Source organism: Dermacoccus barathri, from assembly GCF_015070805.1.
Classification (GTDB): domain Bacteria; phylum Actinomycetota; class Actinomycetes; order Actinomycetales; family Dermatophilaceae; genus Dermacoccus; species Dermacoccus abyssi.
The window spans coordinates 1-57,671 of record NZ_JADCTK010000009.1 but is presented as its reverse complement, the minus strand read 5'-3'; the positions used below and the strand labels follow the sequence as shown (position 1 = coordinate 57,671).

Genomic DNA, 57,671 nt, shown 5'->3' with positions numbered 1-57,671 from the left:
CGATGACCGGGTCGATGACGTGGCGCTCGATGTCGGGCGCGAGCTGACCGCCCAGGTCGATGCCTTCGTCGTGCTGGGTCGAGAGCACGACGGTCTCGAGGCCGACAGCTTTGTCACCGTCGTACGCGATGGTGACCTGGGTCTTGCCGTCCGGGCGCAGGTACTCGAGCGTGCCGTCCTTGCGCACGCGGGTGAGGCGCTCGGAGAGGCGGTGCGCGAGGAAGATCGGCAGCGGCATGAGTTCGGGGGTGTCGTCGCAGGCGTAACCGAACATGAGGCCCTGGTCGCCGGCGCCCTGCAGATCGAGCGGGTCGACGCCACCGTCGACGCGGTGTTCGTGCGCCTGGTCGACGCCCTGCGCGATGTCGACCGACTGCTGGCCGATCGAGACGGAAATGCCGCAGCTGTGCCCGTCGAAGCCCTTGAGCGAGGAGTCGTAGCCGACCTCGGTGATGACGTTGCGCACGAGCGTCGCGATGTCCGTGTAGCCCTCGGTGCGCACCTCTCCCGCCACGTGCACGAGGCCCGTCGTCACCATCGTCTCGACCGCGACGCGCGACTTCGGGTCCTTCTTGAGCATGTCGTCGAGGATCGCGTCACTGATCTGGTCACAGATCTTGTCGGGGTGACCTTCGGTGACGGACTCGGAGGTGAACAGACGGGTCAAAGCGGACTCCTGACGTGGGCAGCGGCTGCTGACTGGGGCGCGAACCACCCCGTCACAGCATGTTACTGAGTAGTGAAGATAGACGCGGCGAGGTCGACGACCGCTGCCGCGATGTGAGACTTCGGGGCGGGCCCGACGGTGACGACCTCGTCGGAGTCGGCACGCAGCAGGTGGGCGGTCGACTCGTCCTGACCGAACGTGACGCCGTCGCCGACCTCGTTGGCCACGAGAACGTCGCACCCCTTGCGAGCGAGCTTGGCGCGGGCGTGGAACAGGACGTCGCCGTCGGCGTCGCCCGTCTCGGCGGCGAACCCGACGATGACGCGACGACGCGCCTCCGAGTCGGCCTTCGCGTCACGCTGCGCGACGGCTTCGGCGAGGATGTCGGGGTTGCGCACCAGTGTGATGACGGGCGCCGAGTCGTCGCCCGGGCCGTGCGTCTTCTTGATCTTCGACGTGGCCACCTCACCCGGGCGGAAATCGGCCACGGCGGCCGCCATGACGAGCAGGTCGGGCTCGGCCTCGAGCACCTTCTCACGCATCGCCCGGGCGCTCTCGACCATGACGACGTCGACGCGGGACGCAACGTCAGCGGGCGGCGTGGCCGTCGTGACGAGGGTGACCTTGGCGCCCAGGTCGGCTGCAGCGGCCGCGATGGCGAAGCCCATCTTTCCGCTGCTGCGGTTGCCGAGGTAGCGCACGGGGTCGATGGCCTCACGCGTGCCGCCGGCGGTGACCAGCACGGTGCGTCCGGCCAAGGGCCCCTGTGCGCGGGCGACAGGAACCTTCTCGGCACCGTCACGGCGCGTACCGCTCGCGGCCGCAGCCAAAGCGGCTTCGTAGATGACGTCGGGGTCGGGCAGACGGCCGGGGCCGGTGTCGGCGCCCGTGAGTCGACCCGACGCGGGCTCGACGATCGTCACGCCGCGCTCACGCAGCGTGGCGACGTTGGCCTGCGTGGCCGGGTGAAGCCACATCTCGGTGTGCATGGCCGGAGCCATGACAACCGGGCAGCGCGCCGTGAGCAGCGTGTTCGTCAGCAGGTCGTTCGCCATGCCACACGCGGCCTTGGCGAGCAGGTCTGCCGTTGCCGGTGCCACGACGACGAGATCGGCGCTCTGGCCGAGCTTGACGTGCGGCACCGCGTGCACGTTCTCGAAGACACCCGTCTGCACCGGCTTGCCCGAGAGCGCCTCCCACGTGGGAGCGCCGACGAATTCGAGTGCAGCAGAAGTGGGCACGACCGTGACGTCGTGCCCACTTTCCGTGAAAAGACGAAGGAGCAACGCCGCTTTGTAGCCGGCGATGCCCCCCGTCACACCGAGAACGATGCGCATCGAAGCGAGACTCAGGCTTCGAGCTTCTCGATCGAGAGCAAACCCTCGTTCATCTCGCGCAACGCAATCGACAGCGGCTTGTCGTTGGGCTGGGCCTCCACGAGCGGACCGACGTTGTCGAGCAGGCCGTCAGCGAGCTGGCTGTAGTAGCCGTTGATCTGACGCGCGCGCTTCGAGGCGTACGTCACGAGCGCGTACTTGCTGTCCGCGATCTCGAGGAGGTCGTCGATGGGCGGGTTCGTGATGCCGATGGGCTCGGCCTTGGTGCCGGACACAATCACTCGTTTCGTCGTCAGTTTTCAGGGGTTCTCATCAATGATACGAGTTCTTCGGCTGCACGCCGAACGTCGTCGTTGACGATGACGTGGTCGAACTCGGATTTCGCGGCCAGTTCGACCTTCGCGGTCTGGAGGCGTCGCTCGCGCTCCTCCTCAGTCTCGGTGCCGCGCCCGACGAGCCGGCGCACCAGCTCGTCCCAGCTCGGAGGCTCGAGGAAGACGAAGAACGCGTCGGGCGCGTTCTGCTTGACCTGGCGCGCACCCTGGAGGTCGATCTCGAGCAGCGGCAGCTTGCCCTCGGCCATCGCCTCCTCGACGGGGGCCTTTGGCGTGCCGTATGAGGCACGACCGTGGACGATGGCGTGTTCGAGGAAGCCGTCCTCGCGCGCCGTCCGGGCGAACTCCTCGTCGCTGAGGAAGCGGTAGTGGACTCCGTCGATCTCACCCGGGCGCGGCGGGCGCGTCGTCGCGGAGACCGAGAGCCACACCTCCGGGTAGTGCTCGCGGATGTAAGCGGCGACGGTGCCCTTGCCGACCGCGGTGGGGCCGGCCAGGACGACGAGGCGTCCACTCATCGGGATTCCTTCCACGGCGAACTGGTGCGAGACGCCCGCGAGGGCGTGTCGCTCATCCTTTCACAGGCCGACAGTTGGCCGCCCGGCCCCTGTTCAGGCCGAGCGACTCACGCCAAGCGAGCCACACTCTCGCGCGTGCGCTCCACAGCCTCGATGAGCGAGCTGCCGTCCGGGCCGGCCTTGAGCACGTCGCGCGACGTCGTCGGGATGACGCGCTCGACGGAGGCGCCGAAGACTTCCTTGATCGTCTCGACCGTGCCGCCCTGCGCGCCGAAGCCCGGCGCGAGGACCGGCGCGTTCGACGCAGCGAGCGCGTCGCGCAGGCCGAGGTCGTCGAGCGCCGAGCCGATCGTGGCGCCCATGACGAAGCCGACGTGGCCCCACTCCCCCCGGCCGGCAGCCTCGGCGTTGTCGCGGGTTGCCGCCGCGACGATGTCGCCCGCGACGCTGCCGCGCGGCGTGCTCGCGTGCTGGACGCCTGCCCCCTCTGGGTTCGAGGTCAGTGCGAGCACGAACACGCCGCGTCCGGTGTCCCGCGCGAGGTCGAGCGCCGGGCGCAGCGACTCGTACCCGAGGTACGGGCTGAGCGTGATCGCGTCGGCCGGCTCGGGCGCGTCCTTGCCGAGAAACGCCTCCCCGTAGGCCGTCATCGTCGTGCCGATGTCGCCGCGCTTCACGTCGAGCACGACAAGGGTGCCTGCTTCGCGCAGTTCCTTCGTCACGCGCTCGAGCAGCGCCACACCGCGCGAGCCGAACACCTCGAAGAACGCCGACTGCGGCTTGACGGAGGCGACGCGCCCGCCGAACGCCTCGACGCACGTCAGCGCGAACCGCTCGACACCCTCGTAGCTGTAGGGCAGTCCCCATCCCTCGACGAGCCCACGGTGCGGGTCGATGCCGACGCAGGCGGGGCCGAAGCGCTCGTGCGCGGCCTTGAGTCGAGCACCGAAACCGGCTTCGGGTGACGTGGTGGTCATGGCGGTTCTCCTGGTCGAACGGTCGGCGTCAGCGGTGCGCGACGGCGGTCATGGCGGACGGGGGCATGGAGAGCTCTGCGCAGTGACGGCGCAGTGCGTCGAGGGTCGTGACGCCGGCGCGTGGGTCGCGGATGAGCGCGGTTCCCATCTGCACCGCGCTCGCTCCCGCAGCGAGGGCTGCGACGACGTCCTCGGCCCGCGCGATGCCGCCCCCGGCGACGATCGGCGCGCTCGGGAGTCGGCCGGCGATCATCGCGGCCTTGAGTTCGAAGACGGCGCCGAGCGTCATGGGCAGCAGTGCCGGGCCGGCCATCGTCGCCGCGCCGCGCGTGCGGGGTCTCAGCGTCGTCGGGTCGATGCTCGTCGCTGCCGGCGGGTGACCGACGACGATGACGTCGGCACCCGACTTCAGTGCGGCGCGGGCCAACTCGACGACATCCGTGCCCAACGTGAGCTTGGCGAAGAGGAGCAGGTTGCGTGGGAGGTGTTCGCGCACACGGGCGACGACCTTCGTCACGGCGTACTCGTCACGCGCGAAGGGGCGCCCGCTGTTCGCCTCGTTCGGCACGGACAGGTTCATCTCGACACCGAGCAGACCGCGCGCTGCGGTGCGACGACGCACGGCCGCAGCAGCCTCGGCGAAGTCGCCGCTCGTGTCCCCCGCGATCGACGCGACGACCGGCGTCTCGCCGCAGATCTCCCACGGCAGCCGCGTGGCGCTCAAGGCGTTGGCACCGATGTTCGGCACGTCGTGTGGGTGCACGACTCCCGAGGGTGTCTCGACGACGACGCGACGTTCGCTACTCTCGCGAGCTTCACTCGTCAGCGTCGGCGTGACGAGGGCCCCGAACCCGCCGAGTCCACCCCAGCGCACGAGTTCGTGCCCGAACCCGCCACAGCCGGACGCCGCGAGAAGCGGCGAGGCGAGGCGGTGGTTGCCGAGCGTGACCGACACGTCGATGTCTTCGGGAGGCGTGTTCGTCTGCGGCTCAGCGCCCTTCGGCGTCTGCGGACTCATCGCTGCTCCAACAGGTCGTGCCAGACGACGCGGTCACCGGGCAGCACCGGGCCCTCGCTGCAGCATCGAACACTGCGAACGTCGCCGGACGCCCCGGCGACCGGCACGATGCACGCACCGCACAGGCCGGTGCCGCACGGCATGGGCACGTCGAACGCACCCTGCAGCACGGCCCCTCGACCCTGGGAGGCCGCCGTCATCGCCGCAAGAGCCGACACGTCGCCGGCCGCATAGACCACCGGGGCGTCACTCTCGCGGAGCGCGGCATCGAGCGCGACCTGCACGAGGTATTCGAGCGACGTCACTCCCCCCGCTTCCGGCACCACGGTGACGACGTCACCCACGAGACGGCGTGCTTCGATGACACCGAGCAGGTGACGGTCGTCGCGACCGCCGATGACGACGCGCGGCACCTGGCTCCCCGCTCGACGCAGTTCGGTGATGAGCCACACGAGCGGCGCCGCGCTGGCACCGACGCCCGCGACGACCGCACGCACCGGCTGCGACGGCAGCGGGAAGCCACGCCCGAGCGGGCCGAGGATGCTCACCTCGTCGTGGAGGCGTCGCCCGGCGAGCCAGGCACTGGCCTCGTCGGCGTCGGGGTCGATGACGACCTCGACGGTGCCGCCGAACGTGCCCGTGGGAGTGACGGCCCGCAGCGGCAGCGCGCGTCGGGTGATGATCGCCGACGCCTCGTCACCGATCGCCACCGAAACGAGCTGTCCCGGCCGCGCCGCCTCGGCGATGCCGGGCGCGACGAAGGTGTGCGCGACGAAGGCGCCGACGCGCCGCGTGGCGATGAGTTCACCCGTGACGGAGACGACGCCGTCGGCGTTCGACGGCGACGCCTGCGCATCCGGTGTCGTGCGTGCGTTCAGGGCGGGCCTCAGCGCGCCGCGAACAGGTTGAGGTCGGCCGCGTGCTCCTGCAACGACTTCACCGAGAACTCGCCCTGCATGCCGGCCTCGATGGCCTGCACGGCTGCGGCGAGCTCCTGAACCGTCGTGATGACGGGCGCGTTCATCGACGTTCCCGCCGCGCGGATCGCGTAACCGTCGGCGCGCGCATCCTGGCCGGACGGCGTGTTGACGATCATGCCGACCTCGCCGTCGAGGATGCGCTGAACGATTGTCTTCTCGCCGTCCTCGCCCTGACCCTGCGAGTGCTTGCGCACCGTGGTCGAGGCGATGCCGTTGCGACGCAGCACGTCCGACGTTCCGCTCGTCGCGAGCACCGTGAAGCCGAGGTCGACGAGGCGCTTGACGGGGAACAACATGGCGCGCTTGTCGCGGTTGGCGCACGAAACGAAGATGTTGCCCGAGCGCGGCAGCCCCTGGCCCGAACCGAGCATCGCCTTGGCGAACGAGGTGGCGAAGTCGGCGTCGATGCCCATGACCTCACCGGTGGAGCGCATCTCCGGGCCGAGGAGTGAGTCGACGACCTCTCCCTCGGCGGTGCGGAAGCGCTGGAACGGCAGCACGGCCTCCTTGACCGAGACCGCAGCGTCGAGAGGCAGGTGCGAACCGTCCCCGGTGGGCGGCAGCATGCCCTCGGCGCGCAGGTCGGCGATCGAGGAGCCGAGCATGAGGCGGGCGGCGGCCTTGGCGAGCGGCACGGACGTTGCCTTGGCGACGAACGGCACCGTACGGCTGGCGCGCGGGTTGGCCTCGAGAACGTAGAGCACGTCCTGAGCGAGCGCGAACTGCACGTTCATGAGGCCGCGCACACCGATGCCCTCGGCGAGGGCGAGCGTCGAGGCGCGAACGCGGTCGAGCTCCTCGGTGCCGAGCGTTGCCGGCGGCAGGACGCAGGCCGAGTCACCGGAGTGGATTCCGGCCTCCTCGACGTGCTCCATGATGCCGCCGAGGTACATCTCCTTGCCGTCGTAGAGGCAGTCGACGTCGATCTCGATGGCTTCGTCGAGGAAGCGGTCGACGAGCACGGGGTGCTCGGGCGACGCCGTCGTCGCACGCGTGACGTACCCACGCAGCGTGTCGTCGTCGTAGACGATCTCCATGCCGCGGCCACCGAGCACGTAGCTCGGGCGCACGAGCACCGGGAAGCCGATCTCACGGGCCACCTCGACGGCCTCGTCGGCCGAGTAGGCGATGCCGTGGCGCGGCGCGGGCAGGTTCGCCTCGGCGAGCACGCGGCCGAACGCTCCGCGGTCCTCGGCCAGGTCGATGGCCTCGGGAGACGTGCCGACGATCGGCACGCCCTCGGCCTTGAGGGCGCGCGCCAGGCCGAGCGGCGTCTGGCCACCGAGCTGGACGATGACGCCCGCGAGCGGACCGGCCTCACGCTCGGCGTGGACGACCTCGAGCACGTCCTCGAGCGTCAGCGGCTCGAAGTAGAGGCGCGAGCTCGTGTCGTAGTCGGTGGAGACCGTCTCGGGGTTGCAGTTGACCATGACGGTGTCGAAGCCGGCGTCACGCAGCGCGAACGAGGCGTGCACGCACGAGTAGTCGAACTCGATGCCCTGACCGATGCGGTTGGGGCCCGAGCCGAGGATGATGACGGCGGGCTTCTCGCGCGGCAGCACCTCGCTCTCCTCGTCGTAGGAGGAGTAGTAGTACGGCGTCTGCGCAGCGAACTCGGCTGCACAGGTGTCGACCGTCTTGTAGACCGGGCGCACACCGAGCGCGTGGCGGACGCCGCGCACGACGTCCTCCTTCATGCCCGTCAGCTGTGCGAGCTGGGCGTCGGAGAAGCCGTGCTTCTTCGCCAGGCGCAGCAGTTCCGGCGTCAGCTGGGGTGCGCGCGAGATCTCCTCGGCCACCTCGTTGATGAGCTGCAGCTGGTCGAGGAACCACGGGTCGATCTTCGTGGCCTCGTGCACCTCTTCGACGCTGAGGCCGCCACGCAGCGCCTGCTGGACGAGCAGGATGCGGCCGTCGGTCGGGCGCTTGGCCTGCTCGAGCAGCTCGCGCGCCATCTCGGGCGTCGGCAGGTCGTCGGCGCGCCAGTGGAACTGCGCCTCCTTGCGCTCGATGGAACGCAGCGCCTTCTGCAGCGCCTCGGTGAAGTTGCGGCCCAGCGCCATGGCCTCGCCGACGGACTTCATGGTCGTCGTCAGGGTCGGGTCGGCGGCCGGGAACTTCTCGAACGCGAAGCGCGGCACCTTGACGACGATGTAGTCGAGCGTCGGCTCGAAGCTCGCCGGCGTCTCGGCCGTGATGTCGTTCGGCACCTCGTCGAGGGTGTAGCCGATGGCCATCTTCGCCGCGATCTTGGCGATCGGGAAGCCGGTGGCCTTCGACGCGAGCGCCGACGAACGCGAGACGCGCGGGTTCATCTCGATGACGATCATGCGGCCGTCGGCCGGGTTGATGGCGAACTGGATGTTGCAGCCGCCGGTGTCGACGCCGACCTCGCGGATGACGGCGATGCCGACGTCACGCATGCGCTGGTACTCGCGGTCGGTGAGCGTCAGCGACGGGGCCACCGTGATGGAGTCACCGGTGTGAACACCCATGGGGTCGAAGTTCTCGATGGAACAGACAACAACGACATTGTCGACGTTGTCCCTCATCACCTCGAGCTCGTACTCCTTCCACCCGAGGATCGACTCCTCGAGGAGCACCTCGGTGGTCGGGCTGGCCTGCAGGCCCGCGCCGGCCATGCGGCGCAGGTCGGTCTCGTCGTAAGCGAAACCGGAGCCGAGGCCACCCATGGTGAACGAGGGGCGCACGACGACCGGGTAGCCGAGCTCCTCGGCGCCGGCGAGCACGTCGTCCATGGAGTGGCAGATGTAGGAACGGGCCGACTCGGCGCCACAGCGCTCGACGACGCCCTTGAACTTCTCGCGGTCCTCGCCGAGCTCGATGGCTTCGACGTTGGCGCCGATGAGCGGGCAGCCGTACTTCTCGAGCACGCCGTCCTTGTGCAGCGCGATGGCCGTGTTGAGCGCCGTCTGACCACCGAGGGTGGCGAGGACGGCGTCCGGGCGCTCCTTCTCGATGATGGAGGCAACGATCTCGGGCGTGATCGGCTCGACGTAGGTGACGTCTGCGGTCTCCGGGTCGGTCATGATCGTCGCCGGGTTGGAGTTGACGAGGATGACGCGAAGGCCCTCCTCTCGCAGCACGCGGCAGGCCTGCGTACCCGAGTAGTCGAACTCCGCGGCCTGGCCGATGACGATCGGGCCGGAGCCGATGACGAGGACGCTCTTGATGTCGGTGTTCTTGGGCATCAGGCGCTCACCTTCGCGTCGTTGTGGTCGCTCATCATGGCGACGAAGCGGTCGAACAGGTAGGCCGCGTCGTGCGGCCCGGCTGCGGCCTCCGGGTGGTACTGCACCGAGAAGGCGGGGATGTCGAGGCAGCGAAGCCCCTCGACGACGTCGTCGTTGAGGCACACGTGCGAGACCTCGACGCGTCCGAAGCTCGTGCCGTGCTCGGCGTCCGCGGGGGCGTCGGTGTGCCCCTCGATGGGCGCGTCGACGGCGAAGCCGTGGTTCTGGGCGGTGATCTCGACGGTGCCGCTCTCCTTGTCGAGCACGGGCACGTTGATGCCGCGGTGGCCGTACTTAAGCTTGTACGTGCCGAAGCCGAGGGCGCGTCCGAGCAGCTGGTTGCCGAAGCAGATGCCGAAGTACGGAATGCCGGCGCCGAGTACGTCACGCAGGAGGCCGACCTGAGGGGCGGTGGCGGGGTCGCCGGGGCCGTTCGAGAAGAACACACCGTCGGGGTCGATCGCCTGCACCTCCTCGAGCGTCGCCGTGGCCGGCATGACGTGCACCTCGATGCCGCGCTCGCTCATCATGCGCGGGGTGTTCGACTTGATGCCGAGGTCGACCGCGGCCACGGTGAACTTCTTCTCGCCCTGGGCCGGGACGACGTAGGTCTCCTTCGTCGCGACCTCGGACGCGAGCTCGCTGCCCTCCATCGTCGGCGCATTCTTCACGGCCTCGAGGAGTTCGGAGTCCAGCTTGTCCGCGTCCGCGCCGGAGAAGACGCCAACACGCATGGCGCCGCGCTCGCGCAGGTGACGCGTGAGGGCGCGCGTGTCGATCTCGCAGATTCCGACGATGCCCTGCTCGACGAGGTCGTCCTCGAGCGTGCGCACGCTGCGCCAGTTCGACGGGCGGATGGCGGGGTCGCGTACGACGTAGCCGGCCACCCAGATGCGGCGCGACTCCTCGTCCTCGTCGTTCATGCCGGTGTTGCCGACGTGCGGCGCCGTCATGACGACGACCTGCTTGTGATAGCTCGGGTCGGTCAGCGTCTCCTGGTAGCCGGACATCCCGGTTGAGAAGACGGCCTCACCGAACGTCGTACCCTCGGCGCCGTAGCTGCGACCGCGGAAGACGCGCCCGTCCTCGAGGACGAGCACGGCGTCGGAACGCCGGGCGAGAACGCCGGTCTGATCGTTCGTGGTCACTGGTGAACCTCTCCGTTGGCGAAGGTGCGGCGTCCGCGCAGGAACGTCGCGGCGACGGCGCCCTTGAGCGTGCGTCCGTGCCAGGGGTTGTTGCGGGAAAGCGACTTCGATTCCTCGCGGTCGACGACGTTCGTCACCGCGGGATCGAAGAGGGTGATGTTCGCGGGGGCACCGGCCACGAGGCCGCCGCCCTGCGACGTCAGGCGGGCGATGCGCGCTGGCCGCGCTGAGGTGGCCTCGGCAACCTGCGCCCACGTCATGCGGCCCGGTTCGACCATCGTCGTGTGGAGCACCGCGAGCGCCTGCTCGAGCCCGAGCATGCCGAACGCGGCGTCGGCGAAGGCGTGCTCCTTGTCGTGGCGGGCGTGCGGGGCGTGGTCGGTGGCGACGGCGTCGATCGTGCCGTCGGCGAGCGCCTCGCGCACGGCCTCGATGTCCTCCGCGGGACGCAGCGGCGGGTTGACCTTGAACACCGGGTCGTACCCGGCGAGCAGGTCGGTCTCGAGCATGAGGTGGTGCGGCGTGACCTCCGCGGTGACGTCGATGCCGAGCGACTTGGCCCAGCGCAGCACCTCGACGGTGCCCGCGGTGGAGGCGTGCGCGATGTGCACGCGGCTGCCCGTGTGGCGGGCCAGCATCACGTCGCGCGCGACGATGACCTCCTCGGCGACACCCGGCCAGCCGGGCAACCCGAGGCGTCCGGCGACCTCGCCCTCGTGGCAGCACGCGGAGCCGTCGGCGAGCAACGGATCCTGGGCGTGCTGGCTGACAACGCCGTCGAACGCCTTGACGTACTCGAGCGCGCGGCGCATGAGGCGGGCGTCGTGGACGCACTTGCCGTCGTCGGAGAACACGCGCACCTGGGCGCGGCTGCGCGCCATGAGACCGAGCTCGGCGAGCTCCTCACCGGCGAGGCTCTTCGTCACGGCACCGACGGGGTGGACGTCGACGAGACCGACGCGCTCCCCCAGTTTGGCGATCCGCTCGGCGGCCTCCGCGGTGTCGGTGACGGGGTTCGTGTTGGCCATCGCGAAGACGGCCGTGAAGCCACCGGCTGCGGCGGCGGCCGATCCGGTGCGGATCGTCTCGGCGTCCTCACGGCCCGGCTCCCGCAGGTGCGTGTGCAGGTCGACGAGGCCGGGAAGAGCGACGAGGCCGTCGGCGTCGACGCGCTCGATGCCGGACGGAACATCGAGCCCCGTACCGATTTCGGCGATACGCCCGTCGCGCACGAGGATGTCGGCGGCCCCGCTGCCGACGACGTCGGCGCCGGTGATGAGGTAGTCGGTCGTGCTGGCCATCAGGCGCCGGCTCCTTCGTTCGAGACGAGCAGGTGGTAGAGAACGCTCATGCGCACGGCAACACCGGCGCTGACCTGGTCGAGCACCTTGGAACGCGCTTCGTCGGCGGCGTCGGGGCTGATCTCGAGGCCGCGGTTCATGGGCCCCGGATGGCAGATGACGGCGTGCGCCGGCAGGAGGCCGAGGCGGTCGCGCGTGAGTCCGTACCCGACCGTGTACTCGCGGGGCGTCGGGAAGTAACCGCCCGACATCCGCTCACGTTGCACGCGCAGCATCATGACGGCGTCGGCGTGCGGGAGCACGGCGTCGAGGTCGTAGCTCGTCTCGAATCCGTCGGCCCCAGCCCACGCGGCGATACCGCTGGGCATGAGCGTCGGCGGCGCGACGAGCGTGACGTGCGCGCCGAGCGTCTTGAGCAGGATGAGGTTCGAACGCACGACACGGCTGTGCGTCAGATCGCCGACGATGACGACGTGCTTGCCCTCGAGCGTGCCGAGCTGCGCCTGCATCGTGTAGGCGTCGAGCAGGGCCTGGGTGGGGTGCTCGTGGGTGCCGTCACCGGCGTTGACCACCATGCATTCGACCCACTGGCTCACCTGCAGCGGAGCGCCGGAGCGCATGTGGCGGATGACGAGACCGTCGACGCCCATGGCGGCGACCGTGAGCACGGTGTCGCGCAGCGACTCGCCCTTGCTCACGCTCGATCCCTTGGCGCTGACGTTGATGACGTCGGCCGAGAGCCACTTGCCCGCGATCTCGAAGGAACTGCGGGTGCGGGTCGAGTCCTCGAAGAAGAGATTGACGACGGTGCGTCCGCGTAGCGCAGGGAGCTTCTTGACCTCGCGGTTCTGCACGTCGTGCATCGCACCTGCGGTCTCGAGGATCTGCCCGGCCATGTCACGGCTCAGGTCGGCTGCCGAGAGAAGGTGCTTCATGCGTCGCTCCTTGCGGCGGAACCTGAGATGCGAACCTCGTCGGCGCCGTCGATCTCGGTGATGGAAACCCGCACGTGCTCGCTCGTGGCGGTCGGCAGGTTCTTGCCCACGTGGTCGGCACGGATCGGAAGTTCGCGGTGCCCGCGGTCGACGAGGACGGCGAGGCGCACGGCCTTCGGACGGCCGAGATCGCCGAGGGCGTCGAGAGCGGCGCGGACCGTGCGTCCGGAGAAGAGCACGTCGTCGACGAGGACGACTGTGCGCTCGTCGATGCCACTGGCGGGGATGTCACTGTGGTGGGCTACGCGAGCCGGGTTCTTGCGCAGATCGTCGCGGTACATCGTGACGTCGAGCGTGCCGACGGGGATGTCGACGCCTTCGACGGCCTTGAGGGCGTCACCGAGGCGGCGGGCGAGGTGCGCTCCGCGCGTCGGGATGCCGAGGAGGACGAGATCGTCGGCGCCCTTGTTGCGTTCGAGGATCTCGTGGGAGATGCGGCGCAGAGCTCGCGCGATCTCGGGAGCCGACAGCACCACCCTCCCCACATCGGGCGGTGAACCGGCCGCCTCGCGGCCCGATTCGGTGTCGGCGGGGTGCCCGTTCCCGGTTACTCCCATGTCGTCGCGCGTCATGCGCAGGCCTCCTTCGCCGCCTCACGGGACGGATCGTTAAAGGATGATTCCGTGCCCGAGTTTACATGCCCTTCCTCTGGCAAGATGACGGCCGTGACCGACCCGAGCGACACCCCAGCCCGCAGGCTCGAACGCAGCGGCGCTCGCCTCCTCCAGCAGGTCGCGAGCTGATCGGACGTCGAAACGCCCGCAACCCCTCCATGGGGTGCGGGCGCTTCGGCGGAACTGGAGTCGGCGAGTTTCAGTCGACGAGCGAGGACTTGACCTCGGAGAGCTTCGTCAACAGGCCGCCGATGAACTGCGGCGAGTTGTCGGTCGACAGCTCGGTGGCGAGGTTCTTCGCCTCGGAGACGGCGACGCCGTCCGGAACGTCCTCGACGTAGAGCACCTCGTACGCCGAGACGCGCAGCAGGGCGCGGTCGACGGCCGGCATGCGCTCGAGCGACCAGCCCTTGGCGTAGGTCTCGAGCGCCTCGTTGATGGATCGCCAGTTGTCGACAACACCACGCACGAGCACGGCGGTGTACTCCGGCAGCGGCGCCGGGGTCACGGGGGCGAGGACGCGCTCGTCGAGCAGGTCACGGGCGTTGACGCCGCGCTGTTCGGCTTCGAAGAGCAGGTCGAGGGCGCGCTTGCGCGCCTTGGTGCGAGCGCCCATGAATCAGTTGACGCGGCCCAGGTAGGAACCGTCACGCGTGTCGACCTTGACCTTGGTGCCCTGCTCGAGGAACAGCGGGACCTGGATCTCGGCGCCGGTCTCCAGCGTTGCAGGCTTCGTGCCACCGGTGGAGCGGTCGCCCTGCAGGCCCGGCTCGGTGTGCGTGATCTCGAGGACGACGGAGGCCGGCAGCTCGACGTAGAGGACGGTGCCCTCGTTCGTCGCGACGATCGCTTCCTGGTTCTCGAGGAGGAAGTTCGCCGCGTCACCGACGGTCTCCGCGGGGATGTTGATCTGGTCGTACGTCTTTGTGTCCATGAAGACGTAGTCGCCGCCGTCCTGGTACAGGTACTGCATGTCGGAGCGGTCGACGTTGGCGGTCTCGACCTTGACGCCTGCGTTGAAGGTCTTGTCGACGATCTTGCCCGAGAGGACGTTCTTGAGCTTCGTGCGGACGAAGGCGGGGCCCTTGCCCGGCTTCACGTGCTGGAACTCGACGACGGACCACAGCCCGTTGTCGATCTTGAGAACCATGCCGTTCTTGAGGTCGTTCGTGCTCGCCACGGATTTCCGCCTTCGTTGCTCGCGCGGCACGGGCCTGGCCCGGTCTGCCACGTCACGTCGTCGCTGTGATGCCACCCAGGAGGCGGCGAACAGCGCTTGTCGTTGCTGAATCTGTCGTTGTCACCCGCACGAGACGCACGGGCATCCCCGTCATTCTAGGGGGCGCGGCGCACCGGCCCGAATCGCGTACGCGCGCAACCCCGGATCAGGCACGGCCGGGGTGATGCGTTTCACGCGTCGGTGTGCTCAGATGGGGGCCATGAAGTGGTCTCGAATCGCCGCCTCCCTGCCTTTCGTCGCAACGGCCGGTGTGGCCGCGCGTGACCTCACGCAGAAGGACCATTCGCTCCTGCGCAACTTCCCCGTCTTGGGTCACGCCCGCTACGGCCTGGAGTTGATCGGCCCGGAGTTGCGCCAGTACATCGTCGCGAGCAACGACGAGGAGCGTCCGTTCAGCCGCGATCAGCGCGCCTGGATCTACCGCTCCGCAAAGGGCGTCAACAACTACGCCGGCTTCGGCACCGACAATGACATGGAGACGCTGCAGGGTTACCCGATCATCAAGCACCGCACCTTCGCGCGGTCGATGGCGGCCGAGACGGAGGATCACGCCATCCCTTGCGCGAAGGTCCTGGGCGGCGCCCGCCGGCGCGCCAAGGCGTTCCGCCCCCGTTCCGTCGTCAACGTCTCGGCGATGAGTTTTGGCTCGCTGTCGGGCAACGCCATCATGGCGATCAACGCCGGCGTGCACCTTGCGGGCGCGATGCACAACACGGGCGAGGGCGGCCTGTCCACCTATCACCGTCAGGGCGGCGAGCTCATTCTCCAAATCGGCACCGGCTACTTCGGGTGCCGTGACGAGAACGGCGAGTTCGACCTCGAGCGTCTCGTGGCCGTCGTCGAGTCGGCGCCGGTCAAGGCGATCGAGATCAAGCTCTCCCAAGGCGCCAAGCCCGGCCTCGGTGGCGTCCTGCCCGGCACGAAGGTGACGAAGGAGATCGCGGAGATCCGAGGTGTCGTCGAGGGCAAGACGGTCGTCTCCCCCAGCCGTCACACCGCGTTCCACGACGAGGACTCGATGCTCGACTTCGTCGAGCGCATCGCGACGAGGACGGGTCTGCCGGTCGGCATCAAGTCCGCTGTCGGCGAGATGGCCTTCTGGCACCGTCTCGCGGACCTCATGTCGAGCACCGACGGTCCCCGCCGGGGAGTCGACTTCATCACGATCGACGGCGGTGAGGGCGGCACGGGTGCCGCGCCCATCGTCTTCTCCGACTCCGTCGCTCTCCCCTGGGCCGTCGGGTTCTCGCGCGTCTACAAGACCTTCTACGAGGCCGGGTTGAGCGACGACGTCGTGTTCATCGCCTCCGGCAAGCTCGGCCTGCCGTTGACGGCGACGCAGGCTTTCGCCATGGGCGCCGACATGATCAACGTGGCGCGTGAGGCGATGCTGGCCATCGGGTGTCTGCAGACGCAGAAGTGCCACGAGGACACCTGCCCCACCGGTGTGGCCACGCAGAACAAGTGGCTCGCTCACGGCCTCGACCCGCACCAGAAGAAGCACCGCATGGCGAACTACGTCCTGGCCCTGCGCAAGGACCTGCTCAAGATCAGCGACGCGATCGGTGTGGCACATCCGGCCCTCATCGGCCCGGAGGACCTCGAACTCATGGACGGTGTGCGCCGCGGCGTAGCGCTCGACGAGGTCTTCGGCTACCCGGAGGGTTACGGACGCCTCGGGCTCGACCTCGCAGCCGAGATCGAGCGCATCATGGTCGAGGGCGACTTCGTGCACCTCGGCGGTGAGAACGAGGACAACCGGGAGACTGCCGCCACCGAGCAGCCCACGCGCTGACGGCTCTCCCACGAACGCCGACAAGGGCCGGGGCCCTCACCGCTCGGTGGGCCTCCGGCCTTCGTCGTCGCGGTCAGGTGCTCGTCAGGGGTGCGGACGGCTTCGTCGCGACGACGAGTGTGGCCTCACTGGCGAAGTTCAGCAGCCCGTCGTGTGCCTCAGCCGCCGCGAGACGGACGAAGTGCTCCTGCACCGCACGTCCGGCGTCTGAGCGAGGTAGCGTGCGCCGGCGGCCGCCACGCCCGACGAGATCCCGGCCCACAGAACGTCGGGGCTCACGCCCCACCGCCACGTCGTCCGGTCCTTCACCACAACGGACAGACCGGCCGCGCGCGTGATGTCCGCCAGACCTTCCGGGCTCCGCTCGAAGTCGAGATGCTCGGGCAGCTGGGCAGACGGCGGCGTTGTCGCGTCGGCGGCCTCGAAGGCAGCGCCCACGAGGTCGGCCCATCCGGCGCTGCCCGGCGTCCAGATCGTCAGGGCCAGCAGCCCACCGGGCCGCACCACCCGGGCCGCCTCGCCCAGCGCAGCACGCGGATCGGCGACATGGTTGACGACGAAGTTCGCCACGACGGCATCGACGCCGGCCGAGGTCACCGGCAGGTTCGGCAACCCCGCGCGCATCACCCGGGCCGCCTCGTCCGAAGCGTTCAGGGCATCGCGTGTCATCGACGCCATGTCGGCTTCGGGATCGAGAGCGAGAACTCGCCAACCGCGCCCAGCGGCGGCTCGAGCCACCGTGCCCGTGCCGGAGCCGACATCGAGCAGAACCGCCGAACGCCGCTCCATGGCCGGAGCGACGTGGTCGAGCAGCGTGGGCACCGGTCCGGCGCAGAGCGTCGCAAAGGATCTGCGGTAGCCCTCACCGACGCTCGACCAGGTGCGAGCGCTCGTCGCAGCGTCGGCTCGCGGCGGGCTCAAGCGGTGACGGCGTCGAAGGCCGCGCGCAGCTCGTCGCGGCTGGGCCCTTCGAGGCGATGCGTGTCGCCGATGGCGTGCAGGACGACGAAACGCAGCAGGTTTCCTCGGGTCTTCTTGTCGCGCCCCATCACGGTGAGCATCTCGTCGAAGTCGCCCCCGGTGTACGTCGTGGGCAGTCCCAGGGCGGTGACGACGGCGCGTTGGCGCGCCACCGAGGCGTCGTCGAGAACGCCTGCAGCGCGAGCGAGTTCGGCCGCGAACAGGCACCCCACCGCGACGGCGTCGCCGTGACGCCAGGTGTAGTTCTCGCGCTGCTCGATGGCGTGGGCGAACGTGTGGCCGTAGTTGAGGATCTCGCGCAGGCTCGACTCCTTGAGGTCGGCTGCGACGACATCGGCCTTGACCTGCACTGCTCGCTCGACGAGCTCGCTCAGCGCCGCGCCACGCACGTCGAGTGCCGCTTCGGGAGACGCCTCGACGATCTCGAGGATGCGCTCGTCGCGGATGAACCCGCACTTGACGACCTCCGCGAGGCCGGCGGCGACGTCGCGCGCCGGCAGTGTCTCGACGGTCTCGAGGTCAGCGACGACGGCGAGCGGCTCGTGGAAGGCGCCCACGAGATTCTTGCCCTCCGCGATGTTGATGCCGGTCTTGCCGCCGACCGCGGCGTCGACCATGGCGAGCACCGTCGTCGGCACCTGAACGACGCCGACACCCCTTAGCCAGGACGCGGCCACCCAGCCCGCGAGGTCGGTCACCGCTCCCCCGCCGACACCGACGACCACGTCGGTCCGCGTGAATCCGGCCCGAGCCATGACGCCCCACAGGTGCGCGCTGACCTCGACGGTCTTCGCGGCCTCGCCGTCGGGCACGGCCTCACGCAGCACCTCGATCCCGCGCGCGGTGAGATCAGCGGCGACGCGCTCGGCCACCGCGGCCACGGCGGCCTGTTCGATGACGAGCACGCGGGCGGCGGGGTCCGGCACCGCAGCCGCGGCGCGCTCGAGGACGCCGCGTCCGATCGTCACGTCGTAACGACCGGCAACGGAGATGACGCTCATGTGGGGCTCCCTGACGTGGTGCGGTCGGAGGCGTCGCTCGGCGCGGCGCGAACGGGCACCGACGACGGCAGCGGCCGCTTTCCGCCCGTCGATGCGGCCCGTTCGTATCCTGCCTCGATGAGGGCTTCGATGATGCGGGTGGCGGACGCGCCGGTCGTGCCACGTGAGGTGTCGACCTCGACGGTTCCGACCTCGGCATACAGGTGGCGACGCTCGGCGTAGATACGGCGCCAGGTCTCCAGACCACCGCCCGCCAACACGGGACGCGACGTGTCCCCGCGGATGCGGAATCCGGCGTTTCGCTCGTCCACCGTGAGGGAGACGACGATGTGATCTGCCAGCGCCTCTCGTGTCAAGGGGTCGAGCACCGCCCCGCCGCCGAGGGCCAGAACTCCGTCGAACGACTCGAGTTCGCCGAGGATCACCTCTCGCTCGAGGTCACGGAAGGCCTGCTCACCGTCGGACGCGAAGATATCCGAGATGGGTCGTCCCGCGCGCTCGACGATGACGTGATCGCTGTCGCGCAGTTCCACGCCCCACCGGGCGGCGAGACTGCGACCGACGGACGTCTTGCCGGACGCCATCGGCCCGACGAGCACAGCCCGCGGTCGACGGCGCGGCGGCGTCACGTCCGTCACTCCCACGTCGTGAGGAGCTCAGGGATGTTCGCCAGGTAGCTCTCGTAGTTACGGCGCGTCTCGGCGACGCTGTCGCCACCGAACTTCTCGACGCAAGCCTCGGCCAGGACGAGGGCGACCATGGCCTCGGCCACGACGCCGGCAGCGGGCACCGCGCACACGTCGGAGCGCTGGTGGATGGCCGTTGCGGCCTCACCGGTGGCGAGATCGACCGTGGCCAGGGCGCGCGGCACCGTCGAGATGGGCTTCATCGCGGCACGAACCCGCAGCACGTCACCGGTGGACATGCCACCCTCGGTGCCACCGGCACGGTTCGTGCGACGGCGGATGACGCCGTCGGTGCGCTCCATCTCGTCGTGGGCCTCGGAACCACGGCGGCGCGCGGTGGTGAAGCCGTCACCGACCTCGACTCCCTTGATGGCCTGGATGCCCATGAGGGCACCCGCGAGACGCGAGTCGAGGCGGCGGTCCCAGTGAACGTGCGAACCGAGGCCGGGCGGGAGGTTGTACGCGCAGACCTCGACGACGCCGCCGAGGGTGTCGCCCGACTTCTTCGCCGAGTCGATCTCCGCGACCATCGCCGCGGAACCGTCCTCGTCGAGGGTGCGCACCGGGTCGGCGTCGAGGCGGGCCACGTCATCGGGGCCGGGCAACGGAGCGTCATCGCTGACGGCCGCCGTGCCGACCGCAACGGTGTGGCTGACGAGGCGAATGCCGTAGGCCTGCTCGAGGAAGCGCGCTGCGATCTCGCCGAGGGCGACGCGGGCCGCCGTCTCACGGGCCGAGGCGCGCTCGAGCACGGGGCGGGCGTCGTCGAAGCCGTACTTCTGCATGCCGACGAGGTCCGCGTGCCCGGGGCGCGGACGCGTGAGCGGCCGGTTGCGGGCGATCTCCTTCTCGGCGTTGACGTCGTTGGACGCCGCGTAGGCCTCGGCCTCGACGGGGTCGGGAGCCATGACGGTCTCCCACTTGGGCCATTCGCTGTTGCCGATCTGCAGGGAGAGCGGAGAACCGAGCGACACCCCGTGGCGCAGGCCGCCGATGAACGTCACGACGTCCTGCTCGAACTGCATGCGCGCGCCGCGCCCGTAGCCGAGGCGGCGGCGGGCAAGGGCGTCGGCGATGTTCTGGCTCGTGACCTCGACACCGGCCGGAAGGCCCTCGATGACGCCCATGAGGGACGGGCCGTGCGACTCACCTGCGGTCAACCAACGAAGCATGCCGGTCATCATTTCACGGCGTCGGAGGCCGCCTGCATCATGTCCGCAATGGGGGCGGGCGTTGCCGTGAAGAGTTCGAACTGCGCGGCGGCCTGATGGACGAGCATGTCGAGGCCGTTGACGACGGTGGCACCGCGCTCCTGCATGACCTGCGCGAGGCGCGTCGGCCAGTCGGCGTACACGACATCGAGCACGTAGGGCCCGGCCGCCGGCCCGATGCGCAGCGAAGGCGCGTCGACGAGGCGGTCGGCGACGACGTCGGCCCCGCCCTGCGGAAGGGTGGAGACGACGAGCAGACAGCGACCGACGAGGGCCGGCATCTCGTCCGCGTCCTGGCGGACGACCTGTGCGTCGATCCCGAGCTTGTCGGCGAGGGCCAGGGTTTCGGGACGTGCCGTGGTCCGCACGACGAACGTCACGTCCGTGACGCCGAGTTCGGCCATAGCTGCGATGACGGCGCGAGCCGTGGCGCCCGAGCCGAGAACGACCGCGTGCTGGGTGCCCTCGCACCCCGCACCGCGCAGGGCACCGACGACTCCGGCGACGTCCGTGTTGTCGGCGTGCCAGCCGTCGTCCGTACGCACGAGCGTGTTGGCCGCGCCGACGCCCGTCGCGAGCGGCGTGGCCGTCGCGGCGGCCGCCAGGGCGGCCTCCTTGCACGGCATCGTCACCGAGAGGCCGCGGACATCGGAGTCGAGTCCGGCGAGGAACTCGGGCACCTCGTCAGCCGTCACCTCGGCGCGGTCGTACGACCAGTCGGTGAGACCGGCCGCCCGGTAGCCCGCCTCGTGGATGACAGGCGAGCGCGAGTGACCGATCGGCGAACCGATGACGAGCGCCCGAGGCATCAGCACTTACCGGGGTTCTTCTGGCACCACTCGCGGAACTTCTTCTCGTTCTCGAGCTGCTGGTCGTAGGTCTCCGAGAAGAGCGTCTCGCCCGTCTCCTGGTTGACCGTGACGAAGTACTTCCACGGGCCGGGCGTCGGGTTGGCTGCCGCCTTGATCGCCGCGGCACCGGGGCTGTTGTACGGCGTCGGCGGCAGACCCTTGTGCTTGTACGTGTTGTACGGGCTGTCGCTCTGGCGGTCTTCGTTACTCGTCGTCACCGTGCCGCGCTTGTGAATGATGTAGTGCACGCTCGAGTCCATCTGCAGGGGCATGTTTTCGTCGAGGCGGTTCTCGATGACGCGGGCGACCTTGCCGTCGTCAGCCCCGGCCGGCGACTCGGCCTGCACGATGCTCGCCTTGGTCAGCACTTCCTGGAGCTGGTCGGCGCGAACGTTGAGCGAGTTGAGCTGGTCCTTGGTGTTCTTCACCATGGCCTGCAGTTGCTCCTTGGCCGTCATCGACTTGTCGAAGTCGTAGGTCGAGGGGAACAGCCAGCCCTCGAGCTTGCCGTTCATCGACTTGGGCAGGCCGAGCTGGTTGGCGGTGACCTTCTCGTACTCACTCACCGGACGACCGCTGCCCTTGGAGAGCTTGGCGAAGATCTCGCTCTGCCACAGACCTTCCTGAATGACGATGCCGCCGCCGACGCGGTTCTTCGGGTCCTGCAGGGCCGTCAAGGCGGACTCGGCGCTCTGCTTCTTGCGCAGCTTGTAGGTACCAGGGGTGAGGTTGACCTTGGGGTTGGCAGCCATGGCCTCGACGAACGCGGACGTCGACTTCGTGACGCCGGCCTCGACCAGGGAGGAACCGATCGTGCTGCCGGCGTCGCCCTTGTTGATCTTCACCTCGACGGTCTCGTCCTCACCGGCGCCGTCGTAGTCGCCACCCTGGCTCTGGAACGAGGGCAGGCCGAGGCCGAGAGTCCGCCAGGCGAACGTTCCACCGACCAGGACGAGGACGAGGGCGAGAACGAGGGGCACCATGCCGCGGCGACGGTTCGGGTTGTAGTCGACCGACGTCTCCCCCGCCTCACGACGACGCTCCGCTTCGCGCAGGGCCTCGTCGCGGTCGCGTCGCTCACGACGCGTCATGGCTGGGTTCTTGCGGGCCTGGGGCAACGCGGCGCGAGTCTGCGCTCCACGCTCTCCCTCACGACGCACGGCCTGGCTCGGGTCGACCTCGTCCTCGGCGCGGCCGAAGAGTCGATCTCGGGGCGAACTACCCATGGTGCGAGCCACCTTCTTTCGTCGTGCGCCGGGCGCGGGGTTTGCGCCCACCGACCTCGGTCCCGGGGGGCCGGCCGGTTCCGCGCTCGGTGTCGAGCGCAGCTTGCAGGATGAGTACCGCCGCCTGTTGGTCGACGTGCGTGCGGTGCTTACGTCCCGCCACCCCGCTGTCGTGCAGGGCACGGTGTGCGGTCACCGATGTTAGACGTTCGTCGACGAGAACCACGCGAAGCTGCGGCCGAAGGCCCTTCAGCGTGTTGGCCCACGCCCGGGCCGCCGCCGTGGACGCAGTGTCCTCGCCCTTCATGTTGAGGGGCAGCCCGACGACGACCTCGAGCGCCTGAGCCTCGTCGGCCGCTTCCGCGACGGCGACGACGTCCTTGTTCGTCGACTCCGCTCGAGCGAGCGTGCGGATCGGGGTGGCCATGATGCCGGAGGGGTCACTGGCTGCCAGGCCGACACGTACCGTGCCGACGTCGACGCCCAGTCGCACTCCGGTTCTCATGGCCACCCCGCCCGTATCAGTTCGTGACCGTGCGGCCGACGGTGTGCTCGACCTCGGCGAGCGCCTCGCCGAGCTTGGAGGCGTCCTGGCCACCGCCCTGGGCGAGATCCGGCTTGCCGCCGCCACCGCCGCCGAGGACACCGGCCGCGACCTTGACGAGGTCACCGGCCTTGACGCGCCACTCGCGTGCAGGGGCGTTCGTCGCCACGACGACGACCGGACGGCCCTTGCTCACACCACCGACGGCGACGACGGCCGGCGACGAGTCACCGAGCTTCGAGCGCAGGTCCATGGCGAGGGTGCGAGCCGAGTCACCGTCGAGCGACTCGTCGTGATGCGAGACGAAACGGACGCCAAAGACGTCCTTCGCGTTCTCGACGAGCGAGCCGGCCGCGGCGGCCATCTGCTGCTGCTTGAGGCGGCTGATCTCGCGCTCGGCGTCCTTGATGCGGGTGAGCATCTCGGAGATCTTCTCCTTGAGCTCACCTGGCTGCGCCTTCGTCATCGACGTGAGGTCGGCGACGAGAGCACGCTCCTTGGCGAGGTAACGCAGGGCGTCGATGCCGACGAAGGCCTCGAGGCGCCGCACTCCGGAACCGACCGACGACTCGCCTGTGAGGGACAGTGCACCCACCTGCGAGCTGTGGGCGACGTGCGTACCACCGCAGAGTTCACGCGACCAGGGGCCGCCGATCTCGACGACGCGCACCTGCTCGTCGTAGGTCTCGCCGAAGAGGGCCAGCGCGCCCCACTTCTTGGCCTCGGGCAGCGTCATGTACTGCGCGGAGACCGGCAGGTCGCGGCGCACCGCGAGGTTCGCCACCTCTTCGATCTCACTGCGGGTCTCGGGCGAGAGCGCCGAGTTCCACGCGAAGTCCAGACGCAGGTAGCCGGGCTTGTTGTACGAGCCGCTCTGGAGCGCGGACGGGCCGAGCACCTCGCGCAGGGCGGCGTGCACGACGTGCGTGCCCGAGTGCGCCTGGCACGCGGAGATTCGCCACTCGGGGTCGACCTTCGTCTGCACACCCTCGCCGACGCGCACCGGACCGTCGAGCACCTCGACGGTGTGCGCGATGAGGCCCTTGACCGGGCGCTGCACGTCGATGACCTTGAGTCGGCCACCGGATGTGACGATGATGCCCTCGTCGGCGATCTGACCACCGGACTCGGCGTAGAACGAGGTGCGGTCGAGCACGATCTGACCGTTCTGGCCCGGCTCGAGCTCCTCGACAGCCGTGCCGCCTGAGACGAGACCGCGCACGGTCGCCTCGGCCTCGAGTCCGTGGTAGGCGAGGAACTCCGTGGCGCCCTGCTCGCGCAGCTGCGTCCACACGGCGACGTCGCCATGACCGGTCTTCTTCGCCTTGGCGTCGGCCTTGGCGCGCTCGCGCTGCTCGGTCATGAGGCGGCGGAAGCCCTGCTCGTCGACGCTGACGCCCTGCTCGGCCGCCATCTCGAGCGTGAGGTCGATCGGGAAGCCGTATGTGTCGTGGAGGCTGAAGGCCTTCTCCCCCGACAGCACCGGCGCAGCACCGGAGCCTTCGCTCGACGTCGCCTGCTTGGCCTTGTTCACCGCGGTGTCGAGGATCGTCGTGCCCTGCACGAGCGTGCGGCGGAACGCCTCTTCCTCGGCGTAGGCGATCTGTGAGATGCGCGCGAAGTCGGTCTTCAGTTCCGGGTACGACTGCGACATGCGCTCCATCGAGATCGGGAACAGGTGCGGCAGGGCCGGGTCGGCGTAGCCGAGCAGGCGCATCGCGCGCACGGCGCGGCGCAGCATGCGGCGCAGCACGTAGCCGCGCCCTTCGTTGCCGGGCGTGACGCCGTCACCGATGAGCATGAGCGAACTGCGCACGTGGTCGGCGACCACCCGCAGGTGCACGTCGTCGGGGTGGCTGCTGGCCGACGACTGGCCCGAGTGCGCGCCGTAGCGCTTGCCGGTCATCTCGGCCGCCATGTCGAGGACGGGGTAGACCTCGTCGATCTCGTAGAGGTTGTCGACGCCCTGCAGCAGCGACGCCATGCGCTCCAGACCCATGCCCGTGTCGATGTTGCGCTTCGGCAGTTCGCCGGCGACGTCGAAGTCGGCCTTGCTGCGCACCTGTGACAGTTCGTACTGCATGAAGACGAGGTTCCAGATCTCCATGTAGCGGTCCTCGTCGACCGCCGGGCCGCCCTCGGTGCCGTACTCGGCGCCGCGGTCGAAGAAGATCTCCGAGCAGGGGCCACCGGGGCCGGGCACGCCCATGCTCCAGTAGTTGTCGTTGGCGTCACGACGCGTGATGCGCTTCTCGTCGACGCCCACGACGTTCTTCCAGATCTCGAAGGCCTCGTCGTCGCTCTCGTACACCGTTGGCCACAGGCGGTCGGCATCGAGTCCGTAGCCGCCGGCGTTCTGGTCGGTCGTCAGCAGTTCCCAGGCGAACTTGACGGCGTCTTCCTTGAAGTAATCGCCGAAGCTGAAGTTGCCGTTCATCTGGAAGAACGTGCCGTGACGGCTCGTCTTGCCGACCTCTTCGATGTCACCGGTGCGAACACACTTCTGGACGCTCGTGGCACGGGTGAACGTGGGCGTCTGCTGGCCGAGGAAGTACGGCTTGAAGGGCACCATGCCCGCGTTGACGAACAACAGGTTCGGATCGTCGTAGATGAGCGGGGCGCTCGGCACGACCGTGTGGCCCTTGCTCTCGAAGAACTGCAGCCAACGGCGCCGGATCTCGGCGGTTTCCATCAATCGCCCTCACTGGTAGGTGTCGTACGGGTGTGCGTCCGCCATCATCCCATGCGCGACGGGAGTTCGAGTGCCCCCACCGGCGCGGGTCGCGATGCGCAGCGGGTCAACGCTGCTTCGTCACGCTCCCTGAGGTCTTCCCGCTCATCGCCTGCTTGATGCCGTAGCCCACCGAAGCGACCTTGAGCATCGGCCGGCCGACGGTTGCCACGGTGAGCGAGGTCAGCGCGTTGAGGTTGTTCGACATGGTCGCAAGGTTGGCGGTGATGGCGTCGAGTCGTTCGATCTGGCCGTTGGTCGCAGAAACGGTGTTCGTCATCTCGGTGATGAGCGGCAGGGTCTCGTCGCTCACCTTCCGCACAGCGGCGCTGGCCTCGTCGAGAACGGCGCCGGCCTTGTTGATGACGCCGCCGAGGCGCCACACGAGTACGGCGAACGCCACCGCCGCAATGAACCCGGCGATCTCACCCACGGAAACGCTCATCTCGTCACACCCCTTCTTACGCGCCCATTGTGACCGCACACGTCACAGCCCTCCCGCGCGGGAGCGGGAGGGCTGTGACGCGCACAGTGCGCAAACCTATTGAGCTGAGTCGGCCACCGATGTGGCCGCGCGGCACTGACCGATCGACCCCACGTCACACGACGTCGGTGCGAACCTCCGGGAAGTGGCAGGCGACGCGGTGGCCCGGCGCCACCTCGGTGGCCTCGGGCACGACCTGGGCGCACAGGTCCTGAGCCTTGGGGCAACGCGTGCGGAACACGCAACCCGACGGCGGGTTCTGCGGGCTGGGCAGGTCGCCCTTGAGCAGGATGCGCTCACGCTTGCCCTTGAGCGTCGGGTCCGGAATCGGCACAGCCGAGAGCAACGCGTGCGTGTACGGATGCTGCGGCCGCTCGTAGAGCGTGTCGCGATTCGCGTCCTCCATCACCTTGCCCAGGTACATGACGATGACGCGGTCGGAGATGTGACGCACGACGGACAGGTCGTGTGCGACGAAGACGTACGCCATCTTGTCGCTCTCCTGGATCTCCTCCAGCAGGTTGACGACCTGAGCCTGGATCGACACGTCGAGCGCCGACACCGGCTCGTCACAGACGATCACCTGGGGCTTGAGCGCGATGGCTCGCGCCACACCGATGCGCTGACGCTGACCACCCGAGAACTCGTGCGGGTAGCGGTTGTAGTGCTCGGGGTTGAGACCGACGCGCTCCATGAGCTCCTGAACCGCGTTCTTCACACCCCCCTCGGGCTTGACGCCCTGGATGTCGAACGGCGCCGCGATGATCTTGCCGACCGTGTGACGCGGGTTGAGCGAGCCGTGCGGGTCCTGGAAGACCATCTGCAACTCACGACGGATGCGACGCAGGTCACCGCCCTTGAAGTTGGTGATGTCCTCACCGGCGAACTCGATGGTGCCGCCCGTGGGTTCGAGGAGCTTGAGCATCGTGCGCCCGGCGGTCGACTTGCCACAACCCGACTCCCCCACCAGCCCGACCGTCTCGCCGCGGTGGACGACGAGGTCGATGCCGTCGACAGCCTTGACGGGGTTGTCGGGGCGACGGATGAGGCCCGCTTTCTTCTGCGGGAAGTGCTTCTGAAGGCCGCGGACACGCAGCACCTCTTCACCGACGGCGACCTGCTTGGCGCCCTCGACGGTGTTCTCCTGTGCGGGGGTGGTCATGCGTCGTCTCCCAGCTTGGTGGAGCCGTGGGCCTCGACGGGTCCAGCGGCGGCGGGGGTGTCCATGGTGCGGGCCTGCGCCGGCTTCATGTGCTCGGCCTTCTGCTCCTCGGTGAGGAAGCAGCGGGCCTGCTGATCACCGAACGTGTAGAGATCCGGCATCTCGGTGTCGCACCGGTTGCCAGGAACGAGATGCCTGAAGGCGCAGCGGGGAGCGAACGAGCAGCCCTTGGGCAGGCTGATGAGCGACGGAGGGTTACCGGGGATCGGGTCGAGCTTCTCGCGGCGTGCCTCGTCGAGGCGCGGCATCGAGTTGAGCAGTCCGACGGTGTACGGGTGCTGCGGCTTCGCGAAGGTGTCGTAGACATCACCGCGCTCGACGGGTCGGCCAGCATACATGACGAGCAGGTCGTCGGCGACATCGGCAACGACGCCGAGGTCGTGCGTGATGATGATGATCGCCGACTTGAACTCCTGCTGGAGGTCCAGCATGAGGTCCAGAATCTGCGCCTGGACCGTCACGTCGAGCGCCGTGGTGGGCTCGTCCGCGATGAGCAGCTTGGGGTCGTTGACGAGCGCCATGGCCGTCATCGCGCGCTGACGCATACCGCCGGAGAACTCGTGCGGGTACTGGTCGACGCGCTTCTGCGGGGACGGGATGCCGACACGGGCGAGCATCTCGATGGTGTGCTCGCGAGCTTCCTTCTTCGAGGCCTTCGGGTGGTGAACCTTGTAGGCCTCGATGATCTGCGCGCCGACCGTGTAGTACGGGTGCAGCGCCGAGAGCGGGTCCTGGAAGATCATCGACATCTTCTGGCCGCGCAGTTCGCGAAGGCGGTCTTCCTTGATGGTGAGCAGGTCGTCACCGTCGAAGTCGATCTGGCCACTGATCTGCGCGTTGGTTCCGCGGTTCAGACCGAGGATTGTCGTACTCGTGACCGACTTGCCCGAACCGGACTCACCGACGATGCCAAGGGTCTGGCCCTCGTAGAGGTCGAAGCTCACACCGTCGACCGACTTGACGACACCGTCGTCGGTCGGCCAGTGGACCTTGAGGTCGCGCACCGACAGCAGCGGACGGCCGGACTTGTCGACGACCTTCTTGCCGGGCTTCTCAGCCGAAGCGGTGAAGCGCTCCTGTGCGTGCTTGGCGTCACCGGCGCCCACCTTGGCAGCGGCGGTGGCGACAGCGTCCCCGGCCTTCGACACTGCGGCCTCGGCCGCGTCCCCGACCTTGTCGGTGACGCTCCGCGAGTCACTGCCGAGGTGACGGGCGTTCGAGTTGGGCGTCGAACCGCCGGAGTTCTTCTTGAGCTTGTCAAACATGCGGTTCTCCCTCATCCCAGCTTCACGCGCGGGTCGACGACCGCGTAGAGCACGTCGACGACGATGTTCATCACGATGACGAGCGCCGACAGGACGACGACAATACCGACGTTCATGGGCAGGTCCGGAACGAGCGTCGAGTTGACGACCAGCTTGCCCAGACCGTCGTAGTTGAAGACCGATTCCGTGATCGGTGCGCCGCCGACCAGGACGGCGAAGTCGATACCGGCCATCGTCATGATCGGGGTGACGGCAGCACGCATCGTGTGCTTCCACAGGATCTTGCCCTTGGCCAGACCCTTGGCCTTGGCCGTACGCAAGTAGTCCTCGCTCATGGTCTCGAGTACATAGGCACGCGTCATACGGACATATCCGGCGGCCGTGAACAGCGCCAGGGTGAGCGCCGGGAGCAGCAAACCCTTGAACCAGCTCAAGAGCCCGCCTTCTTCGATCGTGACGTACTCGGGCACTTCGACCAGGCCCCACTTGAGTGCGACGAACTGGTAGAGCAGAAGCCCCATCGCGAAGGTCGGGAAGGAGTAGAAGAACAGAGCGGTACCGACGACGGATTTGTCGACGAACGTCCCGTTCGTCAAAGCCGCGACGATGCCGAGCCCGACCCCCAGGACTATCACCAACGTGAACGCGACGATGGCGATGGAGAACGAGATGGGGAACGCTTCCTTCACCGCGTCCGTCACGCTCTGACTTGCCAACGGGGAGTACCCGAGGCAAGGAGCCTCGCACTCGGCGATCGTCTCCGGCGCCTTCGCCTTCAGTTCGGGGTCGTCGGGGAACTCGCGCCCGGCGACTGTGCCCTTGACGAAGTCACCCCACTGAACGAGAACCGGCTTGTCGTACCCGAGGGCCTTACGGTTCTGCTCGATTAGCTGCGGCGTGCAGTTCTTGCCGCAGGTCTGACGGGCCGGGTCCTTGCCGGCGGCGAAGAAGAGCACGAACGTCACGAGCGTGACCATGAGGAGCATGATCAGACCCGAGAAGATTCGGCGGATGACGTAGGCAACCATGAGCTTCCGGCCCTCGCGGGCTGTCCTCTCGAACGGGGAACAGGATGAGTTCGAAAGCCGGTCTGCGACCGGCGAACCGGCGGGGCATCGGTGGATGCCCCGCCGGTCAGGTGGTGATCAGGCGATCACTTGGAGACGCCGACGGCACCCAGGTCGGGGTACATCGAGGTCGCCGGGTTGTTGATGTAGTTCGTCACCTTCGAGCCACGCAGGTAGTAGAACTTCTGGATCTCGAGCGGGATGTACGCAACGTCCTCACCGAGCTTCTTGTCGATCTGCTTGTAGACCTCACCGGCCTCGTCGACGGACGTCTTCTTGGCCGCCTCGTCGATCATCTTGTTGACCTCGTCCGACTTGTAGTTGCCGTAGTCCTGGCCGTTCGACTTCTCGGTCAGGTTGAGCCGGCTGTCGAAGAGTGCCGGGATGACGGTGCTGGCCGACGGCCAGTCCGAACCCCAGCCGCCCCAGAACACGTCGCCGTCGGCCTTCGGGTTCTGGATGACGTCGTAGTACGTGTCGGTCAGACCGTTGAGCGTGACCTTGAAGCCGGCCTTCTCCCAGTTGTCCTTCATGGCGCCGGCCTGCTTGTCGGCGGTCGGCGTACCACCGGAGTAGGTGAACTTGATGTTCTTCTCGGACGCCGGAACGCCCTCGAGGAGCTTCTTCGCCTTCTCGATGTTGCCCTTCGGAACGTCCGTGAACGCCGGGTTCTTGGCGTAGGCGGTGGTCAGCGCGGGGTTGATGATCGAGTACGAGGGTGCGTAGGCCTTGTCGCCACCGCCAGCGGTGATCCAGGCGTCCTGGTTCGTCGCCGCGAGGAGGGCCTGACGGACCTTCAGGTTCTTCATCTTGTTGAAGTTCGGGACGAGGTAGTCGACGTACGGCGACTCGACGTTGACCGAGCGCTTCTGCGAGTCACCCTTGATCTGGCCGTACATCGACGGCGGGATCGCGCGGTCCGTGATGGCGGACTTGTCCTTGCCACCGTCGGCGATCAGACGCTGGTTGATGATCTCGTTCGTCAGACCTTCCTTGAACTCGATCTTGTCCGGGAGGGCCTTGCGGACGCCGTCCGTCTTGGCGTCGTAGTGCTCGTTGCGCACGAACGTACCGCCCGTGCCCTTCTTCCAGGTGCCCTGCAACTTGTACGGGCCGTTGGAGAAGATGGCGTAGTTGCTCTTGTCGCCCTTGTCCTTGTCCTTGCGGTACGGGTCGAACGCACGCAGCGACGCGACGGCCAGGTTGAAGTCCGGCCACGCCTTGTTGAACTTGTACGTGATCGTCTTGCCCTCACACGTGACGGCCTTGTCGAACTCCGCCTGGCCTTCCTTCTTGTAGGGGCCGTTGTACGCGGGGGCGTCACCCTTCTTCGGGATGTCGAGGAAGCCGATCGCGTAGTTCGGGCCACCCGTGATGACGTCGGTGGCGAACGTGCGGCTCAGGCCGTACTTGAAGTCGGCGCAGGTGATGTCCTTGCCGTCCTCCCACTTGACGCCGTCCTTGATCGTGAACTTCCACGTCTTGCCGCCGTCCGACATCTTGCCCGTGTCGGTGGCGAGGTCGGCGACGGGCTTGTCGGCCTTGGCCTTGTCCTCCGTGACCGGGAACTGCACGAGCGAGCGGTACGTCAGGCGACCCAGGTTGGACAGGTCACGACCGATGTACATGCGCTGCGGGTCGAGGTGCTCCGCGGGGCGCTTCGTCAGGTAGTAGAGCGTGCCACCCGACCCCTCGGCGCCCGAACCCCCGGACTTGTTGTCACTCGAGCCGCCGCCACATGCAGCGAGGCCCATCGAACCAGCCACCGCCACGGCGAGGATGGAATACGACTTCTTGTTCATCGTCATCTCCTTGATGAAGCAGGATCCGCCGAGGCGATCCAACTGGCCTGACCGTTGCTGGTCAGGAGTACGGGGTGCCACGTGTCAGTGGCGGTCGGCCTTGGGGTCCAAGGCGTCACGGAGGCCGTCACCGACAAGGTTGAAGCTCAGCACCAGCAGAGCAACAGACAGGGTCGGGGCGAAGAAGTAGAGAGCGTTGGTCTGCGCGTAGGCAACCGAGTCGTTGATGATGTTTCCCAGCGTCGGGGTGGGCGCCTTGATGCCGACTCCGAGGAACCCGAGGGCCGCCTCGGCAGAGACGAAAACCGGGAAGAGCAGCGTCGAGTACACGAGGATCGGCGCCCACAGGTTGGGAAGCAGCTCCGTGAAGTACAGGCGCTTGTTCGTCGCACCAAGGCTTCGCGCGGCCTCGATGAACTCGCGGTTGCGCAGGGTGAGCACCTGACCACGAACGATACGGGCGAACGTCGGCCAGCCGAACAGGCCGAGCACGAGGATCACGTAGAGCCCGATCGCCACGTTGCCCTTGGGCACGCCGAGGTCTTCGAGGCGCGCGACGATGCTGCCGGTCAGCGCCAGGAGCATGAGAGTCGTCGGGAAGCACAACACCAGGTCGATGAGGCGGCTGCACAGGAAGTCGACCTTGCCGCCGGAGAAGCCCGCGATGAGACCGATCACGAGACCGATACTGATCGCCACGATCGTGGCGCACAGACCGACGATGACCGAGAACGTCACACCCAGCATGAGGCGGCTGAGCAGATCTGTGCCGCTACCGGGAACAACCCCCAGCAGGTGGCTTCCACTGATGCCGACCTTCGGGTTACCCGAGGAGTCGATCAACTCGCGGTGATTGGTGAAGGGGTCGATGACGCCCATCTGGTCGAGGATCGGCGAGGCGATCGCGCACAGGATGAACAGCGCCGCGATCGTCATGGCGGCGAGGGTGCCCTTGTCCTTCTTCAGGCGACCGAGGGCGATCTGCCGAAGCGAACGCCCTTCGATCTTCTTGGGGCTCTCGGACTCCGCACCGTCGGGAGAAAAATTCTCGACGTTCGGATCGCCGGTGACCATCGCCAAGGCTCTGCCCTTTCGGTTGCTGCGCCCTGTAAGGCGCTTCTGTCTGTGCGCGAAAAACGTGGTGCGGGAACGAGCCTCGCTGTGCGCACCCACAGATCATGCCTCAGGGAAGGTATGAATCAAGCCTCATGACCCGACGGTCACCAGATCGTTACCTTTCTCATCCGGTGAGACGAGGGTTAACAAATCGCGAAGCGGGGACGACACTTTCGCAACCTTACGCAGTGACCTGCATCACATTGCAGGCTCAACGGCCACGGATCGTGGTGCGCAGCCAGCGCCACCGCTCGCCGAGGCGCTCCTCCCAGCCGCGCGAGGTGGGGGCGTAGTAGTCGGCGTCCGCAAGCAGGTCGTCGGGCAGGAACTGTTGCGGCCCGACCCCGGACGGTTCGTCGTGCGTGTATCGATATCCGGCCCCGTGGCCGAGCTGCGTCGCCCCGGCGTAGCCGGTACCGCGCAGATGAGGTGGCACGGCGCCTCCGCGCCCGGCACGGACATCGGCGATGGCGGCGTTGATCGCCGAGTAGGCGGCGTTCGACTTCGGAGCGAGACAGTTGTGGACGACGGCCTGGCCGAGGATGATGCGAGCCTCGGGCATGCCGATCTGCGCCACGGCGTGCATGGCGGCCACTGCGGTCTGCAAAGCCGTCGGATCTGCCATGCCGATGTCTTCACTGGCCGCGATGACGATGCGGCGTGCGATGAAGCGCGGGTCCTCCCCCGCCTCGAGCATGCGCGCGAGGTAGTGAAGCGCGGCATCGACGTCCGAACCGCGCATCGACTTGATGAGGGCCGACGAGACGTCGTAGTGCTGGTCGCCGGCACGGTCGTAACGAACAGCGGCCGCAGCCATAGCCTGTTCCACCGAGGCCAGCGAGATCTCGCTCCCCCCTGCGTCCGTGGTGACGCCGGCGGCAGCTTCGAGTGCCGTCAGAGCTCGCCGGGCGTCACCCCCGGCCATGCGCACGAGATGGTCGCGCGCGTCGTCCGCTAGCGTGAACGCGCCTGCGAAACCCCGCTCGTCGGCGAGGGCACTGGCGATGACGGCGGCAACCTGCTCGTCGTCCAGCGACTTGAGCGTCACGAGGACGGAGCGTGACAACAGGGGTGCGATGACGCTGAAGCTGGGGTTCTCCGTCGTGGCCGCGACGAGGATGACGGTGCGGTTCTCCACTCCCGGCAGGAGCGCGTCCTGCTGTGCCTTGGAGAAGCGGTGGATCTCGTCGAGGAACAGCACGGTCGAGCGTCCGTACATCGCGAGGTGACGGCCGGCCTCCTCCATCGCCTGCCTCACGTCCTTCACACCGGCGGTAATCGCGGAGAGCTCGACGAAGCGTCGGTCGGCGCTGCCCGCGGCCAGGTGTGCCAGCGTCGTTTTCCCTGTTCCCGGAGGACCCCAGAGGATCGCGCTCATCGGACCGGCAGCCCCCGATTGACCTTCGATGAGTCGACGGAGCGGCGAACCGGACTTGAGGACGTCACCCTGCCCACGCACTTCCTCGAGCGTCCGCGGACGCATTCGAACGGCCAAGGGCGCCATGGCCCCGCTGGCTGCCGTACCGTCGCGACGTTCACCGTCGAGTTGGTTCGAGAAGAGGTCATCGCTCATGCGCCCAGTCAATCAGGTGGACCCGACAGCACCCCGCTAGAGTTGGGCCGCCAGAACGAGAGCGGAGATGCACCATGTCCCAACCGAGCAGGGTCAAGGCGACCAGGCAGCGCTTCAACGTCTACATCGGCTGGATCGGGGTCGTCATCGGCGCGCTCCTTGCCGTGGCCGGGGCCTTCTCCCACAGCGGACGCCCGATGCTGTACTTCGGCGCCGCGTTCGCCGCGCTCTCGTTCTGTGTCATGGCACGTCCGAGCCTGCGCTTCACCGCGGACGCCGTGATCGTGAGCAACGTCGTGCGTGAGGTCACTCTTCCGTGGGAGGGCATCTCCCACACGGATTCGCGGGGAAGCCTCGTCATCCACGACAACGACGGTGGCCGCACTACCGTCTGGGCAATCGGCTCCCAGAAGGCACGCAGTGACCGTGACATGCAGACCTCCGGCGCCGCGGGTTCGTGGCGCCCCGAACCCGGATCCCTGGTGGAATTGCCGACATCGTCACGTGCGTTGCGCGAGGCCCTCAATGCAGAGACCGTCGACAACCCCACCGGCACCCCGTCGGCCAAGTCCGTGCGTTTCCTCCCGCTCCCGACCGCACTCATGGTTCTTGCCGTTGTCTGCGTCGTCGTCGGGATTCTTGCGTGACCACCCGAACCTCCCAGGGCGGGCGCTACGGACACTTCGTCGCCCGTCGCGCGAAGTGGATCGCACTCGCGTGGCTCGTCGGCGTCGTGCTCGCTTTCGCCGGCACGAGCGGAGCCTTCGGCGGGGGCGGACTCTTCGGGCAACTGCAGCAGAAGGAACCGTACGTCCCCGGTGAGTCCCACTTCGGCAACGAGAAGCTCCTCACCGGTGACAAGGCCGGCGGCAGCGTCCTCGTGCGCATCGACGGTCTCGACCGATCCGAGCAACGCTCCCTCGGCCCGCGCCTGCAGAAGGAGATCGACGCTGCCCCGCGCACGAGGTCCGTCGAGTCGGCCTTCACCCCCGCGGCTCGGGATCCGCGCGTGGCCGCGGTGTACACCTCGAAGTCCGCCCCGCAATCGGTCGTTTTCGTCGCGAACCTCGAGCCGGGTTTGGCCAAGGCCGATCAGGAGAGGGCCTCCAGCGAAGTCACTCGCCGCGCGAAGGCCGTCGTCGGCGACGCCGGCGCTGTTCGCACCGGTGGTTCGGTCGAGGTGCTCAAGCGCATCACCGACCAGGTCCAGGAGGATCTGCGCACCGGGGAGGGAATCGCCTTCCCGCTGACACTCGTCGTCATGGTCATTGTCTTCGGTGGCTTCATCGCAGCGGGCCTGCCTCTCGCGGGTGCGATCTCCTCCATCGGTGGCGGCCTGCTCGCCCTCTTCGGATTCGCCCAGTTCACCGAACTCGACGCCACCGTCGTCAACATCGTGACGATCCTGGGCCTCGGCCTGTCCATCGACTACGGCCTGCTCATCGTCGGGCGATTCCGCGAGGAACTGTCACGCCCGCGTGGTGACGACCGTGAGGCTCGGGACCTGAGCGACGCGGAGCTCGATCTCGCGACGGCTCGCACGCTCTCCACAGCGGGACGTACCGTCCTGTTCAGTGGCCTGACAGTCGCCATCTCCGTGTCGGGTCTGCTCCTCTTCCCGGCCTCGGTGACGAAGGCGGTCGGTCTCGCAGGCCTGTCCGTCGTTGTCGTCGCGTGCCTTGCTTCCCTCACCCTCGTCCCCGCATGCGCCCGCCTCGCGGCGCGGCGACTCGCTCGCAAGCGTGTCGTGCCGGACGCGGACACGGGTCGTTTCGCCTCGCTCGCCCACGGGGTGCAACGTCACATCTGGGTCTCTATCGCCGCTGTCGTGGCCGTGCTCGTGCTGCTCGCCACTCCCCTCGCCGGCCTGCGCCAGGTCAGTTCCACCGGCACGATGCTGCCCAAGGAGGACACGCAGCGGGTGCTTCTCGCCGATTTGCGCGAGGACTTCCCCGCGCTCGCCGAGCCCGCGGTCACCGTCGTCGCGAAGACCGACGTCGCGACCGCGAGCACCTGGGCCACACGGGACGTTGCGAAGGTTGAGCACGTGAGCGGCATCAACCCGACGCGCGATCTCGGCGACGGTTATGTCGCAGTCGGTGTTCGCGTCGCCGGTGCAACGCCGTCCAACGGGCGAACCGGCGACGTCGTCGATGCCCTGCGCTCAGACCGCCCCGAGTTCGACACCTGGGTCACGGGTCAACAGGCGAAGCTCGACGACTACAGCAAGGCCATCACCGCCCGCGCTCCACTCGTGGCACTCGTCGTCGCACTCGCGGCGCTCGTCCTGCTCTTCCTCATGACCGGTTCGCTCGTGCTCCCGCTCAAGGCGTTGATCTTCAACGCGCTGTCACTGGCAGCGAGCCTCGGCGCCATGACGTGGATCTTCCAGAACGGGCACTTCGAAACCCTGCTCGGCTACACGAGCAACGACGCCGTCGAATCCACCGTTCCCGTAATTCTGTTGGCGTTCGGGTTCGGCCTCGCCATGGACTACGAGGTCTTCCTCCTGTCACGCATCGTCGAGGCGCACGAACAGGGCGACGACGACGCGAGAGCCGTGGCCGTCGGCATCCAGCGCTGCGGCCGGATCGTGACGAGCGCCGCTCTGCTCATGATCATCGTCATGCTCGGCTTCGCCGCGGCCAAGATGATCGTCGTCAAGCAGCTCGGCGTCGGACTCGCGCTGTCGATCGCGCTCGATGCGACGCTCGTGCGCATGATCCTCGTCCCCGCGACGATGACGCTCATGGGCCGGTGGAACTGGTGGGCGCCGGCGTTCCTCAAGCGCTGGCACGCCAGGTTCGGCTTCACTCACTGACCGACGCAAACCACCCGATGAGTCGCGATGCAGACTCATCGGGTGGTGCGTTGGCGGAACTCAGTCGGGCAGGAGCCCTTCACTGCGCAGGGCAGCTCGAAGACTCGCGACGTTGTGGCTCGCGTCCACGAGGTGCGAGCGCAGACCCACGCCGGACGCGGAACGGACGTTGGCCGGTGAGTCGTCGACGAAGACACAGTCACCCGGCTGCCGGCCGAGGGTCTCGAGGACGCGGACGAAGTACTCCCCCGCCGGTTTGGCTTCGCCCACCTCGCAGGAGAAGAAGTAGCCGTCGAGCCGGTCTGCGTAGCGTTCACGCATTGCAGCAACCCGGACGTCCTGCTGGTTGGTCGTGAGGTAACACCGGTACCCGAGCGCGCGTAGCTCGTCGACCACGGACAGAGCCTCCTCGTCGAGGTCGAAGCGTCCCCACAGCGTCAGGGTGTCGTCGACATCGATGTCGCTGCCGACCGCCTGCGCCGCGGCGAGGACCGCCTCACGCATCGTCATCTCCCCGCGCATGGCGGGCCGCTCGTGCTCGAAGACGGCCGCGGGGAAGGCCGCTCCCCCGACGTCGGCCAGGGCGGCCTCCCAGTCGTGGGACGGGTGCTGCAGCACGCCGTCGGCGTCGAGAAGGACAGCTCGCGGGGATGAAGTCATGCGACCCAAACTATCGCCCGGAAAAAGGGGCGTGCCCCGCCACCCACAGGGATGACGGGGCACGAGCGGCCGTCGATCAGGACTGCGAGGGCGAAACCTCGTCCGGTGCAGCCGGGGAAGCTGCTTCCTTCTTCGGCTCGGGCTTCGCGTCGATGCCGGCCTCCTTGCGCTGCTGCGCAGTGATCGGGGCGGGCGCAGCCGTCAACGGGTCGTAACCGCCACCGCTCTTCGGGAAGGCGATGACCTCGCGGATCGAGTCGACGCCCGCGAGCAGCGACACGATCCGGTCCCAGCCGAACGCGATACCGCCGTGCGGCGGGGCGCCGAAGCTGAAGGCCTCGAGGAGGAAGCCGAACTTCTCCTGTGCGTCCTCCTCCGACAGGCCCATGACCTTGAACACGCGCTCCTGGATGTCGCGGCGGTGGATACGGATCGACCCGCCGCCGATCTCGTTGCCGTTGCACACCATGTCGTAGGCGTAGGCGAGCGCCTCGCCCGGGTTGGTGTCGAACGTGTCGAGGTACTCGGCCTTCGGCATGGTGAAGGCGTGGTGCACGGCGGTCCACTTGCCCGCACCCACCGCGACGTCGCCCGAGGCGACAGCGTCAGCGGCCGGCTCGAACAGCGGTGCGTCGACGACCCACAGGAAGCTCCACGCGTTCTCGTCGATGAGCTCGCAACGCTTGCCGATCTCGAGGCGCGCCGCACCGAGCAGAGCCCGCGAGGCCCTCGTGGCGCCGGCGGCGAAGAAGATGCAGTCGCCCGGCTTCGCGCCGACGTGCTCGGCCAAGCCGGACGTCTCCGTCTCGGAGAGGTTCTTCGCCACGGGCCCGGTGAGCGAACCGTCCTCGGCGACGAGGACGTACGCGAGCCCCTTCGCGCCGCGCTGCTTGGCCCACTCCTGCCACGCGTCGAGCTGTCGACGCGGCTGGCTCGCGCCACCCGGCATGACGACGGCGCCGACGTACTCGGCCTGGAACACACGGAACGTCGTGTCGGAGAAGAACTCGGTGCAGTCGGTGAGCTCGTTGCCGAAGCGCAGGTCGGGCTTGTCCGAGCCGTACTTCGCCATGGCGTCGGCGTACGTCATGCGCGGGAACGGCGTCGGCAGGTCGACACCGATCGTCTTCCACACCGCCTTGGCGATCGACTCACCGAGCTCGATGACGTCGTCCTGCTCGACGAAGCTCATCTCGATGTCGAGCTGCGTGAACTCGGGCTGACGGTCGGCGCGGAAGTCCTCGTCGCGGTAACAACGCGCGATCTGGTAGTAGCGCTCCATGCCGGCCACCATGAGCAGCTGCTTGAACAGCTGCGGGCTCTGCGGCAGGGCGTACCAGCTGCCCGGCGCGAGGCGTGCGGGCACGAGGAAGTCGCGAGCGCCCTCGGGCGTGGAACGGGTGAGCGTCGGGGTCTCGATCTCGACGAAGTCGCGCTCGCCGAGCACGGAACGCGCGGCCTGCGACACCTTCGAGCGCAGACGGATCGCATCGCCCGGGGCCTGACGGCGCAGGTCAAGGTAGCGGTACTTGAGGCGCGCCTCTTCGCCGACGGTGATGCGCTCGTCGATCTGGAACGGCAAAGCAGCCGCCTCGGAGAGAACCTCGATCTCGTCGGCAACGACGTCGACCTCACCGGTCGGCAGGTTCGGGTTGACGTCCTTCGCCTCACGGGCGGTGACCTTGCCGGTCACCTTGATGCAGTACTCGGAGCGCAGGCCGTGCGCGGCGCCGGTGAGCACCTCGTCGCGCGCGACGACCTGGACGACGCCCGAGGCGTCACGCAGGTCGACGAAGGCCACGCCACCGTGGTCGCGTCGCTTGGCCACCCAGCCGGTGAGGGTGACGGTGTCACCGACGTTCGACTGGCGCAGGGTTCCGGCTTCATGGGTACGAAGCATGATGTTCCTTTCGGGTCGGTCCACGACGGGTTCACCCGGAAAGATGCTTGCGATACCTGCGACCGGGTGCGCCCACGTGGGGGCAGCCCGGGAGGTGTGGGCGGGGGCCAGGTCGCGGTGCCACCACACCTTCGCCGAAAGAACTTCGGCCTCTCGTCGGTGTCGCCGGACGCGCGTGCTGTTCGCCGAGTCTTCGAAGAGGCTCCGGTGGGTCGTCACGCCACCACGAACAACGCTTCTCATTCTAGGTGACGCGCGGCGATGGCCGCACCCGTGATTCCGCCCGGCCTAGTCTGGCGTCATGGACGTCGACGTAGTGCGCCGGGCCGCTGCGGTCATCGTGTGGGAGCCCGACTTCGCGGAGGTGGTTCGCACCGACGCCTTCACCCTGGTGAAGTACCCGATGTGGCTGCAGCAGCACTGCCAGGCCCACCGCCTCACCTCGCGCTCCCCCGCTGACGACGTCATCGACGCCGCGTTGGCGCAGGCGCGGTCCTGGAGCCGCGACACGGTGTGGTTCTGCGGCCTGAGCAGCGCCACCCCGAACCCTTCACTCGAGCCCAGGCTCCTCGAGCGGGGTGGGCACGTGGCCGAGACGTTGTCCGTGCTCGCACTCGATCTGAGCGAGGGCGTGCCGGACGTACCGGTGCCGGACGACGTGTCCACCGAGCCTGTCACCACACCCGACCTCGTGAAGGCCTGGGATGCCGTGAGCGATGAGGCGTTCGAGAACGAGACCCCGAACGACGAGGGCCCCGACGTGAGGGCTCGGGCGTGCCAGGAGGAGTACGACCAGGGGCGCGGCGGCGTCTTCGTCACGGTGCTCGACGGCCGACCGGCTGCCTCCGGCGGCCTGACCTTCTACCCCGACGATCGGCTCGTTCTCCTGTGGGGAGGATCGTCGACGAAGGCGGCGCGCGGGTGTGGTGCCTACCGCGCGAACCTTCTCGCCCGTCTGCGACGCGCACACCAACTCGGGTACGCGCATGCCGTGGTGAAGGGACGGGTGACGACGAGCGCGCCGATCCTCACTCGGGTCGGGTTCGTCGATCTCGGCCAGGAGCGAGTTGTCGCTCTCGACATTCAGGCGAGTTCGTCGCCGTCGACGTAAAACCAGCGCCCGGCGCGGCGAGCGAAGCGTGAGTGTTCACGAACGGCGCCACGCTCCCCAGCGTCGGTGCGGAAGTGGGCGGCGAAGTCGACGGTGCCTTCGCTGTCGTCAGGCCCTCCGGCTTCGGTGCCCAGCACCTCGAGACCCAACCACGTCACGCCGTCGAGGTCGGCGATCTGCTCCGGGCGGGTGCGCGGGTGCCATGTCCGCCACAGGTGGTCGGCATTCCGACGGGCGAACGCCGTGTACCGCGAGCGCATGAGCTGCTCGCACGTCGGGGCGGGCTCGCCGTCGTCGACGAAGGGTGCGCAGCAACGCGCGTACGAGGTCTCGGCGGCGAAGCCACCGCAGGGGCATAGCTCCTCGGCATTCATGCGTTCGAGCCTAGTTGTCCTGCCCGGTCGTGTTGTTCGGGCCGGCTGACCCGGCCCCATCGATGGGCCGCGACACGGGCCGGTAGCCTGACGCCCATGACGGCACGGGTGACGATGTACTTTCTCGGCGGCACGATCAGCATGTCCTCCGCGGACGGTCATTCGGTACGGCCGACGCTGAGCGGCGACGACCTGCTCGCCGCCGTGCCCGGCCTCGATCAGGTGGACGCCGAGGTCACGGCCGAGCAGGTCGCTCGCGAACAGAGCGGCTCACTCACCTACGCCCACCTGCTCGCCGTTCTCGAGAGCGCACGATCGAGCGATGCTGGCGGATTCGTTCTCGTTCAGGGAACCGACACCCTCGAAGAGTCGGCCTACCTGCTTGATCTTCTCTGGGACGACCCGCGACCCTTCGTCGCCACAGGCGCCATGCGAAACCCGACGATGGCCGGCGCCGACGGCGCAGCGAACCTCCTCGCGGCCGTGCGTGTCGCAGCTTCCCCCGAGGCGCGCGAAAGGGGTGCCTTCGTCGTCTTCGCCGACGAGATCCACGCGGCGCGCCACGTCACCAAGTCGGACAGCGCGTCCATCTCTACCTTCCGCTCCCCCAACACCGGCCCCGCCGGTCGCGTGCTCGAGGGGCACGTCCACTTCTTCTCTCCGCCGGGCGCGCGCTCTGCGCTCGGCGCCGACGTATCGAACGTGACGACGATGGACGTCGAGGTACCCGTCCTCGTCACCGGCTTCGGGCAGTCGGTCCGCACGCTGGAGGCCGTCGCTGACGGTGCCGATGCCCTCGTCCTGGCCGGCTTCGGCGCGGGCCACGTTCCGGGGTGGTGGGCCGAGGCGGTCGGCGCCATCGCCGAGCGCATGCCCGTCATCATGACGAGCCGTACGCACTCCGGCCCGGCCCTCGTCGAGACGTACGGCGCCGTCGGGGCGGAGGTCGATCTCCAGCAGCGCGGCGTCGTCATGGGCGGCTATCTCGATGCACTCAAGGCGCGCCTGCTCGTCAGCGTGCTACTGGCCGCGGGCACAGACCGTGAGCAGATCGAAGCAGCCGTGCGTCGGCACGGCGGCTACCGCTGATCCGGAACGTCCCCTTCGTCGGCTCGCCCCTGCGGGCGGTCCTCGGACAGCTCGTCAACGACGAGGCGTTCTTCCCCGCGGTTGCCGGTACGCACCGCGGCACGCCCGATCATGTGGCTCGCGACCGGTGAGGTGACGAGCTGGAAGATGATGACGAGGGCGAGCAGCCCGAAAGCTTCCGGCTCACGCAACCTCAGCGCGACGCCGAGCAGGACGAGGCCGAGCCCCAACACCTGAGGCTTCGTCGCGGGGTGAGTGCGGCTGAGCAGATCCGGCATCCGGACCTGCCCGATCGCGGCCACGAGCGCCAGCAGCGAGCCCGTGATCATGCAGATGGCGGCAACGACGTCGAAGAACGTGGTCATGCTCCGTCCTCCTCGTCCTCGATGTCGTCGAACCCTCGGATGTAGCGCGCCACGGAAACCGAACCGGTGAAACCGAGCAGCGCGAGCACGAGGAGGGTTGGCAGGGTGAACAGGTGCTGGTTCCAGGCGGCTTCAACCGCGAGGCCACAGATGACGATCGAGATGAGCACGTCGAGCGCGACGCTGCGGTCGAGCATCGTCGGGCCCATCGTGACGCGGGCGAGCGTGAGCACGGCTGCAGCCGTGAGGACGACCACGCACACCAGGTAGACGGCGTTCATCGCTCGGTTCCTCCCTCACGGACCGGTCGGTCGCTCCGTTCGTCGATGTCGTGGGCGTACCCACCGATGGCCGCGACCACGCGCTCTTCCTGCTCGAGCACCCGCTTGCGGAACTCGTCCGCTTCCTCGGCGCTGTTCACGTCGAGGAGGTGCAGGTAGAGCGTGTGCCGCGCGCGGTGGACGTCGACGACGATGCTTCCGGGGATGAGCGAGGTCATCTGCGCGACCACCGTGAGGACGAAGTCCGACGGCGTCGCGAGTTCCACCCGCACGATGGCGTTCGTCAGCGAGGACGCCCCGGGGCGAAGGGTCGTCCACGCGACCCGCACGCTCGAGACGACGACGTCCACGACGAACTTTCCCACGAGCACGGCCAGAGCCACGGGGCGCAGTCGCAGATGCAGGTGCAACGGCGGCATCGGGAAAGCGATGACGACGACGGCACCTACGAGCGCGCCCGCGAGGATGTTGAACAGGCTGAACTCGCCCCAGAGCAGACACCACACGACGGCCAGCGGCACCATGGAGGGCCAGACCGAGCGCACTCGGCGACGACGCCCGGACGGCGACTGTCGATCACTCATCGGTCGTCTCCCAACACCGCGTTGAAGTACGGCGTACGCGCCTTCATGTCGATAGAGGCACGTTCGGTGAGGCCGAAAAGCGGTCCAGCCACGACGGTGAGCGCGATCGAGAAGGCGACGAGCGCCGTCGTCGGCCACATGAGCGTGCGCGGAGTCGCGCCTTCACGGGCGTGGAGCGGTTTGTCGTAGAGGTCGTCCACCTCTTCGTCCTCCTCCGTCGCGCCGGCAGCGAGCGCGACGTCCGTCGGCATGACCCGGTCCGCCTCACTGGCGTTCTTCTCGACGGCCCGCTTCGTGATGTGTCGAAGGGACGGCTCGTCGTGTTCGGCCGCTGCCTCGTTGAGCGCCTTGGACATTTCGCGCGCCTGTTCCTCACTGCGCCAGAAGGCGAGCGCCCACGCCTTCGCCATAGCGTAGAGCGTGAGAAGGCTCGTCACGACGGCGCCGCCGACGAGGACGTAGGCCGTGGTCGAGCCGTCTGCGACGGCCGCCTGCAGGAGTCCGATCTTGCCGAGGTAGCCCGACAGCGGCGGGATGCCCGCGAGGTTCATCGCCGGAATGAAGAAGAGGATCGCGATGAACGGCGCGGTCTTCGCCAAGCCGCCGAGGCGCAGCAGGCTCGTTGTTCCCGTGCGGTATTCGATGAGCCCCACGACGAGGAACAGCACGGTCTGGATCGTGATGTGGTGCACGACGTAGAACGTGGCCCCCGCGAGGCCCTCGACCGAACCGAGAGCGATGCCCAGGATCATGTAGCCGATGTGGCTGACGAGCGTGAACGAGAGCATTCGCTTGACGTCCGACTGCGCGACCGCGCCGAGGATGCCGACGAGCATCGTGGCGAACGCCGTCCACAGCAGCAGGTTCGACAGCGGGCTGTCGGGGAACAGCAGTGTCTGGGTGCGCAGGATGGCGTAGACACCCACCTTCGTCAGCAAGCCGGCGAAGACGGCCGTCACCGGCGCGGGCGCCGTCGGGTAGCTGTCCGGGAGCCAGAACGACAGCGGGAACACAGCGGCCTTGATGGCGAATACCGTGAGCAGCAGCAGTTGCAACGTGAGGGCCACGCCGTCCGGCAGGTCGCCGAGGCGCTCGGAGAGCTGCGCGAAGTTGAGCGACCCCGTCGCGGCGTAGACCGCCGCGATGGCGATGAGGAACAGCGCCGACGACACCATGTTGATGACGACGTAGATGGTGCCCGCCCGGATCCGGCTTTCGGTACCACCGAGGGTGAGCAGGACGTAGCTCGCGAAGAGCAGCATCTCGAAGCTGACGAACAGGTTGAACAGGTCACCCGCGAGGAAGGCGTTCGAGACGCCGGCGACGAGCACCATGAACGTCGGGTGATAGATCGAGACCGGAGTGCTCTCGTCGTCCTCGCTCGCGCCGCCCTGGGCCAACGAGTACACGAGGACCGCGAGGGTGACGATGGCCGACACGAGCAGCATGAGCGCCGACACACGGTCGGCCACGAGTGCCAGGCCGAGGGGCCGCGGCCACGAACCGAGCCACGCGACCTGCGGTCCGTGCCGGTCGGCGGCGACGAGGAGCATCGAGGCGATGGCCACGACGGCGACGAGGACGCTCACCGTGATGGCGCGCTGTACCCGGGGGCGACGCGAGAACATCAGTGCGGCGCCGCAGCCGAACAGCGGCAGCAGAACGGGAAGGGGGACGACGTAATTCATGCCTTCTCCTCGGGTGCGGAGTCGTCGTCGTCCGGACCACCGGTCGTGAGGTCGTAGCTGTCGGAGGCCTCGTCACGCAGGGCGCGACGACGGATCGCGGCGTCCTCGACGTCGTCCTGGACGTCGTCGTGCCCGTTGAGCTGCCAACTGCGGTAGGCCATGGCCAGGGCGAACGCCGTCGTACCGAGAGCGATGACGATGGCGGTGAGGACGAGTGCCTGCGGAAGGGGGTCGGTCATGTCCTCGGCCGACACCTTGCCGGCGACCGGCGGATGCCCCGAGGGCCCCGCAGCGACCATGAACAGAAGGTTCACCCCGTTGCCGAGCATGAGCAGCCCGACGAGGACGCGCGTCAGGCTGCGCTCGAGCAGCAGGTAGACACTGACGCCGATGAGGCTCGCCGCCGTGATGATGAGGGTCAGGTTCGCGCTCATCGAGCCACCTCCGCGTTCGTGGCGTCGTTGTCGCGTTCCTCGGAGATGATCTGACGGTCGATCCGCGAACCGAATGTGCGCAGCAGATCGAGGATGAGCCCGACGACGACGAGGTAGACACCGATGTCGAAGAACAGCGACGTCACGAGGTGGTGGTCACCGAGGAGCGGCAGGTGGACGTCGTACTGGTAGCTCTCCAGCACAGCGCCGCCGAACGCCAGCGGCGCGAGGCCCGAGCCCGACGCGATGACGAGACCAACGCCCAGGAGTGTGCCCGCGTCGATCGGCGCAGCCTCGTCGAGCTCGTAGCGGCCTCCCGCGAGGTAGCGCACGACGAGGGCGAGCCCCGTGACGATGCCGCCGGCGAATCCGCCACCGGTGAAGTTGTGGCCTGCGAACAGCAGGTACACACCGACCATGACCATGGCCGGGAACACGAGACGCGTGACGACCTCGAAGATGATGGAACGCTTCTCCGGCGCGAGTGTGCTCGGCCCGGAGAGCCACGAGCCGCTCGTCTTCGGTTCCGCCGCGTGGTGCTGGGGCAGGTCCCCGACGCGGCGAATCGTTGAGCGGCGCGTTCCGATGAAGAGCAGGCTCGCCACACCGGTGGCCGCTGCCACGAGCACGGAGATCTCCCCCATCGTGTCCCACGCACGGATGTCGACGAGGGTGACGCTGACGATGTTCTTGCCGCCGCCGAAGTCGACGCTCGCCTCGGGGAAGCCGACGGAGACAGGCTGCGCGGTGCGGGCGTTCGTCGCGACGATCATGATGCCTGCGACCGCGGCACCGACGGCGAGGCCGAGCAGGGCGCGCACGTAGCGCTGTGCCGACAGCGGCCGATCGGTGAAGTAGGTGGGCAGACGGCGCAGGACGAGCACGAAGGCGATGACGCCGGCCGTCTCGACGAGCACTTGGGTGAGGGCGAGGTCGGGTGCGCCCTGCAGGACGAAGAGGACGGCGCAGCCGTACCCCGTCACACCGACGAGCAGCGCAGCGCGAAGGCGCCGACGCGCGCGGGCGGTCATGATGGCCGCGAGGACGACGACGAGTCCGGCCGCCGCCTGGGCCGGCGTGTCCCACACGTGGACCTGGACGTCCGGCGTCCACGCCATGAGCATGGCGACACCGGGGAACGCGAGAAGGACGACCAGCGTCACCGCGAGGTAGGCGCTCACCGAACCACGCTGCATGAAACCGGTGACCTCGACGGAGAGGCGGTCGACGCCGTGCATGAGCGAGAGGTAGGCGCGCTGCGCACTCCACGGCTGGGCGACCTTCGCCTGCGCATAAGCGATGGGGCGGCGCGCGACGAACATGAGCGCACCACCGACCAGGGCGAGGACCGACAGTCCGAGCGGAAGGCCGAGCCCGTGCCAGAGAGCCAGCTTCGCCTCGTGGGCCCCCGGCGGGAACTGGTGGGTGTACCCCTCGAGCGACTTTGTCAGCGGCCCGCCGAAGAACGCGACACCGAGGCTGAGGACGGCGAGGACGACGGGCGAGGCGAGGAAAGCGGGGCTGGGAGTCTTGAAGTCCGTGGCCTCGACGCCAGGCTTGTCGGCGAAAGCGCCCCACAGGAATCGCAACGTGTAGGCCGTGGTGATGATCGAACCCAGGACGACTCCGGCGAGCACGGTCCAGGCCGCCACCGGTCCGAGGCCGGTTCCGTCGCCACCGGCCGTCACGTCGACGAGGGCGGTGAGAACGCTCTCCTTGGCCACGAAGCCCAGCAGGGGCGGGAAGCCGACCATCGATGCGCCGGCGATCGCGGCCGCGGCGAACAGCACCGGCGAACGGCGCCCGAGGCCCGAGAGGGTGCGCAGGTCACGGTTTCCAGCGTTGTGATCGATGATGCCGACGACGAGGAACAAGCAGGACTTGAACAGCGCGTGGGCCAGGAGCAACGCCACACCGGCCAGAGCCGCCGCGCGGGTGCCGACACTGAGGACGACGAGGAGGAACCCCAACTGGCTCACGGTGCCGTAGGCGAGGATCAGCTTGACGTCGCACTGCACGAGTGAACGCCAGCCGCCGACGAGCATGGTGAGCACACCGAGGGTGAGGATGCCGGCGCGCCAGCCGGGCACACCCGCGAACGCCGGGGCGAGCAGGGCCACGAGGTAGACGCCCGCCTTCACCATCGAGGCGGCGTGCAGGTAGGCACTCACCGGGGTCGGGGCCGACATGGCACCGGGCAACCAGAAGTGGAACGGCACGATGGCCGACTTGCTCAGAGCGCCGACGAGCACGAGCATCACGGCAGCCGTCAGCAGGCCGCTGGCAGCCGGCGGGTCGGCGAGGATCTCGGAGATACGCATCGTGCCGGCGAGGTGACCGAGCATGAGCATGCCGACCAGCATCGCGAGCCCGCCGAACGTCGTGACGATCAGCGCTTGCATGGCTGCCAGGCGCGCCGAGCGCTTGGTCATGTCGTAACCGATGAGCAGGTAGGAGAAAACCGTCGTCATCTCCCAGAGGACGTAGACCATGAGCAGGTCGTCGGCCAGGACGAGGCCGAGCATCGAACCGGCGAACGCGATGAAGGTGGCCGCGAACGAGCCGACACGGTCGTCGTCATGGAAGTAGGAGGCGCAGTAGAAGAGCACGAGGGCGCCCACGCCGGCCACAACGAGGGTGAGCAGCCACTGCAGGGCACCCATCCGGAACGCCAGATCGGTTCCGAGTGAGGGAATCCACGAGACGGTCTGGGTGACGGGGGTGGCGCCCGGCGCATTGAGCACGGCCCAGACGAAGGTGGCGAGCGGCACGATCGCAAGGGCCATGAAAACCTTGCGCCCGAGGGCACGCGCCATCGCCGGCGCGGCGAGCGCAGCCAGGAGATGAACGGAGATGAGAAGGATCACGCGAGAACCTCGAGCCGACGTTCGGGAGGGCCGGCGGGTAGGTGGAGCGGAAGGGACTTCTTGGGTCGCGAGGGACCGCGGCCATGCGGGCCGCACTCGGGCACCCGCGGCGTCAGGAGACCTTCGGGTGGACCTCCCACGGTGAGTCGGCGGGTCGCAGGTCGTTCCACCCGTTCGCGCGTGCGACATTCGCGGCGAACGCTCCCATGAGGAGGGTCGGATTGTGGATGCGGCCCGCCATGGCCGCGGCGACGACATCGTCGAGCGACACCCAGGCCGTCGGCATGTCGAGCTCTTCGTCCTCGCGCTCGAAACGGTCGTCGGTAGCGACCTCGCTCACGTCCCGGGCGAGGTAGATACGCAACTGCTCCGACAGACCACCCGGCGAGGAGGCGTAGTCGATGAGCAGGTCGAGGCGCCCGGCTCGCAGGTCGGCCTCTTCGTAGAGTTCGCGCAGTGCCGCTTCGTGCGGAGGTTCGCCGTCGACGTCGAGCAGGCCCGCAGGAATCTCCCACTCGCGGGCACCGATCGGGTGGCGGTACTGCTGAATGACGAGCACCTCTTCGGCGCCGGCTTGACCACGCAGGGCGAGAACGGCGACGGCGCCGGGGTGGTCGACGAAGTCGCGGGTGACGCGACCGGCGTCGCCGAGGTCGGCCTCCTCGGACAGGACGTTCCAGACCCGGCCTTCGTAGACGCACTCGCTACGCGTGACGGGCGCCTTGGCGTACTCGTCGACGAGGTCGTCGCGGGTCATCCGTCCGTGCTCGCTCGTCATGAGGGGATTTTCTCACAGAACGGTCGGTGCCCGCCCCATGTGTCCAGGGGGCAGGCACCGACCGGTTCGCTTGCGGCTCAGCCCTTCTTGCGCTCGAGCGCCGCCTCCACGAGACCGGCGAAAAGCGGGTGCGCCCGGTGCGGGCGCGACTTGAACTCGGGGTGCGCCTGCGTCGACACGTAGTACGGGTGGACGTCCTTCGGCAGCTCCACGAACTCGACGAGGGTGCCCTCGGGCGAGGTGCCGGAGAAGAGGAGACCCGCCTGCGCGATGTCGTCGCGGTAGTCGTTGTTGACCTCGAAACGGTGACGGTGACGCTCGCTGACGTCCGTGGCGCCATAGGCCGTGGCTACGACAGAACCCTCCGCGAGCTTCGCGGGGTAGGCACCGAGACGCATCGTGCCGCCGAGGTCGCCCTCGCCCTGGACGTAGGACTTCTGCTCCTCCATCGTCGCGATGACGGGGTGGCTCGTGTTCGGGTCGAACTCCGACGACGAGGCGTCCGCGATACCGGCGACGTTGCGGGCGTACTCGATGACCATGCACTGCAAACCGAGGCAGATGCCCAGGGTGGGCACCTTGTTCTCACGTGCCCAGCGCAGAGCGCCGAGCTTGCCCTCGATGCCGCGCACGCCGAAGCCGCCGGGGACGAGGATGCCGTCCACTCCCCCGAGCGCCTTCTGCGCGCCGGCCTCGGTCTGGCAGGTGTCGGAGGCGACCCAGCGGATCTTCACCTTGGTGTCGTGGTGGAAGCCACCGGCGCGCATGGCCTCGGTCACCGACAGGTAGGCGTCGGGCAGGTCGATGTACTTGCCGACGAGCGCGAGCTCCACCTCGTGGGCCGGCGAGTGAACGTGGCCGAGCAGCGTGTCCCACTGGGCCCAGTCGACATCACGGAACGGCAGGCCGAGACGGCGGATGACGTAGGCGTCGAGGCCCTCGGCGTGCACGACCTTCGGGATGTCGTAGATGCTCGGCGCGTCGACGGCAGCGGCGACTGCCTCGGAGTCGACGTCGCACATGAGGGAGATCTTGCGCTTGATGCCCTCGGGAATCTCGCGGTCCGCGCGCAGCACGAGGCCGTCGGGCTGGATACCGACCTGACGCAGTGCCGCGACGGAGTGCTGCGTGGGCTTCGTCTTGAGCTCGCCGCTCGGTCCGATGTAGGGCACGAGGGAGACGTGGAGGAAGAAGACGTTGTCGCGGCCCACGGCGTGGCGGACCTGGCGAGCGGCCTCGAGGAACGGCAGCGACTCGATGTCGCCGACGGTGCCGCCGATCTCGGTGATGATGATGTCCGGAGCGTCGGGGCCGTTGGCCTCGGCGCGCATGCGGTCCATGATCTCGTTCGTGATGTGCGGGATCACCTGCACGGTGTCGCCGAGGTACTCGCCGCGACGCTCCTTGGCGATGACGTCGGAGTACACCTGGCCGGTCGTCACATTGGCGCGACCGTGCAGGTTGACGTCGAGGAACCGCTCGTAGTGCCCGATGTCGAGGTCGGTCTCCGCACCGTCTTCGGTGACGAACACCTCACCGTGCTGGAACGGGTTCATCGTTCCCGGGTCGACGTTGAGGTACGGGTCGAGCTTCTGCATCGTGACGCTGAGGCCACGTGCGCGAAGGAGTCGGCCGAGGCTCGATGCCGTCAGGCCTTTTCCGAGGGAAGAGGCAACGCCTCCGGTGACAAAAATCTGCTTCGTCGTCTGATCCACCACGGAATGCCAGCCTACGTCATCGAACGGGGGCGGGCGACATCGCCTCGCGACGAATCGCGTCGGAGGAGGCAAGGAGTTGCTTCGCGTGCTCCACCGCAACCGCGCTGGAGGCGTCGCCGCCCAGCATTCGCGCCAGCTCTTCGTGCCGGGCCTCACCTGTGACGCTCGTGACACCACTTTCCGTCACGGCGCCGTCGTGCGACTTGTGCACGACGAGGTGGTTGTCGGCGAACGCCGCGACCTGGGCGAGGTGCGTGACGACGATGACCTGTGCCTGTTCGGACAGTTTGGCCAGACGCGCGCCGATGTCGACCGCCGCCTCACCGCCGACACCGGCATCGACCTCGTCGAAGACGAACGTCGGCACCTCGCCCGTGCTGCTCACGACCTCGAGCGCGAGCATGACGCGGGAGAGCTCACCACCGGAGGCAGCCTTCGTCACCGGCTTTGGAGCCATGCCCTTGTTCGCCGCGAGCAGGAGCGCGACGTCGTCGATGCCGTGTTCGGTGGGCTTCACGATGCGCCCGTCCCCCAGCTCGAGGCCGGCTTCGGCCTCGTTGAGCGTGACGGCGACTTCGAGGCGCGCGGAGCCCATGGCAAGGTGGGCAAGCTCGGCGGTGACATCTTGGCCGAGCTTGGTAGCGGCCTCAACGCGCGCATCGTGCAGACGAAGCGCGAGGTCGGCCACCTTCGGTGTGAGCGAGGCGATCTCGGCGTCGATGGCCGAGACACGGTCGTCGGAGCCTGCCAACTCCTCGGCCTCGACTCCCGCTGCCGTGCGCCAGGCGACGACATCGGAGAGCTCCGGACCGAACGCCTTCATGAGGGCCGTGAGGGCCGCGCGACGCTGGTGCACGTCGGCAAGCCGCGCCGGATCCATGTCAATACCGGAGGCGTACCCCGAGACGTCGGCCGCGAGGTCGGCGGTCAACGTCTGGATCTCCTTGAGCCGGGTGACGTACTCGCCCAGTGAGGCGTCCAGCGACACCGCCGAGTCGAGCACACTTCGTGCGTGCGCGAGCAGCGCAAGAGCGTTGGGCTGGTCAGGGTCCGTCTCGTCACCGGCAAGTGCGCCGGCGGCACCCGTGCCCGCCGCGAGGAGATCCTCGGCGTGGGTGAGCCGCTCGCTCTCCGCGGCGAGTTCGACGTCTTCCCCCTCCACGGGCTCGAGCTCGTCGATCCGTGCGATGCCGGCCTCGAGCATCGTGAGGCGCTGCGCGCGCTCCTGAGCCTTCTGCGTCAGTTCACGCCGTTCGGCCCGAAGAGCCTTCAACCGGACGAAGCCTTCGCGGTACTGCTCGGCGAGAGCGGCCAACTCGGCACCCGCGAACGAGTCGAGCACCTCACGGTGTTCCTCGGGACGCTTGAGACGCCACTGATCGGCCTGACCGTGCACGGCAACGAGGTCGTGGCCGACCTGGGCCAAAACCGACGCCGGCACGCTGCGCCCGGCGACATGAGCTCTGGACCGGCCTCCCGCAGCCACCGTGCGCGAGAGGATGAGTTCCTCGTCGCCGTCGAACTCGAACTCGTCGCGCAGCGTCGCGAGGGCAGCGTGGTCGTCAGGCAAGTCGAGGAAGCCCTCGACCACGGCACGCTTCTCCCCCGTGCGTACACGCTCGGCGTCGGCGCGCTCGCCAAGGAGCAACCCCAGGCCGGAGACGACCATCGTCTTGCCTGCGCCGGTCTCACCGGTGACGACGTTGAGGCCCGGGCTCAGCTCCAACGTGGCGTCGGCGATGACACCCATGTTGCGAATGCGGATCTCCTTGAGCACGAGACCACTCTAGGGAGCCGACCGACCGATCGTCGTTCGAACACGCATTCGATTGGAGATTTCGCTCCTGGCGAACGATCTCAGGCGCGCGAGCCGCGCCACCCCGAGACCGAGAGGTCGAACTTGCGCACGAGACGATCCGTGAACGGAGCGGAGCTGAGACGCGCCAGGCGTACCGGCTTCGCACTCGCCACGACGTCGATCCGCGCACCGTCGGGCAGATCGAACGAACGTCGCCCGTCACACCACAGCACTGCCCTCCCCTGCGCCCCCGGCACGAGTTCGACCGCGAGCCGAGCGGCCGGGCTGAGCACGAGGGGGCGCGCGAAGAGCGCGTGAGCGGAGATCGGCACGAGCAGGATGGCCTCGGTGTCGGGCCACACGACGGGTCCGCCGGCGCTGAAGGCATAGGCAGTCGAGCCCGTGGGGGTCGCGATGACGACGCCGTCCGCTCCCCATGTCGACAGCGGCCGTCCGTCGATCTCGACCGTCAGTTCGAGCATTCGCTCGCGTTCGGCTTTCTCCACACTGGCTTCGTTGAGAGCCCAGCCGCGGTACAGCTCGGTGGGGTCGTTCCCGCCGGACGAGGCGACGACCTCGAGCGTCGCCCGCTCCTCCACGCTCCAGCTGCGTTCGATGATGCCGCCGGCGATGCGGTCGACGTCCTCCATCTCGGCTTCTGCGAGAAAGCCGACGTGGCCGAGGTTGATGCCGAGCAGCGGCATGCCGGTGTCACGGCAGATCTCTGCTGCACGAAGGATCGTCCCGTCGCCACCGAGGACGACGGCCAACTCGCACCCCTCCGGCAACGTACCTTCGGCGAGCGTGACGACGTGGTCACGCTCTCGGATGCCGAAGGCCGTCAACTCGTCGGCGAATCCGACGACGGTTATGCCCTGCTCGGTGAGAGCGGACACGAGCCGCTCGGCCACGTCGAAGGCCTCAGGACGTCGCGAATGGCCGATGAGCAGAATGCGGCGGCTCATGTGTCGTCCCTCCCGGTGAGCTGGTCGATGGTGGCGCGCAGGGTCTCGTCGTCGAGGCCGCTGACTTGGTTCACACGGCGCAACCACACGAGGTATTCGTGGTTGCCGTGCGTACCCACCATGGGGCTCCACGCTATGCCATGGACGACGAGCGAAAGCCCGGTGGCCGTGGCGAGAACGCGTTCGAGACTCTCACGGCGCTGATCGCGCGACGTGACGACGCCGGTGCGCCCCAGACGTTCGCGGCCGACCTCGAACTGCGGCTTGACGAGCACGACGAGATGCCCGGCCTCCGCCAGGAGGAAGTTCATGTGCGGTAGCGCCAAAGTGAGCGAGATGAAGGACAGGTCACTCACGACAAGATCGAAAGGAGAGCCGTCCACCTTGTCGCGCGAGACGACGTCGCGGATGTTGAGGCCCTCGAGATCGGTGACGCGAGGGTCGCTCTTGACTGGTTCGGCCAGTTGTCCGTGGCCCACGTCGAGCGCCACGACATGCGTCGCACCACGCTCGAGCAGCACCTGGGTGAAGCCACCCGTGGAGGCTCCGACGTCCACGGCACGTGCACCGGCAACGGCGCCCGCGAAGTCCGGGAAGGCCTCGAGCGCGGCGAGGAGCTTGCGCGCTGCGCGCCCGACGTAGGGGTCACGCTCCTCGCTCGTCGTGACCACGTCCGCATCTGCGACCTGGGTGGAGGCCTTGCGTTCGATCTGCCCGTTGACGGCGACACTGCCGCGTGCGAGAGCCTCCTTGGCCTGGGCCCTCGAACGCACGAGACCCCGCTCGACAAGCGCCGCGTCGAGCCGGGTCTGGCCGCTCACGATCCGGCCTCCTGCAGGCGACGCTGCAACTGTTCGTGCACCGCCTCGGCGGCCTCGATGACGCCGCCGGCGTCCTCGCGCGCACCGTCGACGAACTCCTCGGTGGACTTCGACAGCGTCTCGAGCGCCGCATCGACAGCCCCGTCGTGCTGAGTTTCCCCACCGCCCGCGGGACCGCCTGCGCGATTGAGGTCGCGCGGGGAAGGAACGGCCGTCATGCCGAGCGCACCGTGAGGTCCGTGAACCGATGACGGGCGCCGTCCGCGTCGAGCTCGCCGGCGTCGACCTCGGCCCACGTCGCGCGCAGCAGCGCGCGCGCCTGGGACCATGTGAGGTCGCCGTGCGAGGTGCTGGGGGCGGAGTGGTCCTCGTCGTAGGGCTTCGCCAGGGACCGCAGGTCTTCGACGACGAACGTGGGCCGACGCTCTGGGGCCGCAGCCGCCGCATCGGCAAGATCGTGCACGCCGGTGAGGACGAGCACGGAATCCATCCCCGCACGCACGGCGCCCTCGATGTCGGTCTCAAGCCGGTCGCCGATGGCCAGTACCTGGTGCGCGTCGACGCCGCTGCGTCGCGCTGCCATCTCATACATCGTGGGCATCGGCTTGCCTGCCACCTCCGGGTCCACGCCGACAGCGTTGCGTACCGCGCCCACGAGCGAACCGTTGCCCGGCGCGACTCCACGGTCGGTGGGGAGGGTGAGATCGGTGTTCGTCGCCATCCAGCGTGCCCCGCCGGCGACGGCGAAACCCGCCTCCGCGAGGTCACTCGCACGCACCTCGGCTCCGTAACCCTGGAGTACGGCCTCGACCGGCGTGCCGTCCCGGGCCTCCTGGGGCGACACCGGCGTCAAGCCCGCCTCGGTGAGCGCGACACCCACACCGGCGCCCCCGACGGCGAGCACCCGAGCTCCCGCCGTGAGCGACCCCGCCAGTAGGTAGGCAGCCGCTGCCGAGGAGTTGACGACGTCGGCGTCGTCAACCACGAGACCGAACTCACGCAGGTGCCCCGCGACCTCGGCCGGGGTACGCGACGCGTTGTTCGTCGCATAGACGACGTGGGCACCGTTGTCTGATGCCGCCACCAACGCCTCGACAGCGTGCTCGATCGGCTCGGGACCGGCGTACACGACTCCGTCGAGATCGCAGACGATCGCCGCGTACCGAGCGATCAACGCATCAGCCACGAGAGCTGCCGTCGTCGAACGTCGCGCGAGGAACGCTGCGCTCTCCGGAGGACTCCGCCTCCTGGGCGTCAGACTCGACGATGCCGTCGCTCACCGCATGCTCGTTGGCCGCAGCATCTGCGGGCACCTCGGTCGGCTCAGCAGATGTAGCCTCCGGGGGCTGCGGCTGCACCGCCCCGTACTCGGACAGGTCGATCTCGGCAAGGCGCGGGTCCTGCTCGTCCTCGTCCTCGGGCGTGAGGTCGGTCAGCTCGAAGCCGTCGATCTGGTCGATGCGGTCACCCGCGTCCGTCTCACCGTCCCGGTCGGCCTCGTCGGCCTTGACGAACCACTCGCGCGCCTCGTCCGACTCCCCGAGGTCCATGAGGGCATCGGCGTACGCGTAGAACAGACGGGCTGCCCACGGCTGGGTCGTGGCCTTCTGCAGCGCCGGAAGGCGCAGGCCCACGACCGCCGCACGCGCCTGGCCCATGTCGCGCCGGACGCCCGACACGACGATGGCAAGTTCGATGTTGTCCGCCTCCGGCAGACGCTGAGCCTCCGGCGAGTTGGCGAGTTCGAGAGCACGCTCGTAGCGGCCGAGGCCGCGCTCACAATCGACCATGTACGGCAGCAGGTGATCCGAACCCGACAGACGGCGAGCCGTGCGGAACTCCCGCAACGCCTCGGCGTACTCACCCGTGCGGTAGAGCACGAGACCGAGGGCCTCGCGGGCCGCCGGAACTCGGCCGGCACGCGACACCGCGTGCTGCGCGTGGTCCAGAGCCTTCTCCGGGTTCTCCTCTAGCAGTTCGGCTGCGGCCACGAGGTGACGCGCCACGCCTTCTGCGTTGTCCTTGCTCAGCGTGCGCAACTGCTGACGCACCGACTTGTCGAGCTCGTAGCCCGTGATCTCCTCCGGAAGCATCGGCTCGGGACGACGACGGGGACGCTCGTCACCGGTCGCCTTCGCGTCCCAGCTGCGCGGGCCGCGGATCTGGCTCTGCTCGTCCGACCAGCCGGCGCCGCGGTCACCGCGACCGTCGAACCCGCCGCGACGCTCGAACCCGCGGCCGCGATCACGTCCGCCGTCGCGTCCCCCACGCTCGAAGCCGTCCCGTCGGTCGCGGGAATCGAAACCACGCCCGCGGTCGGAGGAACCAACGCTGCGCCCACCCGAGCGCGCGCCGTCGCGGTCTCCGAAGCCCCGGCGCTCTCCGTCACGTCCGGCCCCGCCCCGCTCGTCACGTCCGCGGAAGCCACCGCGGTCGTCGCGCGCACGGAAACCACCGCGTTCGTCACGACGGCCATAGCCACCGCGGTCCTCGCGGCCGCCGTATCCACCGCGCTCAGAGCGCTCGTCGCGCCGGCCGTAGCCCCCACGATCGTCGCGGCCGCCGAAGCCGCCACGACCAGTGCGCTCGTCGCGGTTGCCGTAGCCCCTGCGCTGCGGACGATCGTCACGACGCCCCTGGAGCTCACGATCTTCACGGCGCCCGTAGCCTCCGCGTTCGCCCTGCGTCCCGCGGGAGAATTCACCCTCCCGGCGATCGAGGCGACGCTCCCCGTCACGGGAGTCCGGCCCGCGGTAACCACCCCGCTCGCCCCGAGAGTCCTCGCGACGTGCACCGCCTCGGTCATCACGTCGATCAAAACCACCTCGGCGTCCGTTGTCATCCCGGGAACCGCGGTAGGCACGCTCATCGGATCGACCGTAGCCCCCACGATCGCCATAACCGCCCCGGCGCTGGTCGTCTCGGGAGGCACCGCGCGACGACTCACGGAAGCCGTCCCCGCGTCGCTGACCTTCACCACGCGATTCGTCGCGGCGATCCGCACGGTAGGTGTCGTCACCCCGACGCTGATCACGAGAACCGTCGCGCCTCGGAGAGTCACGACGATCCGAACGAGCGCTGGACCAACGCTGGCTTCGCTGGCGCTCGGCGCCCTCTGAGGATGCGTTGTCGTTGCGCTCTTCGGACATGGTTTCCTCTCGGTTGGTACGACGACTTCATCGTCGCACAGGCCTCCGACAACCGCGGCCCGGCTTGCTACGGAGCCGAACACCACAACGCGTCGAAGAAAATGACTTTTGGGTATGCGACAAAGGGGGTTCTCGAACCTGAACCGTTGTCGGTGTGGGCCGAGCCGTTGGGCTACAAGGCCGTCACACGTGTGACACGTTCAGATCGTTCGAGAACCCCCCTTTTCTTTGGAAGGAGTCCGGCGGTGTCCCACTCTCCCACACCCTGGCGAGTGCAGTACCATCGGCGCTGAAGGGCTTAGCTTCCGGGTTCGGAATGTGACCGGGCG

Annotated in this window: 52 protein-coding genes and 1 rRNA gene (1 of these 53 running past the window's edge); 6 read left to right on the top strand and 47 right to left on the bottom strand. The window is 68.3% G+C overall.

The window, feature by feature from the left end; translation table 11 throughout:
- The 14 genes from metK to efp form a co-directional block, all read right to left on the bottom strand.
- Window positions 1-667: the 5' portion of a methionine adenosyltransferase gene (metK, locus tag IM689_RS14045; RefSeq protein ID WP_193644481.1), read on the bottom strand. Its footprint begins 551 nt before the window's first position; 667 of the gene's 1,218 nt are visible here — the first part of the coding sequence; the start codon lies at window positions 665-667; the stop codon falls past the left edge of the window.
- A gap of 62 nt (window positions 668-729) precedes the next feature.
- Window positions 730-2,004, bottom strand: coding sequence for a bifunctional phosphopantothenoylcysteine decarboxylase/phosphopantothenate--cysteine ligase CoaBC (gene coaBC, locus IM689_RS14040; protein WP_193644480.1), 1,275 nt, complete (start codon window positions 2,002-2,004; stop codon window positions 730-732).
- Window positions 2,005-2,015: 11 nt separating this feature from the next.
- Window positions 2,016-2,279 (bottom strand): DNA-directed RNA polymerase subunit omega, encoded by a 264-nt coding sequence (gene rpoZ, locus IM689_RS14035; protein WP_047312698.1) that lies wholly within the window; start codon window positions 2,277-2,279, stop codon window positions 2,016-2,018.
- Window positions 2,280-2,296: 17 nt separating this feature from the next.
- Window positions 2,297-2,857 carry a guanylate kinase gene (gmk, locus tag IM689_RS14030; protein ID WP_047312697.1) on the bottom strand — a complete coding sequence of 187 codons (561 nt, stop codon included), beginning with the start codon at window positions 2,855-2,857 and terminating at the stop codon, window positions 2,297-2,299.
- A gap of 107 nt (window positions 2,858-2,964) precedes the next feature.
- On the bottom strand, window positions 2,965-3,834 hold the full coding sequence (gene pyrF / locus IM689_RS14025; RefSeq protein WP_193644479.1) for an orotidine-5'-phosphate decarboxylase: 870 nt from the start codon (window positions 3,832-3,834) through the stop codon (window positions 2,965-2,967).
- 28 nt (window positions 3,835-3,862) lie between these two features.
- Window positions 3,863-4,852 carry a nitronate monooxygenase gene (locus tag IM689_RS14020; RefSeq protein WP_193644478.1) on the bottom strand — a complete coding sequence of 330 codons (990 nt, stop codon included), beginning with the start codon at window positions 4,850-4,852 and terminating at the stop codon, window positions 3,863-3,865.
- Window positions 4,849-5,562, bottom strand: a complete 714-nt coding sequence (locus tag IM689_RS14015; RefSeq protein ID WP_319803900.1) for an iron-sulfur cluster-binding protein — start codon at window positions 5,560-5,562, stop codon at window positions 4,849-4,851. Before IM689_RS14015 ends, IM689_RS14020 begins: the two co-directional genes overlap by 4 nt.
- A 176-nt stretch (window positions 5,563-5,738) precedes the next feature.
- A complete protein-coding gene (gene carB, locus IM689_RS14010) occupies window positions 5,739-9,044 on the bottom strand; it encodes a carbamoyl-phosphate synthase large subunit (RefSeq protein ID WP_193644477.1) in 3,306 nt (1,101 codons plus the stop codon).
- The gene (carA, locus tag IM689_RS14005; RefSeq protein ID WP_193644476.1) at window positions 9,044-10,234 is read right to left on the bottom strand and encodes a glutamine-hydrolyzing carbamoyl-phosphate synthase small subunit; all 1,191 of its coding nucleotides are present in this window, start codon (window positions 10,232-10,234) and stop codon (window positions 9,044-9,046) included. The genes carB and carA overlap by 1 nt, the downstream gene beginning before the upstream one ends.
- Window positions 10,231-11,535 carry a dihydroorotase gene (locus IM689_RS14000; RefSeq protein ID WP_193644475.1) on the bottom strand — a complete coding sequence of 435 codons (1,305 nt, stop codon included), beginning with the start codon at window positions 11,533-11,535 and terminating at the stop codon, window positions 10,231-10,233. Before IM689_RS14000 ends, carA begins: the two co-directional genes overlap by 4 nt.
- The gene (locus IM689_RS13995; protein WP_193644474.1) at window positions 11,535-12,470 is read right to left on the bottom strand and encodes an aspartate carbamoyltransferase catalytic subunit; all 936 of its coding nucleotides are present in this window, start codon (window positions 12,468-12,470) and stop codon (window positions 11,535-11,537) included. The genes IM689_RS14000 and IM689_RS13995 overlap by 1 nt, the downstream gene beginning before the upstream one ends.
- Entirely contained in the window at window positions 12,467-13,102 is a 636-nt protein-coding gene (gene pyrR / locus IM689_RS13990) for a bifunctional pyr operon transcriptional regulator/uracil phosphoribosyltransferase PyrR (protein ID WP_118912518.1), read from the bottom strand. Before pyrR ends, IM689_RS13995 begins: the two co-directional genes overlap by 4 nt.
- Before the next feature lie 241 nt (window positions 13,103-13,343).
- Complete coding sequence (gene nusB / locus IM689_RS13985; protein WP_047312691.1) at window positions 13,344-13,760, bottom strand: transcription antitermination factor NusB; 417 nt, start codon at window positions 13,758-13,760, stop codon at window positions 13,344-13,346.
- Between the two features lie 3 nt (window positions 13,761-13,763).
- Window positions 13,764-14,324: an elongation factor P gene (gene efp, locus IM689_RS13980; RefSeq protein ID WP_047312690.1), complete on the bottom strand. Its 561-nt coding sequence runs from the start codon at window positions 14,322-14,324 to the stop codon at window positions 13,764-13,766.
- A gap of 259 nt (window positions 14,325-14,583) precedes the next feature.
- Between efp and IM689_RS13975 the strand changes: the two genes are divergently transcribed.
- Window positions 14,584-16,179, top strand: a complete 1,596-nt coding sequence (locus tag IM689_RS13975) for an FMN-binding glutamate synthase family protein (RefSeq protein ID WP_193644473.1) — start codon at window positions 14,584-14,586, stop codon at window positions 16,177-16,179.
- A gap of 138 nt (window positions 16,180-16,317) precedes the next feature.
- Here the strand turns inward: IM689_RS13975 and IM689_RS13970 are convergent, their stop codons facing one another.
- The 15 genes from IM689_RS13970 to IM689_RS13900 all read right to left on the bottom strand — a co-directional run bounded on the left by IM689_RS13970 (window position 16,318) and on the right by IM689_RS13900 (window position 33,939).
- The gene (locus tag IM689_RS13970) at window positions 16,318-17,100 is read right to left on the bottom strand and encodes a class I SAM-dependent methyltransferase (protein WP_193644472.1); all 783 of its coding nucleotides are present in this window, start codon (window positions 17,098-17,100) and stop codon (window positions 16,318-16,320) included.
- Window positions 17,097-18,161, bottom strand: a complete 1,065-nt coding sequence (gene aroB, locus IM689_RS13965) for a 3-dehydroquinate synthase (protein WP_193644471.1) — start codon at window positions 18,159-18,161, stop codon at window positions 17,097-17,099. The genes IM689_RS13970 and aroB overlap by 4 nt, the downstream gene beginning before the upstream one ends.
- Complete coding sequence (locus tag IM689_RS13960; protein WP_193644470.1) at window positions 18,158-18,790, bottom strand: shikimate kinase; 633 nt, start codon at window positions 18,788-18,790, stop codon at window positions 18,158-18,160. Before IM689_RS13960 ends, aroB begins: the two co-directional genes overlap by 4 nt.
- 5 nt (window positions 18,791-18,795) lie before the next feature.
- Window positions 18,796-20,019, bottom strand: a complete 1,224-nt coding sequence (gene aroC / locus IM689_RS13955) for a chorismate synthase (protein ID WP_193644469.1) — start codon at window positions 20,017-20,019, stop codon at window positions 18,796-18,798.
- An 8-nt stretch (window positions 20,020-20,027) separates the two neighbouring features.
- Window positions 20,028-20,867: a shikimate dehydrogenase gene (locus tag IM689_RS13950; RefSeq protein WP_227484890.1), complete on the bottom strand. Its 840-nt coding sequence runs from the start codon at window positions 20,865-20,867 to the stop codon at window positions 20,028-20,030.
- On the bottom strand, window positions 20,867-22,135 hold the full coding sequence (gene mltG / locus IM689_RS13945) for an endolytic transglycosylase MltG (protein WP_193644467.1): 1,269 nt from the start codon (window positions 22,133-22,135) through the stop codon (window positions 20,867-20,869). The genes IM689_RS13950 and mltG overlap by 1 nt, the downstream gene beginning before the upstream one ends.
- Entirely contained in the window at window positions 22,128-22,640 is a 513-nt protein-coding gene (gene ruvX / locus IM689_RS13940) for a Holliday junction resolvase RuvX (RefSeq protein WP_193644466.1), read from the bottom strand. Before ruvX ends, mltG begins: the two co-directional genes overlap by 8 nt.
- Before the next feature lie 16 nt (window positions 22,641-22,656).
- The gene (gene alaS / locus IM689_RS13935; protein WP_193644465.1) at window positions 22,657-25,371 is read right to left on the bottom strand and encodes an alanine--tRNA ligase; all 2,715 of its coding nucleotides are present in this window, start codon (window positions 25,369-25,371) and stop codon (window positions 22,657-22,659) included.
- 106 nt (window positions 25,372-25,477) lie between these two features.
- Window positions 25,478-25,855: a DUF948 domain-containing protein gene (locus IM689_RS13930; RefSeq protein WP_193644464.1), complete on the bottom strand. Its 378-nt coding sequence runs from the start codon at window positions 25,853-25,855 to the stop codon at window positions 25,478-25,480.
- A gap of 154 nt (window positions 25,856-26,009) precedes the next feature.
- Window positions 26,010-27,056, bottom strand: a complete 1,047-nt coding sequence (locus IM689_RS13925) for an ABC transporter ATP-binding protein (RefSeq protein WP_193644463.1) — start codon at window positions 27,054-27,056, stop codon at window positions 26,010-26,012.
- Complete coding sequence (locus tag IM689_RS13920) at window positions 27,053-28,381, bottom strand: ABC transporter ATP-binding protein (RefSeq protein WP_227484883.1); 1,329 nt, start codon at window positions 28,379-28,381, stop codon at window positions 27,053-27,055. Before IM689_RS13920 ends, IM689_RS13925 begins: the two co-directional genes overlap by 4 nt.
- A gap of 11 nt (window positions 28,382-28,392) precedes the next feature.
- On the bottom strand, window positions 28,393-29,409 hold the full coding sequence (locus tag IM689_RS13915) for an ABC transporter permease (RefSeq protein ID WP_193644462.1): 1,017 nt from the start codon (window positions 29,407-29,409) through the stop codon (window positions 28,393-28,395).
- A gap of 125 nt (window positions 29,410-29,534) precedes the next feature.
- On the bottom strand, window positions 29,535-31,250 hold the full coding sequence (locus tag IM689_RS13910) for an ABC transporter substrate-binding protein (RefSeq protein ID WP_227484882.1): 1,716 nt from the start codon (window positions 31,248-31,250) through the stop codon (window positions 29,535-29,537).
- An 84-nt stretch (window positions 31,251-31,334) separates the two neighbouring features.
- Entirely contained in the window at window positions 31,335-32,324 is a 990-nt protein-coding gene (locus IM689_RS13905; RefSeq protein WP_193644497.1) for an ABC transporter permease, read from the bottom strand.
- 253 nt (window positions 32,325-32,577) lie between these two features.
- A complete protein-coding gene (locus tag IM689_RS13900; protein WP_193644461.1) occupies window positions 32,578-33,939 on the bottom strand; it encodes a replication-associated recombination protein A in 1,362 nt (453 codons plus the stop codon).
- 74 nt (window positions 33,940-34,013) lie between these two features.
- On the opposite strand from IM689_RS13900, the gene IM689_RS13895 reads away from it, so the two are divergent.
- Both IM689_RS13895 and IM689_RS13890 read left to right on the top strand, forming a co-directional pair.
- Entirely contained in the window at window positions 34,014-34,586 is a 573-nt protein-coding gene (locus IM689_RS13895) for a PH domain-containing protein (protein WP_193644460.1), read from the top strand.
- A complete protein-coding gene (locus IM689_RS13890) occupies window positions 34,583-36,760 on the top strand; it encodes an MMPL family transporter (protein WP_193644459.1) in 2,178 nt (725 codons plus the stop codon). The genes IM689_RS13895 and IM689_RS13890 overlap by 4 nt, the downstream gene beginning before the upstream one ends.
- Before the next feature lie 60 nt (window positions 36,761-36,820).
- Here IM689_RS13890 and IM689_RS13885 read toward each other — a convergent pair whose 3' ends face one another.
- A complete protein-coding gene (locus IM689_RS13885; protein ID WP_193644458.1) occupies window positions 36,821-37,420 on the bottom strand; it encodes an HAD-IA family hydrolase in 600 nt (199 codons plus the stop codon).
- 76 nt (window positions 37,421-37,496) lie between these two features.
- Complete coding sequence (gene aspS / locus IM689_RS13880; RefSeq protein WP_193644457.1) at window positions 37,497-39,320, bottom strand: aspartate--tRNA ligase; 1,824 nt, start codon at window positions 39,318-39,320, stop codon at window positions 37,497-37,499.
- A gap of 301 nt (window positions 39,321-39,621) precedes the next feature.
- Here aspS and IM689_RS13875 point away from each other — a divergent pair, with 301 nt between their 5' ends.
- Window positions 39,622-40,431, top strand: coding sequence for a GNAT family N-acetyltransferase (locus tag IM689_RS13875; protein ID WP_193644456.1), 810 nt, complete (start codon window positions 39,622-39,624; stop codon window positions 40,429-40,431).
- Here IM689_RS13875 and IM689_RS13870 read toward each other — a convergent pair.
- The gene (locus IM689_RS13870) at window positions 40,404-40,805 is read right to left on the bottom strand and encodes a YchJ family protein (protein ID WP_193644455.1); all 402 of its coding nucleotides are present in this window, start codon (window positions 40,803-40,805) and stop codon (window positions 40,404-40,406) included. The genes IM689_RS13875 and IM689_RS13870 overlap by 28 nt on opposite strands.
- A 96-nt stretch (window positions 40,806-40,901) precedes the next feature.
- On the opposite strand from IM689_RS13870, the gene IM689_RS13865 reads away from it, so the two are divergent.
- Window positions 40,902-41,894 carry an asparaginase gene (locus IM689_RS13865; protein ID WP_193644454.1) on the top strand — a complete coding sequence of 331 codons (993 nt, stop codon included), beginning with the start codon at window positions 40,902-40,904 and terminating at the stop codon, window positions 41,892-41,894.
- Here the strand turns inward: IM689_RS13865 and mnhG are convergent.
- From mnhG to IM689_RS13795, 14 genes are all read right to left on the bottom strand, one after another.
- Window positions 41,885-42,259: a monovalent cation/H(+) antiporter subunit G gene (gene mnhG / locus IM689_RS13860; RefSeq protein ID WP_193644453.1), complete on the bottom strand. Its 375-nt coding sequence runs from the start codon at window positions 42,257-42,259 to the stop codon at window positions 41,885-41,887. The two genes, IM689_RS13865 and mnhG, sit on opposite strands and share 10 nt — an antisense overlap.
- The gene (locus IM689_RS13855) at window positions 42,256-42,540 is read right to left on the bottom strand and encodes a monovalent cation/H+ antiporter complex subunit F (RefSeq protein ID WP_047312671.1); all 285 of its coding nucleotides are present in this window, start codon (window positions 42,538-42,540) and stop codon (window positions 42,256-42,258) included. Before IM689_RS13855 ends, mnhG begins: the two co-directional genes overlap by 4 nt.
- Entirely contained in the window at window positions 42,537-43,124 is a 588-nt protein-coding gene (locus IM689_RS13850) for a Na+/H+ antiporter subunit E (RefSeq protein ID WP_193644452.1), read from the bottom strand. The genes IM689_RS13855 and IM689_RS13850 overlap by 4 nt, the downstream gene beginning before the upstream one ends.
- Window positions 43,121-44,812 (bottom strand): Na+/H+ antiporter subunit D, encoded by a 1,692-nt coding sequence (locus IM689_RS13845; RefSeq protein WP_193644451.1) that lies wholly within the window; start codon window positions 44,810-44,812, stop codon window positions 43,121-43,123. Before IM689_RS13845 ends, IM689_RS13850 begins: the two co-directional genes overlap by 4 nt.
- Window positions 44,809-45,246 carry a Na(+)/H(+) antiporter subunit C gene (locus tag IM689_RS13840; RefSeq protein ID WP_047312668.1) on the bottom strand — a complete coding sequence of 146 codons (438 nt, stop codon included), beginning with the start codon at window positions 45,244-45,246 and terminating at the stop codon, window positions 44,809-44,811. The genes IM689_RS13845 and IM689_RS13840 overlap by 4 nt, the downstream gene beginning before the upstream one ends.
- Complete coding sequence (locus IM689_RS13835) at window positions 45,243-48,113, bottom strand: Na+/H+ antiporter subunit A (protein ID WP_193644450.1); 2,871 nt, start codon at window positions 48,111-48,113, stop codon at window positions 45,243-45,245. The genes IM689_RS13840 and IM689_RS13835 overlap by 4 nt, the downstream gene beginning before the upstream one ends.
- A gap of 112 nt (window positions 48,114-48,225) precedes the next feature.
- Window positions 48,226-48,891 carry an NUDIX domain-containing protein gene (locus tag IM689_RS13830; protein ID WP_193644449.1) on the bottom strand — a complete coding sequence of 222 codons (666 nt, stop codon included), beginning with the start codon at window positions 48,889-48,891 and terminating at the stop codon, window positions 48,226-48,228.
- A 77-nt stretch (window positions 48,892-48,968) separates the two neighbouring features.
- Entirely contained in the window at window positions 48,969-50,606 is a 1,638-nt protein-coding gene (locus IM689_RS13825; protein WP_193644496.1) for a CTP synthase, read from the bottom strand.
- Window positions 50,607-50,625: 19 nt separating this feature from the next.
- Window positions 50,626-52,386: a DNA repair protein RecN gene (recN, locus tag IM689_RS13820; protein WP_193644448.1), complete on the bottom strand. Its 1,761-nt coding sequence runs from the start codon at window positions 52,384-52,386 to the stop codon at window positions 50,626-50,628.
- Window positions 52,387-52,466: 80 nt separating this feature from the next.
- On the bottom strand, window positions 52,467-53,372 hold the full coding sequence (locus tag IM689_RS13815) for an NAD kinase (protein WP_193644447.1): 906 nt from the start codon (window positions 53,370-53,372) through the stop codon (window positions 52,467-52,469).
- Window positions 53,369-54,193, bottom strand: a complete 825-nt coding sequence (locus IM689_RS13810) for a TlyA family RNA methyltransferase (RefSeq protein WP_193644446.1) — start codon at window positions 54,191-54,193, stop codon at window positions 53,369-53,371. Before IM689_RS13810 ends, IM689_RS13815 begins: the two co-directional genes overlap by 4 nt.
- Window positions 54,190-54,411: a hypothetical protein gene (locus IM689_RS13805; protein WP_047312662.1), complete on the bottom strand. Its 222-nt coding sequence runs from the start codon at window positions 54,409-54,411 to the stop codon at window positions 54,190-54,192. The genes IM689_RS13810 and IM689_RS13805 overlap by 4 nt, the downstream gene beginning before the upstream one ends.
- Entirely contained in the window at window positions 54,408-55,379 is a 972-nt protein-coding gene (locus IM689_RS13800; RefSeq protein WP_319803899.1) for an HAD-IIA family hydrolase, read from the bottom strand. The genes IM689_RS13805 and IM689_RS13800 overlap by 4 nt, the downstream gene beginning before the upstream one ends.
- Window positions 55,372-56,199 carry a tetratricopeptide repeat protein gene (locus IM689_RS13795; RefSeq protein ID WP_193644445.1) on the bottom strand — a complete coding sequence of 276 codons (828 nt, stop codon included), beginning with the start codon at window positions 56,197-56,199 and terminating at the stop codon, window positions 55,372-55,374. Before IM689_RS13795 ends, IM689_RS13800 begins: the two co-directional genes overlap by 8 nt.
- Here IM689_RS13795 and IM689_RS13790 point away from each other — a divergent pair.
- On the top strand, window positions 56,188-57,312 hold the full coding sequence (locus IM689_RS13790; RefSeq protein WP_193644444.1) for a hypothetical protein: 1,125 nt from the start codon (window positions 56,188-56,190) through the stop codon (window positions 57,310-57,312). The genes IM689_RS13795 and IM689_RS13790 overlap by 12 nt on opposite strands.
- Before the next feature lie 267 nt (window positions 57,313-57,579).
- On the opposite strand, the gene rrf is transcribed toward IM689_RS13790, so the two are convergent.
- Window positions 57,580-57,671 (bottom strand): 5S ribosomal RNA (gene rrf / locus IM689_RS13785); the annotation flags it as partial.

Bases quoted from the DNA above. Each gene is read 5' to 3' on its own strand.
- coaBC (WP_193644480.1), bottom strand. From the start codon at position 2,004: ATGCGCATCGTTCTCGGTGTGACGGGGGGCATCGCCGGCTACAAAGCG.
- gmk (WP_047312697.1), bottom strand. From the start codon at position 2,857: ATGAGTGGACGCCTCGTCGTCCTGGCCGGCCCCACCGCGGTCGGCAAG.
- pyrF (WP_193644479.1), bottom strand. From the start codon at position 3,834: ATGACCACCACGTCACCCGAAGCCGGTTTCGGTGCTCGACTCAAGGCC.
- IM689_RS14020 (WP_193644478.1), bottom strand. From the start codon at position 4,852: ATGAGTCCGCAGACGCCGAAGGGCGCTGAGCCGCAGACGAACACGCCT.
- carB (WP_193644477.1), bottom strand. From the start codon at position 9,044: ATGCCCAAGAACACCGACATCAAGAGCGTCCTCGTCATCGGCTCCGGC.
- IM689_RS14000 (WP_193644475.1), bottom strand. From the start codon at position 11,535: ATGGCCAGCACGACCGACTACCTCATCACCGGCGCCGACGTCGTCGGC.
- IM689_RS13995 (WP_193644474.1), bottom strand. From the start codon at position 12,470: ATGAAGCACCTTCTCTCGGCAGCCGACCTGAGCCGTGACATGGCCGGG.
- pyrR (WP_118912518.1), bottom strand. From the start codon at position 13,102: ATGACGCGCGACGACATGGGAGTAACCGGGAACGGGCACCCCGCCGAC.
- nusB (WP_047312691.1), bottom strand. From the start codon at position 13,760: ATGGGCGCTCGCACCAAGGCGCGCAAGCGCGCCCTCGACCTGCTCTTC.
- IM689_RS13975 (WP_193644473.1), top strand. From the start codon at position 14,584: ATGAAGTGGTCTCGAATCGCCGCCTCCCTGCCTTTCGTCGCAACGGCC.
- aroB (WP_193644471.1), bottom strand. From the start codon at position 18,161: ATGAGCGTCATCTCCGTTGCCGGTCGTTACGACGTGACGATCGGACGC.
- aroC (WP_193644469.1), bottom strand. From the start codon at position 20,019: ATGCTTCGTTGGTTGACCGCAGGTGAGTCGCACGGCCCGTCCCTCATG.
- IM689_RS13950 (WP_227484890.1), bottom strand. From the start codon at position 20,867: ATGCCTCGGGCGCTCGTCATCGGTTCGCCGATCGGTCACTCGCGCTCG.
- mltG (WP_193644467.1), bottom strand. From the start codon at position 22,135: ATGGGTAGTTCGCCCCGAGATCGACTCTTCGGCCGCGCCGAGGACGAG.
- ruvX (WP_193644466.1), bottom strand. From the start codon at position 22,640: ATGAGAACCGGAGTGCGACTGGGCGTCGACGTCGGCACGGTACGTGTC.
- alaS (WP_193644465.1), bottom strand. From the start codon at position 25,371: ATGGAAACCGCCGAGATCCGGCGCCGTTGGCTGCAGTTCTTCGAGAGC.
- IM689_RS13930 (WP_193644464.1), bottom strand. From the start codon at position 25,855: ATGAGCGTTTCCGTGGGTGAGATCGCCGGGTTCATTGCGGCGGTGGCG.
- IM689_RS13925 (WP_193644463.1), bottom strand. From the start codon at position 27,056: ATGACCACCCCCGCACAGGAGAACACCGTCGAGGGCGCCAAGCAGGTC.
- IM689_RS13920 (WP_227484883.1), bottom strand. From the start codon at position 28,381: ATGTTTGACAAGCTCAAGAAGAACTCCGGCGGTTCGACGCCCAACTCG.
- IM689_RS13915 (WP_193644462.1), bottom strand. From the start codon at position 29,409: ATGGTTGCCTACGTCATCCGCCGAATCTTCTCGGGTCTGATCATGCTC.
- IM689_RS13910 (WP_227484882.1), bottom strand. From the start codon at position 31,250: ATGAACAAGAAGTCGTATTCCATCCTCGCCGTGGCGGTGGCTGGTTCG.
- IM689_RS13905 (WP_193644497.1), bottom strand. From the start codon at position 32,324: ATGGTCACCGGCGATCCGAACGTCGAGAATTTTTCTCCCGACGGTGCG.
- IM689_RS13900 (WP_193644461.1), bottom strand. From the start codon at position 33,939: ATGAGCGATGACCTCTTCTCGAACCAACTCGACGGTGAACGTCGCGAC.
- IM689_RS13895 (WP_193644460.1), top strand. From the start codon at position 34,014: ATGTCCCAACCGAGCAGGGTCAAGGCGACCAGGCAGCGCTTCAACGTC.
- IM689_RS13885 (WP_193644458.1), bottom strand. From the start codon at position 37,420: ATGACTTCATCCCCGCGAGCTGTCCTTCTCGACGCCGACGGCGTGCTG.
- aspS (WP_193644457.1), bottom strand. From the start codon at position 39,320: ATGCTTCGTACCCATGAAGCCGGAACCCTGCGCCAGTCGAACGTCGGT.
- IM689_RS13875 (WP_193644456.1), top strand. From the start codon at position 39,622: ATGGACGTCGACGTAGTGCGCCGGGCCGCTGCGGTCATCGTGTGGGAG.
- IM689_RS13870 (WP_193644455.1), bottom strand. From the start codon at position 40,805: ATGAATGCCGAGGAGCTATGCCCCTGCGGTGGCTTCGCCGCCGAGACC.
- IM689_RS13865 (WP_193644454.1), top strand. From the start codon at position 40,902: ATGACGGCACGGGTGACGATGTACTTTCTCGGCGGCACGATCAGCATG.
- mnhG (WP_193644453.1), bottom strand. From the start codon at position 42,259: ATGACCACGTTCTTCGACGTCGTTGCCGCCATCTGCATGATCACGGGC.
- IM689_RS13855 (WP_047312671.1), bottom strand. From the start codon at position 42,540: ATGAACGCCGTCTACCTGGTGTGCGTGGTCGTCCTCACGGCTGCAGCC.
- IM689_RS13850 (WP_193644452.1), bottom strand. From the start codon at position 43,124: ATGAGTGATCGACAGTCGCCGTCCGGGCGTCGTCGCCGAGTGCGCTCG.
- IM689_RS13845 (WP_193644451.1), bottom strand. From the start codon at position 44,812: ATGAATTACGTCGTCCCCCTTCCCGTTCTGCTGCCGCTGTTCGGCTGC.
- IM689_RS13840 (WP_047312668.1), bottom strand. From the start codon at position 45,246: ATGAGCGCGAACCTGACCCTCATCATCACGGCGGCGAGCCTCATCGGC.
- IM689_RS13830 (WP_193644449.1), bottom strand. From the start codon at position 48,891: ATGACGAGCGAGCACGGACGGATGACCCGCGACGACCTCGTCGACGAG.
- IM689_RS13815 (WP_193644447.1), bottom strand. From the start codon at position 53,372: ATGAGCCGCCGCATTCTGCTCATCGGCCATTCGCGACGTCCTGAGGCC.
- IM689_RS13805 (WP_047312662.1), bottom strand. From the start codon at position 54,411: ATGACGGCCGTTCCTTCCCCGCGCGACCTCAATCGCGCAGGCGGTCCC.